Source organism: Paenibacillus sp. FSL H8-0457, assembly GCF_038051935.1.
In the GTDB taxonomy this organism is placed as follows: domain Bacteria; phylum Bacillota; class Bacilli; order Paenibacillales; family Paenibacillaceae; genus Paenibacillus_AQ; species Paenibacillus_AQ lautus_A.
Genome location: NZ_CP150293.1, coordinates 3,657,990 through 3,715,660 on the forward strand (window position 1 = coordinate 3,657,990; position 57,671 = coordinate 3,715,660).

42 protein-coding genes and 4 pseudogenes (2 of these 46 cut by a window edge) are annotated in these 57,671 nt (G+C 49.1%); 7 read left to right on the forward strand and 39 right to left on the reverse strand.

The genetic code is table 11. The features are described from left to right. The 4 genes from MHI43_RS16115 to MHI43_RS16130 all read right to left on the reverse strand — a co-directional run. Window positions 1-154, reverse strand: partial view of a Gfo/Idh/MocA family oxidoreductase gene (locus tag MHI43_RS16115; protein WP_015735391.1) — the 5' end (the start) only. The gene continues 998 nt to the left of window position 1, outside the view; only the first 154 of its 1,152 coding nucleotides appear in the window; it begins with the start codon at window positions 152-154; its stop codon lies off the left edge, out of view. A 256-nt stretch (window positions 155-410) separates the two neighbouring features. After that, window positions 411-1,241 carry a response regulator transcription factor gene (locus MHI43_RS16120; protein WP_235201633.1) on the reverse strand — a complete coding sequence of 277 codons (831 nt, stop codon included), beginning with the start codon at window positions 1,239-1,241 and terminating at the stop codon, window positions 411-413. A 381-nt stretch (window positions 1,242-1,622) separates the two neighbouring features. Continuing rightward, on the reverse strand, window positions 1,623-3,023 hold the full coding sequence (locus tag MHI43_RS16125; RefSeq protein ID WP_015735393.1) for a HAMP domain-containing sensor histidine kinase: 1,401 nt from the start codon (window positions 3,021-3,023) through the stop codon (window positions 1,623-1,625). Continuing rightward, window positions 3,020-3,760 carry a response regulator transcription factor gene (locus tag MHI43_RS16130; protein ID WP_015735394.1) on the reverse strand — a complete coding sequence of 247 codons (741 nt, stop codon included), beginning with the start codon at window positions 3,758-3,760 and terminating at the stop codon, window positions 3,020-3,022. Before MHI43_RS16130 ends, MHI43_RS16125 begins: the two co-directional genes overlap by 4 nt. 312 nt (window positions 3,761-4,072) lie before the next feature. Between MHI43_RS16130 and MHI43_RS16135 the strand changes: the two genes are divergently transcribed. After that, window positions 4,073-5,416 (forward strand): acetylhydrolase, encoded by a 1,344-nt coding sequence (locus tag MHI43_RS16135; RefSeq protein ID WP_341283129.1) that lies wholly within the window; start codon window positions 4,073-4,075, stop codon window positions 5,414-5,416. Window positions 5,417-5,530: 114 nt separating this feature from the next. Here MHI43_RS16135 and MHI43_RS16140 read toward each other — a convergent pair. From MHI43_RS16140 to MHI43_RS16235, 20 genes and pseudogenes are all read right to left on the reverse strand, one after another. Beyond that, window positions 5,531-5,617: pseudogene (locus MHI43_RS16140) on the reverse strand (DNA-binding response regulator); the annotation flags it as partial. 39 nt (window positions 5,618-5,656) lie between these two features. Beyond that, on the reverse strand, window positions 5,657-6,271 hold the full coding sequence (locus MHI43_RS16145; protein WP_015735396.1) for a DUF1349 domain-containing protein: 615 nt from the start codon (window positions 6,269-6,271) through the stop codon (window positions 5,657-5,659). Between the two features lie 268 nt (window positions 6,272-6,539). After that, window positions 6,540-6,899: a DUF3221 domain-containing protein gene (locus MHI43_RS16150; protein ID WP_015735397.1), complete on the reverse strand. Its 360-nt coding sequence runs from the start codon at window positions 6,897-6,899 to the stop codon at window positions 6,540-6,542. A 314-nt stretch (window positions 6,900-7,213) separates the two neighbouring features. Continuing rightward, window positions 7,214-9,415, reverse strand: a complete 2,202-nt coding sequence (gene bglX / locus MHI43_RS16155; protein ID WP_049788707.1) for a beta-glucosidase BglX — start codon at window positions 9,413-9,415, stop codon at window positions 7,214-7,216. Between the two features lie 17 nt (window positions 9,416-9,432). Next, window positions 9,433-11,847, reverse strand: coding sequence for a beta-galactosidase (locus MHI43_RS16160; RefSeq protein WP_036660443.1), 2,415 nt, complete (start codon window positions 11,845-11,847; stop codon window positions 9,433-9,435). Window positions 11,848-12,041: 194 nt separating this feature from the next. Next, window positions 12,042-13,319 carry a hypothetical protein gene (locus MHI43_RS16165; protein WP_015735400.1) on the reverse strand — a complete coding sequence of 426 codons (1,278 nt, stop codon included), beginning with the start codon at window positions 13,317-13,319 and terminating at the stop codon, window positions 12,042-12,044. A gap of 33 nt (window positions 13,320-13,352) precedes the next feature. Beyond that, window positions 13,353-14,615 (reverse strand): glucoamylase family protein, encoded by a 1,263-nt coding sequence (locus MHI43_RS16170; RefSeq protein WP_036660445.1) that lies wholly within the window; start codon window positions 14,613-14,615, stop codon window positions 13,353-13,355. Between the two features lie 26 nt (window positions 14,616-14,641). Then, entirely contained in the window at window positions 14,642-15,580 is a 939-nt protein-coding gene (locus tag MHI43_RS16175) for a carbohydrate ABC transporter permease (protein ID WP_015735402.1), read from the reverse strand. A gap of 13 nt (window positions 15,581-15,593) precedes the next feature. Continuing rightward, on the reverse strand, window positions 15,594-16,451 hold the full coding sequence (locus tag MHI43_RS16180) for a sugar ABC transporter permease (RefSeq protein WP_036660446.1): 858 nt from the start codon (window positions 16,449-16,451) through the stop codon (window positions 15,594-15,596). Next, window positions 16,448-18,652, reverse strand: coding sequence for a DUF5696 domain-containing protein (locus MHI43_RS16185; protein ID WP_036660448.1), 2,205 nt, complete (start codon window positions 18,650-18,652; stop codon window positions 16,448-16,450). The genes MHI43_RS16180 and MHI43_RS16185 overlap by 4 nt, the downstream gene beginning before the upstream one ends. Then, a complete protein-coding gene (locus tag MHI43_RS16190; protein WP_036660450.1) occupies window positions 18,645-20,675 on the reverse strand; it encodes a YIP1 family protein in 2,031 nt (676 codons plus the stop codon). Before MHI43_RS16190 ends, MHI43_RS16185 begins: the two co-directional genes overlap by 8 nt. A gap of 11 nt (window positions 20,676-20,686) precedes the next feature. Further along, on the reverse strand, window positions 20,687-21,559 hold the full coding sequence (locus MHI43_RS16195) for a carbohydrate ABC transporter permease (protein ID WP_036660452.1): 873 nt from the start codon (window positions 21,557-21,559) through the stop codon (window positions 20,687-20,689). 12 nt (window positions 21,560-21,571) lie between these two features. Next, window positions 21,572-22,531 (reverse strand): sugar ABC transporter permease, encoded by a 960-nt coding sequence (locus tag MHI43_RS16200; RefSeq protein WP_015735407.1) that lies wholly within the window; start codon window positions 22,529-22,531, stop codon window positions 21,572-21,574. Next, window positions 22,521-25,478: an extracellular solute-binding protein gene (locus MHI43_RS16205; protein WP_036660453.1), complete on the reverse strand. Its 2,958-nt coding sequence runs from the start codon at window positions 25,476-25,478 to the stop codon at window positions 22,521-22,523. The genes MHI43_RS16200 and MHI43_RS16205 overlap by 11 nt, the downstream gene beginning before the upstream one ends. 32 nt (window positions 25,479-25,510) lie before the next feature. Beyond that, window positions 25,511-26,935: an extracellular solute-binding protein gene (locus MHI43_RS16210; protein WP_015735409.1), complete on the reverse strand. Its 1,425-nt coding sequence runs from the start codon at window positions 26,933-26,935 to the stop codon at window positions 25,511-25,513. Between the two features lie 118 nt (window positions 26,936-27,053). Further along, window positions 27,054-28,046 carry a LacI family DNA-binding transcriptional regulator gene (locus MHI43_RS16215; protein WP_341283130.1) on the reverse strand — a complete coding sequence of 331 codons (993 nt, stop codon included), beginning with the start codon at window positions 28,044-28,046 and terminating at the stop codon, window positions 27,054-27,056. Window positions 28,047-28,714: 668 nt separating this feature from the next. Beyond that, the gene (locus tag MHI43_RS16220) at window positions 28,715-29,146 is read right to left on the reverse strand and encodes a universal stress protein (RefSeq protein ID WP_036660483.1); all 432 of its coding nucleotides are present in this window, start codon (window positions 29,144-29,146) and stop codon (window positions 28,715-28,717) included. A 5-nt stretch (window positions 29,147-29,151) separates the two neighbouring features. After that, on the reverse strand, window positions 29,152-30,378 hold the full coding sequence (locus MHI43_RS16225) for an MFS transporter (RefSeq protein WP_036660486.1): 1,227 nt from the start codon (window positions 30,376-30,378) through the stop codon (window positions 29,152-29,154). Window positions 30,379-30,599: 221 nt separating this feature from the next. Beyond that, a complete protein-coding gene (locus MHI43_RS16230) occupies window positions 30,600-31,160 on the reverse strand; it encodes an XRE family transcriptional regulator (protein ID WP_015735413.1) in 561 nt (186 codons plus the stop codon). A 471-nt stretch (window positions 31,161-31,631) separates the two neighbouring features. Next, window positions 31,632-32,294 (reverse strand): TetR/AcrR family transcriptional regulator, encoded by a 663-nt coding sequence (locus MHI43_RS16235; RefSeq protein ID WP_015735414.1) that lies wholly within the window; start codon window positions 32,292-32,294, stop codon window positions 31,632-31,634. 121 nt (window positions 32,295-32,415) lie between these two features. Here MHI43_RS16235 and MHI43_RS16240 point away from each other — a divergent pair, with 121 nt between their 5' ends. From MHI43_RS16240 to MHI43_RS16255, 4 genes are all read left to right on the forward strand, one after another. After that, window positions 32,416-33,978 carry an FAD-dependent monooxygenase gene (locus MHI43_RS16240; RefSeq protein WP_036660490.1) on the forward strand — a complete coding sequence of 521 codons (1,563 nt, stop codon included), beginning with the start codon at window positions 32,416-32,418 and terminating at the stop codon, window positions 33,976-33,978. Between the two features lie 97 nt (window positions 33,979-34,075). Beyond that, entirely contained in the window at window positions 34,076-34,684 is a 609-nt protein-coding gene (locus tag MHI43_RS16245) for an ABC transporter ATP-binding protein (protein WP_235201634.1), read from the forward strand. Continuing rightward, entirely contained in the window at window positions 34,650-34,769 is a 120-nt protein-coding gene (locus MHI43_RS16250; protein WP_235201635.1) for an ABC transporter permease, read from the forward strand. The genes MHI43_RS16245 and MHI43_RS16250 overlap by 35 nt, the downstream gene beginning before the upstream one ends. Before the next feature lie 6 nt (window positions 34,770-34,775). Continuing rightward, the gene (locus MHI43_RS16255; protein WP_235201636.1) at window positions 34,776-35,171 is read left to right on the forward strand and encodes a hypothetical protein; all 396 of its coding nucleotides are present in this window, start codon (window positions 34,776-34,778) and stop codon (window positions 35,169-35,171) included. Window positions 35,172-35,874: 703 nt separating this feature from the next. On the opposite strand, the gene MHI43_RS16260 is transcribed toward MHI43_RS16255, so the two are convergent. The 7 genes and pseudogenes from MHI43_RS16260 to MHI43_RS16290 form a co-directional block, all read right to left on the reverse strand. Further along, window positions 35,875-37,101, reverse strand: a complete 1,227-nt coding sequence (locus MHI43_RS16260) for a copper amine oxidase N-terminal domain-containing protein (RefSeq protein ID WP_015735418.1) — start codon at window positions 37,099-37,101, stop codon at window positions 35,875-35,877. A gap of 1,090 nt (window positions 37,102-38,191) precedes the next feature. Further along, a pseudogene (locus MHI43_RS16265) lies at window positions 38,192-38,260 on the reverse strand (hypothetical protein); the annotation flags it as partial. After that, window positions 38,257-38,511, reverse strand: a pseudogene (locus tag MHI43_RS16270) (spore coat protein); the annotation flags it as partial. The pseudogenes MHI43_RS16270 and MHI43_RS16265, both read right to left, overlap by 4 nt. 144 nt (window positions 38,512-38,655) lie before the next feature. After that, window positions 38,656-39,042: pseudogene (locus MHI43_RS16275) on the reverse strand (AraC family ligand binding domain-containing protein); the annotation flags it as partial. Window positions 39,043-39,870: 828 nt separating this feature from the next. Beyond that, window positions 39,871-40,143, reverse strand: a complete 273-nt coding sequence (locus MHI43_RS16280) for a DUF2277 domain-containing protein (RefSeq protein ID WP_015735421.1) — start codon at window positions 40,141-40,143, stop codon at window positions 39,871-39,873. 190 nt (window positions 40,144-40,333) lie between these two features. Further along, window positions 40,334-44,512 carry a DUF4855 domain-containing protein gene (locus tag MHI43_RS16285; protein WP_036660493.1) on the reverse strand — a complete coding sequence of 1,393 codons (4,179 nt, stop codon included), beginning with the start codon at window positions 44,510-44,512 and terminating at the stop codon, window positions 40,334-40,336. 29 nt (window positions 44,513-44,541) lie between these two features. Beyond that, window positions 44,542-48,771, reverse strand: a complete 4,230-nt coding sequence (locus MHI43_RS16290) for a discoidin domain-containing protein (RefSeq protein ID WP_341283131.1) — start codon at window positions 48,769-48,771, stop codon at window positions 44,542-44,544. Between the two features lie 928 nt (window positions 48,772-49,699). Between MHI43_RS16290 and MHI43_RS16295 the strand changes: the two genes are divergently transcribed. After that, window positions 49,700-50,095, forward strand: a complete 396-nt coding sequence (locus MHI43_RS16295; RefSeq protein WP_081746258.1) for a YmaF family protein — start codon at window positions 49,700-49,702, stop codon at window positions 50,093-50,095. 407 nt (window positions 50,096-50,502) lie between these two features. Here MHI43_RS16295 and MHI43_RS16300 read toward each other — a convergent pair whose 3' ends face one another. The 5 genes from MHI43_RS16300 to MHI43_RS16320 all read right to left on the reverse strand — a co-directional run bounded on the left by MHI43_RS16300 (window position 50,503) and on the right by MHI43_RS16320 (window position 54,000). Beyond that, a complete protein-coding gene (locus MHI43_RS16300) occupies window positions 50,503-50,964 on the reverse strand; it encodes a serine hydrolase domain-containing protein (RefSeq protein ID WP_200868601.1) in 462 nt (153 codons plus the stop codon). Window positions 50,965-51,283: 319 nt separating this feature from the next. Continuing rightward, complete coding sequence (locus MHI43_RS16305) at window positions 51,284-51,799, reverse strand: hypothetical protein (RefSeq protein ID WP_235201637.1); 516 nt, start codon at window positions 51,797-51,799, stop codon at window positions 51,284-51,286. Window positions 51,800-52,354: 555 nt separating this feature from the next. After that, window positions 52,355-53,182 (reverse strand): stalk domain-containing protein, encoded by an 828-nt coding sequence (locus tag MHI43_RS16310; RefSeq protein ID WP_036660497.1) that lies wholly within the window; start codon window positions 53,180-53,182, stop codon window positions 52,355-52,357. Window positions 53,183-53,318: 136 nt separating this feature from the next. Then, entirely contained in the window at window positions 53,319-53,492 is a 174-nt protein-coding gene (locus MHI43_RS16315; protein ID WP_155989840.1) for a DUF2264 domain-containing protein, read from the reverse strand. 64 nt (window positions 53,493-53,556) lie between these two features. Next, window positions 53,557-54,000: a MerR family transcriptional regulator gene (locus MHI43_RS16320; RefSeq protein WP_036660499.1), complete on the reverse strand. Its 444-nt coding sequence runs from the start codon at window positions 53,998-54,000 to the stop codon at window positions 53,557-53,559. Between the two features lie 172 nt (window positions 54,001-54,172). On the opposite strand from MHI43_RS16320, the gene MHI43_RS16325 reads away from it, so the two are divergent. After that, window positions 54,173-55,024 (forward strand): aldo/keto reductase, encoded by an 852-nt coding sequence (locus tag MHI43_RS16325; RefSeq protein ID WP_036660501.1) that lies wholly within the window; start codon window positions 54,173-54,175, stop codon window positions 55,022-55,024. 387 nt (window positions 55,025-55,411) lie between these two features. Here MHI43_RS16325 and MHI43_RS16330 read toward each other — a convergent pair whose 3' ends face one another. The 3 genes from MHI43_RS16330 to MHI43_RS16340 form a co-directional block, all read right to left on the reverse strand. Then, entirely contained in the window at window positions 55,412-55,948 is a 537-nt protein-coding gene (locus tag MHI43_RS16330; protein WP_051425297.1) for an SMI1/KNR4 family protein, read from the reverse strand. Window positions 55,949-56,145: 197 nt separating this feature from the next. Beyond that, the gene (locus tag MHI43_RS16335; RefSeq protein ID WP_015735432.1) at window positions 56,146-56,811 is read right to left on the reverse strand and encodes a prolyl oligopeptidase family serine peptidase; all 666 of its coding nucleotides are present in this window, start codon (window positions 56,809-56,811) and stop codon (window positions 56,146-56,148) included. 473 nt (window positions 56,812-57,284) lie between these two features. Further along, window positions 57,285-57,671, reverse strand: the 3' portion of a protein-coding gene (locus tag MHI43_RS16340; protein WP_036660503.1) for a phosphotransferase. It continues 630 nt past the right edge of the window; the window shows 387 of its 1,017 coding nt (coding positions 631-1,017); its start codon lies beyond the right edge, outside the window; its stop codon occupies window positions 57,285-57,287.

Below are 57,671 nucleotides of genomic sequence, written 5' to 3' on the forward strand. Positions count from 1 at the left end.
CGACCAGAATCGGGTCGGGCATGATGACGTCGCCGTCCGGTAGCGCGACGCCCCCTTGCTTGCGAATCGCAAGAATTGAACGGACCAAATGCTGATTGGTTCCCATCCGTCCGGTAACGCCGTTCATAATAATGCCGATGTTGCGAACTGCCATCGTTCATCGCTCCCTTCGCTTCGTATAACCGTATTGTAGTCGATGCAAAACCGCTTTTCTTACGATTACGGGAACACGATTCTCAATTTTGGAAGCGAATTATTCGAGCGAAAAACAAAATCCCCGCCGACGTTTAGCCGATGGGGGATGAAGGGGGAAATATGTTTCGATCAATCGGCCGGTCGTCCTTTGATCGTTATCTGGTTCGTTTGATCGCATTGTGCACTCGCTGTCCATTTGACGGAAGGATCCCTGCCTACTCAGCATGCTCGGGCGCGTTCAGCTCCCGGTACGTTTTTGGTGACAGCTTGGAGACAGCTTTGAACGACCGGTAAAACGTAGACACGGAATCGTAGCCGACCTCGAAGCAGATCGATATAATGTCCTTACCCGTTTCCACCAGCAACTTCTGGGCGACGCGGATGCGTACCTCGGTCAAATATTGCATCGGTGTCATGTTGTACCGTTCTTTGAAGATGTTGTTCACGTGCCGCGTGCTGATGTCCAGCTTGGAGGCGATGTCCCCCGCGGTCAGCGGATCAAAATACTTCGAATCGATATAGCTGCGAATTTTCTCGGCGCGCAGCTTGTTGGAGCTGGAGCCCGCTCCGGCGGCCTCCGTTCCGGCCGATCGCACCAGCAGGAGCAGCAACTGAGACAGCTGGACTTTGAGCGAAAGCCGGACGAGCGGCGACAGCTCCCTGGACTGCTCGAACAGCATTTTCCTCAGCAGCTGACGCAGTTCGCTCGCAGCAAACAATCCCGGCTTCATCAGGCAGGAGGCCGGAAAGTAGGCGTGGAGCAGCTGCGCCCTCATATCCGGATCGAGCACTGCCTCGTCAAACGCCAACACTAACAAGGTCAGCCTGAAGTCGGACATGACGGAGTGGACGGAATACGGAACGATCAGCGCCGTATCGTCGACCGTAAGCTTCCGTACTTCACCCCCTAACCGGATAGTGCCTTCCCCTTCCAGCACAAATAGCAGCTGGTGCGTCTGATGATAGTGCTCGGACACGAGATGCCCGCCCCTATGTTTCTGCTCGTATAAGTCTATCGCATTCCTGGACAAGTCAATCCTTTTCATCGTCACGGCGAAGCCCCCGTTTTTTTACCGTTACATTTAAAGCCATTTTAGCGCGATCTGCGGCTTCTATACAACATTTGACAAAATCAGCGTAGCACATCCAAGGATGCGTCTGAGTCTAAACGGGGCGCATCCGTTCAAAATTAGAAATTATCATCCGAAACGTAAACGGCTAGACCCTAACTCCAGTAATAGTAAGTGGCGATAAGTTTACACTTTTTCAGATTAAAGGAATAAATAACGACAATCCCGTCATGTTTAAAAACTTAACGTATGTTTTCGTAAAAATGTTGGCGGTCCCCTATTTGAAAGTTTATCTTGCATGGCGCTTTCTAGTTGGAAACGGTGAATATGCTTTAACATCCAATTTGCTCCATACACTCATGTCTTGGTCAATCGAATATGAACAACGGTGCCCTCCGCCTCCGGATCAAGCCAAATTTGCCCGGCATGCCGCTCAACTGAACTTCGTGCGATGGCTAAGCCGAGCCCGCTGCCGCCGTCACTTCTCCTAGCCTGATCACCGCGCACGAAAGGTTCGAACACCGTCTCTCTCATAGGGTCCGATATTCCCGGACCGTCGTCTCCAACGGTAAGCAGGATATCTTCAACGCATGCCTCCAGCTCCAGCCATACATGAGCACCCTCCTTATTGTATTTCAGGGCATTCGTCAATAAATTCGAAAGAGCTCTATACATGAGACCTTCGTGATAAGACAGCATGACTGGCGATTCCGGAATGCGGATGTCCAGCGTAATTCCCTTCCGTTCAAACGAATCGTACAGATCGGCTGCCGCAGTGCGGCACAGCTCAGCTAAATCGCCTATCTTCCGCTTGTATGACAGTTCCGTGCTCTCCAGTTTGGTTAACTCAAACAGGTCATCAACAAGCGAGGCGATAAATCTCGCCTTGGTATGTATGCGGTTCGCATATTTCTGTCGCTGCTCTTCGCTCTGTTCCATACCGAGCCGCAGCACCTCTGCATAACCCTGTATCGTTGTGATCGGCGTTTTCAGATCATGGGAAATGTCCATCATCAGCCGGCGGCGCTCTTCTTCAAGTCTTCGCTTTGCCGTCTCCGCTTGCTCAAGCCTGTCCGCCATCCGGTTGAAATGAAGCTGAAGATCCATTAACTCCTTGTTGGCTCGAAAAAATAGCCGTTTCCCTCCCCTGCCTTCTGCAATCTGTGCGAGTTCGCGGGAAACTTCCGTGAGCGGATTCGTGATCCTTCTTGCCGTAATCCGGCCGTATAACCATAAACTCAATAAAAATGCGGCGGCAAACCACAGAAATCCATCAATCAGAAATCTCGTGAAAACTTTGGTTATCTCGGCGTTTGTCTTCACCAAATGGCTTTCCTTCATCACAACTCCGCCCGGTATCGTAACAAGTAGGTGGTATTCCCGGCCTTCCGGTGAAACGAAAGGGGCAAGGGAGTGATATCCCGATCCGTTCCCTTCATAGAACAGGGCAAGCAGCTCCTCTTCCGTATAGCAGGCTTTTGCCTTCTCCATTCCGCTGCCCCGCGAAAAGACAACGTTCAGGCTCTTGTCCAGCACCTGGATGTAACCGCCAAAGGATTGGACGGTTTCATAGGGGATGCTCTCCCAATCGTCCCGTATCAGCAGGTTCGCTTCAACCCTGGGAAGTGTCCGACTTATATATTCCTCACGGGCATCATACATGTTGTCATATACCACAAAACCGATAACCCCTAGAATGACGGAAAACAGGACATAATTTATCATCAGGCTGTTATGGACCCTTCTTCGATTCCTCATGGTGCCACGTCTCTCGGTACGAGCTTGTACCCAAGTCCCTTAATGGTGATGAGTAACCTCGGTTCACGAGGATCGTCCTCAAGCTTATCCCTCAGTCTACTGATCTGCACCATGACGGTGTTGCTGTCCTCCAGATACGGCTCGTTCCACACATTTTCATAAATTTGACGCTTTGTAAAAATCCGCCCTGGCGCTTCCATCAACAACCTGAGCAGCTTGTATTCCAGCGGGCCTAACGTTATCGCCTCGCTTCGCTTGTAAAGGACGCAAGCTTCATGATCCAGGGTTAGTGATCCGCACACGGTCTTTAACATCTCCGACCGCTGGGCGGGTTCCGCGCCCATCAGTTCGTAATAACGACGAAGCTGCGCCTTGATTCTCGCTACGACTTCGATCGGACTGAACGGTTTGGAGATAAAATCGTCCGCCCCGAGCCCCAGCCCGGTAACTTTATCTACATCACCGTTTTTAGCCGACAAAATAATGACAGGAAGCCTGTGATTCTCCCGGATCCGGGCGATCAGCTGATAGCCGTCAAGTTCAGGCATCATAATGTCGACTACCGCCAGGTCGACCGGCTCCCGATGCAATATATTCCACGCTTCCCGTCCGCTTATAGCTTCCAGCACGCGATAGCCTTCGCGCTCCAAGAACAGCCTCAGCAGCTCCGTGATGTCCGACTCGTCGTCCGCTATCAAGATCGTCCGTCCTTTTACTAGTCTAGTATCTTGTTCCATATCGTTCCTCCATATGTATACGGCAAAGCCGAGCTCTCTTTATAAAAATATACACTGTAATTATCGGTCAGACGGAGCCATTATTAATTGTAAGGATTATGTAAGGTTGGCTACAGCTAGGCTAAAGCTCCGGTTGATAAGCTTATTTTACGATAAAACAGGAGGATACTTATGCGTATATATGAAACGGCATTATGGATCATGAATCTGGCACTAATCATAAGTTGCGTCTCGTTATTGGGAAAGCACAAACATTCTGTACACCTCTGCTTTTGGGCAGCCGGACTGTCCGGGGGCCTAAGCATTATCCAAATGTTAACCGAAGGCTACCGATGGCAGATGATCCCGACCTATGCGGAATGTCTAATCGTAGGAGGACTGGCTCTTTATCATTTACGGCAATCCACCCACTCGAAGGATCATCCCTCGGTCCAGCCTGCAAAGCGGTTTGCCGTAATGACATCAATCAAGCGCTGGATCACCGCGCTGCTTCTGATCGTGTATATCGGCGTTTCCGCTGCATTGCCGATACTCCTTCCGGTTTTCTCCTTTGCCGAACCTCAAGGACCATATCCTGTCGGGTCGACCACGATGGTACTTGAGGACGAACGCAGAGAAGAGCCGGCCACGGATGATCCTGCGGATAGCAGAAAGCTTAAGATCCAATTCTGGTACCCTGCGTCACTGGGCACAGGGACCGGGAAATCTCCGTATATAAAGCATCTCCCGGTCGTTCTTGAAGGTTTACGGCAGGCCATCTCCATCCCCCCGTTTTTGTTAGGCCAGCTGAAATACGTGCAATCCCATTCCGAGCAAGATGCGGAGTTATCCACGGACCAGGATCGTTATCCCGTACTGTTGTTCTCTCACGGGCTGACCGGCTTCCGTAACCAGAATACGTTTCAGGTTGAAGAACTGGCCAGTCGAGGATACGTTGTCGTTGGCATCGATCATCCCTATGATGCCGCCGCCGTCGTCTTTCCGGACCAGGCAGCCATGTTGAAACTTGAGAACCTGTCGGGATTCGATGCATACGAGAAAAAGAGCCAGCTGTGGGTCGAAGATGCCAAGTTCGTACTGGATCAAATAGAGCTGCTAAACGAATCGGACCATAAAGGGATCTTTTCCGAAAGACTCGATATGGATAAGGTCGGCATGTTCGGCCATTCCTTTGGCGGAGCCACGGCAGCCCAGATGCTGCTGGCGGATAGCAGAGTGAAAGCTGCCCTTAATATGGACGGAACGCTTTACGGCCAGCCGGTGCCTGAGGGCGGATACGGGAAGCCGTATATGCAGATGAATGCGGAGTTTAGCGTAGACCGCCTCGCATTCGAGCGATCCTTGGACCAGGCAATTGAATCTTCCGGCCGTAGTCGGGAAGATTACGAGCAGTTTTGGGCCGAGTCGGCGGATCGCCGAAAACGGGCTGGTGCAGGAGAAGCATACTCGGTTGTATTCGCCAATGCGAACCATATGAGTTTCACGGATTTTTATCTGTTCTCTCCATTACTGCCGCCAACAGGGGCTGCCCCTCGTCAGATGCACCGCTCCATTAACGAGCTCTCATCCGCTTTCTTCGACCGGTATGTCAAAGGAGATACTAATGTCTCGCTGAAAAAGGTCTCTCAAGGCCTGCCTCAGTTGACCATGCCGTAGTTTCTATAAAAAAGGTTGTTGGTACAAGGGGGCTTCATCCTATTCAGGATGAAGCCCCCTTTCCTCGTATACTTAAAAAGCAACACCCATCGATAAAGGATTTTGCAATTTTCCGTTGTACTTTCGACACAGAACGGTATTGACGCGCGTCACTACTTTGAGGGGGCTGAAGGGCTCGGTGATATAATCGTCTGCGCCTAATCTCGTTTTTCAAATTCCATTCTGCGTATATAGTTTAGATTATTGTAATGGTGGATCAATATGAAGATCTTCGTCAGGGGCAGTTACCTCCCAACGGGTAAACGTAGCCTCAAAGCCCTCGCGCTGCGGCGAGCAGGCAAAAGGACCGGCTTGATTATTCGAAGGGTATGGAAATCTTGCGACCCTAATGGTCCTCCAAGCATGCTTACCGCTCCGTGCCCGAATAACCGCAGCATCTTTAATGATCGATGCCCGCAAGGTAACTTCCTCCCCCTCCCATTCCGGTACAGCCGTAAGCGACCAATCTGAATATCCGTCTGTAACTACAACGGCAAGTTGAGGAGTCCCGTCATTCATTTCAATGCCGGCTTTAATCCATTGTTCCTGGCCATGATATAATAACAGACCCGCTTGATCGTATAATTCGACAAAGGAGTTGAGCCGGAAGGAAACCTCAACTCCCGTATTGCGATCCCATTTTGCCAACAATGCCGGTCCATCTTCAAATTCAAAACCGTACAAAGTCTTTTTCCAGAAGTCTCTGCCTTTCTCCGGCACAATCTTCAGCATCCCATCTTCTATGGTAGAAGACTGAGGGGCGTTAAGCCATACACCCTCATTCCAATCCATTAGGGTTCTATTTTGCCTGGACATAAATAACCTCCTAAAAATTATGTTCATTCATAACAACAGTCTATTGGGGCATTCAGCTTACATGGTACCCAATTATTGTTATGTAATTATATTACAATAAAGAGCCATGCAAATTTACATTTTTGTCACTGCCATTTCCGGATGCGACACGCCTGCCTCGTACCATATCCATCTTGATACCGTCATAAATAAACGGCTCAAAGGCCTGGACTGACGATCTATCGACAGATCAGTAATAAAATATTGTTTAGTCGTTACAATAATCTCATCAATCTTTAAGTCTTTCTATCTGACCAGCTTTAATTTGCGGGGGATCGGATTTCATTACAACATATTCACCTTTGTCATTCGTTTTGGGGGTTACATGAACTTTTTCGCCTATCATAAGCTCATTATAGAGTTGGGAATCCTCAACAATATAATTGATTAATTCGATGTTACTCTTTTTGAGTTCAGCGAAGGTCTTACTTTCAGAATCCTTCTTTGAAATATTCTTCGCTACTAAGATTCTTTGGCCTTCTTTCGAAATAATATAATCCCCCTTTTTGGCTTCGGGCGAGGCACTGCAACCACTAAGCATACATATGGCAAATACTAAAGCAGCTCCTAAAACTAACGTTCTCAACATTTCAACTCCTCCTCGTAAAATCCAACCTACTTTTTAGACGAACCCGGAATAAATTTGTTTTGTTAAACTTCCCGTAACTTAATATAAATTGCGTGGAAACATAGTTATATATATATATTTATTAATCGGTAATCGGACTATCTTCTTGTCCTTTTCGGCAATCGGTACAAGTTCTTGTCCACGACTCGGGACAAGAACTTGTACCGATAAAAAACAAACATAGCGACTTTCAATCGGAATATGTTCTTGTCCTCCGGCAACAGAGGCTGCCCCATAGCCATGTGGATGACTTATGGAACAGCCCCGGTTTCAGTTTATACGCTATAGGCAAATGTGCCGCACTCGATCAAATCTCTCGCGTTCTTGCCGACGAACACCTTGAAATCGCCCGCTTCTACCTCGTACTGCTTCTTGGCGGTGAAATAAGAGAGCATTTCCGGCTCGATTACAAACTCCACCGTCGCTTTCTCCCCCGGGGCCAGATGGATTTTCTTAAAGCCCTTCAGCTCAAGCAGCGGTCTCGACGTGCTGCCCCATAGATCGCGAACGTACATTTGTACGATTTCTTCGCCGGCGTAGTTCCCGGTATTCTGCACCGTCACCTTCGCCTTCACGCAGCCGCCCGGCGTTAACGTATCGCCGATCAGCGCGGCGTCCGAATATGTATATTCGGTGTAGCTCAATCCGTAACCGAACGGATAGAACGGCGCATTCGGAATGTCGAGATATTTGGAGAGGAAACGGAAGTCGTTATCCTCATGCCCTTTCGGTCTGCCGGTATTCAAGCAGTTGTAGTACACCGGCACTTGCCCGACGGTATACGGAAAGCTCATCGTCAGCTTCGCCGAAGGATTCGCGTCCCCGAACAGCAGGTCAGCGACCGCGTTTCCTCCCTCCGTTCCCGGGAACCACGCTTCCAGAATCGCGGGAACGTGCTCGTGATACCACTTGAGCTCCAGCGGACGTCCATTGAAGAGGACCAGAACGGTAGGCTTGCCGAGCTTCAGCACTTCCTCGACCAGCTTCGACTGAACGCCCGGTAACGTTAAATACGCGCGGCTGCCCGCTTCGCCGCTCATATGATCCTCTTCGCCCATGGCAAGAATGACGACCTCTGACGAGGCGGCCGCTTCCAATGCGGCTTCGAAGGCGGAAACGTCATTCGAGCTGTAGTCGCACCCGGCTGCAGCCGTAACCTTCACAGCATTTCCTAATTTCTTGATAAGACCTTGCTTGACGGTAACCGCCTCGTCCGGTTTACCGAGCCCGCTCCATGGGCCCAAAATCCGGCCGTTGTCGGCGAATGGTCCGATAACGGCCACCGATTTGATGTCCTTCTTCAGCGGAAGAATGTCATCGTTCTTTAACAGTACCATCGATTTCTGGGCAGCCTCTCTCGCCAGCTGACGATATTCAGGCTTCAGGTGCGCCTTTTTTTCGCGTTCAATGTTGAGGTAACGGTACGGATCGTCGAACAGACCGAGCTTGAATTTCAACGTGAGGATGCGTCTGACCGCCTCATCGATCAGCGCAACGTCTACCTCGCCCCTTTCAACCAATTGCTCAAGGTGGCTGATGTATTCCGTCGATATCATCTCGATGTCAAGACCCGCTTCCAGCCCCTGCTTCGCTGCGTCTTCGCCGTGTTTGGAGCTCATATGGAAGATCGTTTCCCAAAGCGAGGTGTAGTCGGAAATGACCACGCCCTCAAAGCCCCACTCCTCTCTGAGCACTTTTCTCAGCAGGAAGGAGTTGGTTGTAGCCGGCACCCCGTCGTAGACGTTAAAGGACGTCATGATCAATTCGGCGCCTGCGTCGATCCCCGCCTTGTAAGCAGGCAAATAGTAATTGCGGAGCGCAGCTTCCGACATATCGACGGTGTTGTAATCCCGTCCGCCCTCCGCCGCGCCGTATGCCGCAAAATGCTTCACGCATGCCGCAACCGTATCGAGCGCCTTCAGATCGTCCCCTTGAAAGCCTCTTACCATCGCTGCGGCCATTAGACCGTTCAAATACGGATCTTCTCCGGGGCTTTCCATTACCCTCCCCCATCTCGGATCGCGAACGAGGTCGGCCATCGGCGCGAAGGTCACGTTAATGCCGGAAGCGGCGCCTTCCGCTGCGGCAACCCTGGAGGTATCTTCCGCAAGCTTCGGCTCCCAGCTGGAAGCAAGGCCGAGCGGTACCGGAAACACCGTGCGGAAGCCGTGAATAATATCGAACATGAAGAGCAACGGGATTTTCAGCCGATTATGTTCAAGGAACACCTTCTGCACTTCGTACGCCGTTTCGGCATCGGTCGCGCTCAAGATCGAGCCCAAATTCGAAATGAGTTCCTTGCTGAGTGTACGCTCGGATACGGGGCCGGTCATCGGCGTCGAGACTTCGATTTTTGAATGGTAGGAACGCAGCACGGTTCCCGGGTCGGTCTGGTACATTTGCCCGATTTTTTCGGCAAGGGTCATCTGGGATAGAAGCTCTTCCACTTTCGTTTGAATCGTTGAATCGGTGTGCATCAAGTTGTAGTTCCCTCCTATGACACGAAATGTAGTGTTAAGCGGTCGTTTACTTTGGCGTGCTGGCGCGACACGATCCATGTTCTGCTGCCTTCCTTACGGACCGTGAAGCTTTCGTTCGGAATCAATTCGCGATCCGTCTCGAGCACGATGATATCTTCAGGCTGGGTCAGCCGGAATTCGAGGCGGTCCTGCACTACTTTGACAATTTCCGCGGTGGAATACACAATCTTCACTTCGCCGAGGGTCACATTGAGCGGCAGCATAACCCCGTCTTTGCTTTGCAGCAGCAGCTTACGTCCGCCGAACAACGGTTGGCCGTTCTCCTGAATGCCGATCTCTTTATCGAAGCCGTCCAAATTCAGCACATGGACGAACCGTTCCCCTTCGTTCGTTGCCGTTGAAGTCATAAAGATGCCGTGGTATTTGCAATCATGCGTCAGCCCCGCTTTCGCGCCGAGAAGCTCCAAGGCTGTCCGGAACAAATCGATATCGCACCGGTACGAATTGCCGAATACAATCGCGCGTCCCGCTCCGACCTTCGCATCGAACGCGGTCACTTCACCGCTGCCGTACACGCGCATGATCGGCGTCTGATCGCCGACATCGAACGTTTGGGCAACGTATGCGCGCATTTCCGGCCGCGGGGCCGCCCACCCTTCAGACACGATCGACAGGTAGAAATGGCCCGAATCACGGAGCAGGCCAAGCGGCTTCACTCCTAACGCTTCCGTCAAAATCGTGCACGGCTTGCCTTCCATATCGAAGCTCGGCAGCTCGCCGTAAACGAGCAGCTTTCCTCCCGCATGCAGGTAGTCGGCCAGCTTCCGCTGGATATGGCCGTGCATATAGCGGGCAGACGGCAGCGCGAGTACCGGGGTGGCCGAAGGATCGAGCGGCTTATTTTGAATATCGGAGGCGCCGAACCGATAGCCGGCGAGCAGCATAGCACGTCCCATGATCTCCCAAGCGCCGTGCGCACGGTTCCCCTCGATATTTTGCAGGATTTCCTTCACGCGCTCACTGCCCGGATAACGGTATTCCGTCATGTAATAATCCGGAATGAACGCAAAGCTGACGTCGTCGCGTTCCTCGTTCATTCGTGCGAGCTTCTCCCCGACAGCCAATATCGTCTTGTTCGTGCGCGCCATTCGCGGGAACGTATAGTTGTACTCACCTTCCGGACTAATCGGAGCGGCAAAGCCGTGACGTTCGCCGGTAAACGCGATCCGGTCGTTCCCGTCGCTAGGCGGCATATCCATCCGATAGTTATAGCCGCCGGTCAGAAGATAAAAATTGAGAAGCCGATTCCCTTGCGCGATGCACATCCGGGCTTTAAAATCGGCGGCCGAAGGGTCGTTGCGTCCTCCGTACGTCTCGCCGAAGTTGCTGTCGCCGCAGTTGAATTCGACGGAGGTGAGCGGCTGGTCCGGCGTATGCACGGCATCCATAAATCCGTTGATGATATAAAGATCCTGGAACGTCACCATGTCCAAGTCCCCGAAATAAATATCGGAGCCCGATAGATATCCCGGCGCCTGCGTATATGATTCATACAGCTGGCTGATGCCGATCGGGAACGTGAACCCGCGGCCCCCGTCCGTCCCGTGAATGTTAACAACGAACGGAACGTCCTTGACGCCGAACTCTTCGGCATAAGAGCGAAGAATAGCAACATAACGGGCCGCTCGGTTCCGCATATAGTAGCCTAAGTCGTGCGTCAGCTCCGGCGCGTACTCTTCCTTCGGAGAACGAATGCCGGTCTTGCGTGCTTGTGGATCATCCAAGGAGAACGGATAACGGGCCGACAGCTGCTCCGCGGAATACCGCTGCTTGAGCCAAGCGGCGAAATCGCTCAGCACGTTGTCCGTAAGGTCCGGACAATTGCTGACCCAAGAGAGCATGCCGATCTCATTGTCCAGTTGCACCGCAATAATATTGCCTCCGTTCGTGTAGAGACGGGGCGCCACGACCGCCATCACCGCCCGATACCAGTTTTTGCTGGCCTCAAGAAATCCGGGCGCGAGGTAGTCGACCGTCTTCGTCGTCGCCGGGTTTCCGTCCCAGCCGACCGGAATGATTTCCGGATACTTGGCATACACCCAGTAAGGCAAACCTTCGTTTTTCATTTCCGCCATAATGAACGGGCCCGGTCTAACGAAAAAGTACAGATCGTTCTCCTTGCACAGATCGATAAAGCGGATGAGGTTCAGCTCCGGGTGCGTATGACCGTCAAAATCGTACTCCCCTTCCGCCGGCTCGTGACAGAGCCACGGTACATAGCTGGCAACAGCATTGCAGCCCGCTTCCTTCAGCTTGTCGATGCGGTCCTGCCAATCCTCCGGCTTAAGCCGGTAATAGTGAATTTCCCCGCACATGATGATTTGCGGCTTGCCGTCGATGAGGATTTGCTTGTTTTTGATTTCAATCATCGTTTCAAACCCTGCCTTTTTCATTCGAATTGGTCTAGCGGATGATAACGGCGAAACGTTTCGACAAACGGTGACAACAATTACTTATAGTGCGTGTTCAAAAAGTCGGATTTTCACGAGGTTCGATGCCGAGTCGCTTCTAGACTCCCTTCGTGGTCAAAAGATGACTTTATGAGCAGCCTCTAATAGATGTGTTATCTCAACCGGTCCGTGAAGAAAGACATCCCCCGTTTAAAGGCCGTCATGCCGTACAGCATGGAGCTCCAGTCGATCACTGTCACTTTCTCGGGGTACCAGCGGTCCCTTCCTTCCAGATGCCACCAGGAGTAACGATGCAATCCGTATTTGTAAGCCGCTCTATATTTCACTTCATCATCCCGATCCCTCGGATTGGAATAGGTGTCGTACGGAATGTGCAGCCGATATAACGCATAGAGGTCGTGGATGCCCGCAGGGTAAACCGGCAGGAAGCCGGCAACAATGTAGGCGGAAGCGACGTTGCCAGGTGAATCCTCGATTTTATCCGCATGATAAGTGTTGTACAGACCGTCATTGGCGCCGGCTCCATACCCCCATACGTAGGAAGGCACATCGGTAAGCTCTTTCCACTTCAGCCGGTCAGCCGTGCATGCATTCTCATAGTACTGAGTGTAGATCTCGCTCTTCGCATAATCCGGAACCAAGAAATAAGGGAACTGGTGCACAAAAGAAGACAAGAACTTCAAATCGCTCGGATCCTTCGTGTTCGTATCGGTAATAACCGGAATGTCCCGGTAATATTTCATAGGGAATTCATTAATCTTGTGTTCCGCAAATGTGCTATCCCACAACTCTTGGATGTCCGGGTCTTCCGGCTGGGCGATTTTCGCCAAGTGGGCAACCAACACATATTCGTTGTAAGCCGGGAGCGGGGCGATTCCTTGGCCGTCCTTCACGATCATGTTGATGATGCCTCTATGCTTATCTGAAATAACAACACGCCAGTCGATTTGCTCTAACAATTCATGAGCCATCTCGTCGATTTCGGGCATTTTATCCTTAAAATGCTTCCCCGCGAACAAGGCTCCCGCTACCAGCAACGATGTATCGATCGTCGAAATTTCGGAGCCCTGATTCGCGCCTGTCTCTATGTCGATGAAGTGCGCGAAGAAGCCCGTCGCGGCGTCTCTAGCCGGCTTGCAGCCTTCCACCTTGCCGAGAACGGCATTAAGCGTAAGCTTGACCTTCTCCGCCGCCTGGTCGTCCCAGCCCTCGTAATCGGCAACAACCAGGCTGATCAAGCCGACCCCGGTTGCAGAGACCGAGCAGCGGGCCTCCGGATTTCTCGCGAAACTGTAATATGCGTCGCCGTAAAGGCCTGTGCGCGGATTGCGGCAAGCATCGATCAACCGGTAGGAGTCCTTATGCTGGCGATCGACAAACGCCTTCACCTTCTCCGAAAGCTGATCATAAACATTGGTCGTTTGTTTCATCGTACTCTCTCTCCATTCGCCGCCTGAAATAGCCTATTTATTTTTGAATTGCAGAGCTTCAAGCCCTTTCTTCACGTAAGGAACCTTCATGAACATGTTCCATACCGTCTCGTCCCGGTAATTGGCGGCCATCAGCAGCGTGATCCCTTTATCGATGCCGATATAATCGGGACCGACCCAGTCGGCATTCAGATTGAACGCATCCTTCAGCCCATATTCGCCGCTTAGATCCGGAACCGTTAGGTAATACTTCAATGCCTCTATGGATTCTTCCGGTGTAAACACAACCGAGCCCAGCGCCCCGGCCGGCGGAACGGTGCCGTCCGCTTGATGGGCCGCATTGTCATAGCCGGAAGGCGGCGAACCGAGCAATCCGTTATAGCCGGCGGGCGAATCGGATGCGGTAAAGCCCCACGACTGCTCGCCCACGCCTTTAAACTTCTCGCTTAGATCGATGGCGAACTGCCGGCTCGCCTGGGAGGCGACGACCGAGTTGTTGAACCAATCAACCCCGTCACGGTCTACCAAGCCGCGAAAGTCGACCCAGGCATGCGAGAACTGATGGGTGAACAGGGAACCGAACCAGGAATGGATGAACGGCTCGGAATTCTTATACGAAGCTTTGTGGCGTGTAAAGCCGTCGTAGACGTCAATCGGATGCGTCGGCGAACCGGCGGCCAGCACGTAAAGGGACAGCTGCTCGGCATAGAAGTCCCAATGGCCTTGAAACCCTTTCTCCGGGAAATATGCCATATAGAACTGATTTTTGCCTTTGTCTACGAACCAGGGCCACTCGACGCGCTCATATAACTGCTCGCTCTTCTTCTGAACATCGCCGCCGAAATATTGCCCCGCCGTCAAGACGCCGTTCATTAGGAGCCCGGTGTCGATGCTCGAAATTTCGCTGTTCCACTCCCGCTTGCCGGTATCGATGTTCACGAAGTGGTAAAAAAATCCGTGCTCATGCTCCATCCGCAGAAGCGTATCGAGCGTGCGGTCCGCTCTGTCATAGCCTTCCTCGCGGCTGATCCAGCCGTTCTCCACGCCGATCGGAATCGCCGTGAGCGCGAATCCGGTGGCTGCCGTGCTGGCGATCTTCGGATTGCCCGGGTATCGGTCCCTCGTCAAGCCGTAGCCTTCGGAGCCTTCCTCGCGGTTCGTCTGCTCCCATAGATAGTCGAACGACGCCTTGGCCTCAAGGTCCAATTCGTCCGGCTGCTTCTGCGAGCATCCTACCGCTGCTGTCAGCAGCATCATCGCACCGGCTAAACATGCGATCCATCTTCTGCGCCGCAAATCCGTGCCTCCCTTCTCAAGCGATCTTATTCGCCTGTGATGCCTGATCGTTCAATGCTCTCTACGAACCAGCGCTGCGTAAAGAAGTAAACGATCAGCAGCGGGATGATATTCAAAAACGTTCCGGCCATATTGATCGCTTCGTTCAAGCTGCGTCCGGTCTGCGCATTCGGATCGGCCGGGAATACCTTCTGGTACGTTACGGCGAAGTTTTGCAGCTCCAGCGGCAGCGTCGTCAGCTTATCGCCCAAGTACAGCGCCGCGAGCAGCGTTTCGTTCCAATACCAAACCATCGAGAACAAGAAGGAAATGATGAAGGCCGGCACGGCCATCGGCACGCAAATAACGGCAAATATTTTGTAAGCGCCGGCTCCGTCGATTTGTGCGGCCTCCTCGAGCGATTTCGGAATCGACCGAAAAAACTGATAGAAAATCAGAATGAACAGACCGCTTTTAATTCCCTGTCCGAACGCCGCCGGAATGATATAAGAAAATATGCTTCCGATTAATCCGAGATCTTTAAACATCAGGAACTGCGGAATCATCGTAATTTGCGGCGGTATGATGAACGTTGCCAGCACGAGCGCAAACAAGACGGATTTCCCCGGAATTCGGAAACGGGCAAAGCCGTATCCGATAACGGCTGCCGAAACGGTCTGGACGATGGCAGGAACGAAGGAAGCAAGAACGTTCTGCCACAAGGTATTAAGAAAGTCCATGACCTCGGCTGCCTTGACGAAATTGTCCATATAAAATCCCGACGGAATATAGGTGATCAACGGATTGATCAGGTCTTCCGTATTCATGAAGCTGTAGGTGATCATATAAAACAACGGGTACAAATAGACGAAGCCGATCAGAGACAGCAAGAAGTATACGGCTATTTTGTAGACAATGCCTTCTCCCGTAAACCCCCACAGGATCCGCTTCGTCTTGTCGATCGTTCTGCGGTCAATCCCTTTCATACCATCCCACCTCCTAACGGTTCGTTTCCCGCTGCCTTGTAACGAGCACCAGCACGCCTAGCAGTACCAGCATGGCAAGGAAATAGATCCACGCCATTGCAGCGGAATATCCCATTCCGTATTTCGCATCATACATCGCGCTCTGGATCTGAGTAATGACCGGATTCAGCGAAAAGACGGACTGCATGATGACGGTATACACCATATTGACGATAATCATCGGGTTCAGCGCCGGCAGCGTCAGCTTCCAGAACGATTCCCACCTGGAGGCGCCGTCGATGCTCGCCGCTTCGTACATCGAGGAATCCAGCTTCTGCAGGCCTGCCAGGAAGATCAGCATCTGCACGCCGGAGAACCAAAGAATCGTAATAAACGACGTCAGTAGAAACACGATCAGATCGGCGAGCAGCTCCGGCATGCTTTCATGAAGCTTGCTCATTTCGATAATCGTCTGAATGCCCGGGAGCGTAGTGGCTCCTTGATCCATCAGCTGCTTGATGACAGGTCCGCTTGTAATAATGACCGGAAGAAAGTAAATCGTCCGGAAGATGCCTTTGCCGCGGATTTTCACGTTCAGCAGAAGGGAGACGATTAACGCGAACACGACGATGATCGGCACGATCACAAGCGTCTCAACAAAATAGGTAGCCAAGGTATCGCCGAACTCGACGTTCAGGAACAGCGCGTTCCGGTAATTTTCCCAGCCGATGAACGTTGTCTTGACTCCGTCTGCAGTAATCTTTACTTGGCTGAAGCTGAACAGCAAGGTGCGGATCAACGGATAGCAGGTGAAGACCAAAAAACCTACGATCCAAATCCAGATAAACGATAGGCCGATAAGCGCCTCTCTGAGCCGGTAACGAATTTTCATGAACGGCCTCCTTCCCGGACCAAGAACCCTTGCGCCGGAATCTTGTTCCCGTCCGCCGTAAATTCATTCATAGTGTAATTGACATAGATGACGGTACCGTTCGAGTAAGTGTTTTTAAATACGCCTTCCCGCACTTTTTCACGTTTGTCAAAGGTCGCATCCGCAACAGGCTTCAGGGCTTCCGCAACCGTCCGATATTCTTGAACGGCCTGATCCTTCCAAACCGAATACTGGGATGTGAAAAGCCACCATGACGCCTCCGTATTGGCCAGCTTGATCGGATCCTCGTCGGTCAGGATGAAGGACGGGTAGCTGCCGTAATCGATCATTTTCAGTTGCTCCTTCTGCGGGTTCGCGTTGAAATTGGAGGCCTGGGCGTAATAATCGACATGTCCTTTCAGCACAAGCTGCAGGAACGGCACCTCTTCGCTCTCCAGCAGGAAGCTTGAAGTGCTCATCGGCAGATCCATGATCCGGTCGGCAAACCTCCACAGGTAATAATTCGGCTTGTAAAATGCGTAGCTGTTGATGGAATCACGTGGCAGCATCGACGTATACGTCTCGATCGACCCGCTGCGCGTAGACGTGGACTTCCCATAAGCGGAAAAAAGATTGCTGCCTATCGAGTCCATCGCGATATGGTCGATGCCGTGCTTCCGGAATGATGAAATTTCATTCCCAAACAGCTTCGCGGACGCTGCCGGCTGCAGGTAGTACGACGTGTCATAGAACGAAAGCAGCTGCTTGGAAACGGACTGGGCGATGTCCCCCTTGCCGTATCCGTCCGCCGTCGCACCGGCCATCACGTAGTCGGTATAAAAGTACACGGGAATGCCTAACGCTTTATACTTTTCCACGAATGCGTTCCAATCGTCCCCGCTGCCTACCTTTTCTTCAAACGGAAAATGAGTAGGAGATGCTCCGGTAGCGCCGCCCTCCGTGTAGCCGCGGACAACAACCATCATGCGGTCCACTTCATTTGCCCGCAGATCGGTCAGTATATCGTCCATTTGGTCCACGGTGGTCATGGGGATTACTTCGCTCCCAATCAATTGCTTTTGGTTGTCCGCGGCGAAAAATTCGATGCGGAGCGGGAGCGGATCCGCGCCGTCCTTCTTGGCGGGCAGCTCCCCCCGCTGCACAAGCTCGCTCTGCACCCGGTTTGCCATTCCGGAATAATCGGCCTGCTTGCCGGAAAGAAGCATGACTTTCATGGAAGCGTCGAATTTGTTCTTCTCTTCCTGGTTTAAGGTGATGCCTTTGCCCTCTTTGTCCAAGGACTGGAAGTAGTTTTCTCTGTATATCCATTTGGCCGTGGTCCAATTGTAAGCCGTGGTCACATTGCCAGGATAAGAGCGAATTTCCGCGTAAGGGGCGCCGCCCGTGATCATGGAAACGAAAGCGTTGCCGCCTTCCTTATGGGCGATGCCGAACACCGGCAGATACACTTGCTCTATGGGAGTTGCCATTCCTTCTGATAGCTGCGTGCTGCCCTTCATCCCGAGATCGTCGCCGAACACTCTCCCGATATAGGGCTGCGTCGCCAGCGTCTGCTCGTTCAAGCTGATGAGCGCTCCCGAGCCGTCAGGAATGAGCATATATCCTTTATCCTGCTGAACTCCCTTGGTTGCCCCAAAGAACGGATACACGTAGAGCGACTGCAGCCGGTTGTCCTTATTCGTCTCCTGAATCGAATTCTCCGGAACCTTGAATTCGATCGCGTCTTCCGTCAACCTAACTTCCAGCTTCAGCGAGATTCCCAGCCTCTCGTAATTCACGTTCGCCGAGAAGCCGTCCTCCATGGGCTCAACCGCAATCTTTGCTTGCTCTCCGGTTACCGGCGCGGTGCTGATTTTGCGTTTGGCATCCATGTATTCCACGCTCAAGCCTGACTCGAAGAGCGATTGCCACGATTTGTTCAGCTTGTCATCCTTCTCATCCAGCGTGCCGTCCCACACATAACCGTTCTGTTTGTCTTGGACTTTGATGCCGAGCGTGTTCTTATTTACATAAAGCGCCAAGCGGGCGTTTTCCGCAGCTTTCTCGTATGATGCGAGTCGATCGCCCGATGCGTCCGCACCGGCGACTGGAGCTTCCGGTTGGTTCACTCCCTGCTGCGCGAGCGCCGCGATCGAGATCAAACCGGCCAACAGCAGGAACGTTAACGATAGAGCAGCTATTCGTTTCACTTTGTTAAGCACGGTTTCTCATCTCCTGAATGATCGTTTGAATGAATTCCACTTCTTGATTAAATAAGAGCACTAACAAGAAAATAACCAGGGCAGCCAATACGATGCCGAACACCGTTAGGAACAAATTCCGCACCGTCTGCCTGAACGTATAGTCATGCAGCTCCTTCACCATGATGCAAACGAGAAGCAGCGACCAGCCTTGGATCAACATCATCGAATAGTCGTAGACGAATTTTTCGTTATACGTCAGCACGTTGCTGATCAATGCGATCGGGAGCGCGAATATCAAATAAGGCGACAGCGCGTAAACCGTGCCGATATAAACCTCCGACAGCTTTCCCTCTCCGTCGCTGATCGTGCTGACCATGTAGTTCATAACGACCCAGAATAATAGCGGAACGGCCGACGTTAGCATGATCGGCAATAAGTCCATTTGGTCGGGATCTCCGCTTGCGAACAAATATCCTTTGGCATAGACCAGAATGACTTGAAGCAGCAGCATCCAGACATACAGAACCGTCGCCGAGCGGACGGTCGCCCTTTTGTGTTCCTTCAGCTCCTGTACCGCATCGATCGGATGCTTGAGGAAGTAGAACATGAACCCGATTTCTTTCACCAGCTTGATGTCCGCCACGCGGTTTCTCAATCGTACGAGCGGCTGCAGCACGCGATACCGCCGATGCAGAATTCGGATGACGTAACCCGCAACGATGATGGCAAATACGGTATATACGACGACATTAATGTTTTGTTGAAGCCAATCATTGCGGATTTTCCAGAATGCGTCGGAATAGCCCTCTTTGTCTTCCGCCATCCGGAAGCTCTCCAGAGCCTTGCCGTTCTGGTTTTGCTTGAAATACGATTCAGCCAACGATTTATATGACAAAATAAAATAGCTGTTCATCTTGAGGATCTCTTTCCAGATGTCCTCGCTCTGCACGTATAACCCTTGCTTGTACTGGTCGACGCCTTCATACACCTTCGTTCCGAACGGGGTGATCGAATAGCGGTTAATGACGTTCCGCTCTTTGTCGGCCACGTACAGCGTACGCCCGGAGTCGGTGACGTCAATGGCCGAGGCGCTTTTAAACAGCCCCTGGCGCTCATACTTGTCGTCCCCTCCGCCAAACATGAACAGCAAATTGCCGAAGCTGTCGTAAACGCAGATGAGCCCATTGACGTCTACCGTATAGATGTTTCCGCCCGCATCCACGTCGATATCGACCATCGAATCGCTGGTCCAAGAGCTCGAGGACAATATGTTATCACCTACAATATTCAGCTTCTTGATGCCGTCACCGCTAATTCCATTGGTTACCGTGTACAGCAGCCCTTGATAATCAAGCACAATGCTGGTCGGGGATGGCGGCGTCGATTTGAACAGCTGCGCCTTCTGTCCTTCGGTAAAAATGAAGCGTTGAATGAGCATTTTCATCGACAGGCTCGTTCGGTTCGCGCCGACGTAACCCAGGAAATGCCCCTCGTTGTTCAACTGAACGACACCGTTGATGGAGCCTTCGCTGATGACGTAGATGTTGCCGCGTTTATCCACCGCAACCTTCTTCGGCGCAAAATCATTCTTTTTGCCGTAAATCGGTTCCTCCGGACGGCCGAACTGTTTCACGAGCTTTCCCTGCTCGTCGAACACGACAATTTGCTTCAACCCGTAATCCGCGACGTAAACGAGTCGATCGGCGGCCACATATACGCCGGAAGGATTCGATAAGACGTCTTCTCCGATCGTTTGCGGTGCGTTGTTCTCTTCATAAACGACAATTCTTGCATTCCCGGGATCCGCGATATACAACTTTCCGGTCGGCTCATCATAGAACAGATCCGCCGGCTGGTTTATGTCGAGCCGAATCATTCCGTCCGGTTCATATGCGGTTTGCGTCCCGACGATCATGCCTCCCGGGCCTTCGGTCCCTGTTTGGTACGGCGCAGCGGCCATAGCCGGAGCCGGGATTTGAACGAGCAGAAAGCATGCAATTACGACGAGCAACACCCATCTGCCTACCGTCTTCTTTTTCATCTGCTTCACACCTATTTCAGACCGGAATGAGCCATCGTATTCATAACCCGGCTTTGCATAAAGATAAAGATCAGCAAATTCGGGATAAACATGATGAGCGCGGCGGCCGCGGATATCCCTTGACCGGCCACTTCATTGTTGGTCGCCGTAAAGGTCGACATATAATAAGCAAAGTTCTTCATTTCCTCGTCATTGACGTACAGCGTCGCCGGCTCTATGCTGTTCCAGCTGAGCTGGAACGCCAGGATCGCAATCGTGGCGATCGCCGGCATCGTCATCGGAATGATGATTTTCCGGAAGATCGTAAAGTCGTTTGCTCCGTCAATCTGGGCAGCCTCTATCAGCTCATTCGGGATTTGGTCAATGAACTGTTTCAATAGAAACAAGCCGACAGGCATCGCCAAGAGCGGAAGAATATTAACCGAGAAGTCGTTTATCAATCCGAGCTTGACGACGAGGAAGTACCTCGGAATGGAGACGGCGACCGGAACAAACATAAGCGCGAGCGTATTGATCGAAAAGAGCGTGTTCTTCAGCTTGAAGTTTTTCTTCGAAAAGGCGTACCCGGCTGCTGCGCTGATATAAATGGTCGCGAACACCGTCACGACCGTAATCACGACGCTGTTGAATATATAGCGGCTGACCGGAATGCCGGAAACCGTAAACGTCGACAATAGGAACCGAAAGTTATCCATCGTCGGATTTTGAACGAAAAACTTTGGGGGAAAAGCAAACAGTTCGTCCATCGGTTTAAGCGAATGAGAAAATATAAAAATGATCGGCATAACCATGAAAACCGAGAGGGGAGCCAGAATCAGGTAGAACTTCAACTGACTGATATGAAATCGGCTCGGATTCATCTTTGTTCCTTGAAAAGAAGCCATACTTGTTCCCTCCTACTCTTTCTCGGCGAACATTTTCCATACGATCTTCGAGCAAAGCCAAATCACCAGGAGAAGAACGGTGGAAATGGCCGAAGCATAACCCATCTCGTAGCGGATAAAGCCATAATCCTCAATGTGATTGACGATCAACTGTCCGGCATACGACGGCGTCGGGTTCGTACCCGACAGCTGAACCCCGATGAGCCCTGCTTGAAATGTGTTAACGACCGCCATGACGGCACCGAACAGCATTTGCGGCTTCATGGACGGAATCGTAATATGAACGATTTCTTGAAAGCGGTTCGATATCCCGTCGATATATCCCGCCTCATACATCTCCGAATTGATGTTCAAGACGCCTGCGAGCATCGCCAAAAACCCGATGCCCATACTGCTCCAAATCGTGACGACCATCATGATCGGCAGTAAATATTCGGGCGATTGAAGCCATTGGATCGGCTGCGTGATAAAGCCGTTGCGGAGCAGCAAGCTGTTAATATAGCCCGTCGGGTCTCCGCTGAATATCGTCTTCCATACGACCGCCATCGCGACGCCCATCGTAAGGGACGGCGAATAGATGAGCAAGGCGAGCACCGTTCTCGGACCGCGCTGAATTTGCGCCAGCATCCAAGCGAGGAGGAACGATAAAATATACGAGATCGGGCCCACGATGAGCGAAAACTTCAATGTGTTCGGCAGTACGTACTGCATAAACACGCTATCTCTCATAAATAGATCGATATAATTTTTGAGACCCATAAATTTCGGCATTTGAATGGCGTTAAAGCTCGTGAAGGAGAGCCCGACCGCAAATATAACGGGAAGCACGATAAAGACAAAGAAAAGCAATAAATAGGGAGCGAGGAAAAGGTAGGCAGAGCCTTCCTTTTCTCTCCATTTCTTAAATTTGCTGCGGGTTTGTGGCATCCCGTCGATTCGGGGCAGCGCTGCTGTATCGGACTTAGTTTCCATCTCTTCCTCTCACCCAACTTTCTACATCCTCGATGGTTGCGATACGGTAAGGAGCGACAACCTTGCCCTGTTTCATATAACCGAACTCTTCCATCTTTCTTGCAGTTTCCTTGTCGATCTCGTTCACTGCGTCTTCCACGGCTGAACGGATATTTTCCCCGTCGAAAACAACCTTGGTCCAAATGTTGCTCAATTCGCGTTCGATTAAATAGGCGCTCGGCGACTTAGGCACTTCCTTGAGCCATTTCCATTGCTCAAGAACGACCTGTTTGTCTTCTTCCGGCCAATACAGTTGTGAGAAGGCTTCATTATTTGCGGTATTCCACAGATACTCTTTGCCGTACAACGTTTGCAGCTGGTTTGCAAAGTGCACCTGCGTCTCCGTTGAAATCCACCATTTTAAAAATTGCCAGGCTTCGTCAGGATACTTGGTGCTCTTGAAGATCATCGACACTTGCGCCGAACCCGGCTCCCATCGTTCCGTCACCCCGTTGCGCTTAATCCCTGGCGCGGGAGCGATTTTCCACGAGCCTTTCAGTTCAGGGGCCGCCACTTGCATTTGAATATACGTAGCGAAATTACTGACGCCCAGAGGCATTTTTCCGGAACGGAAGTGCTCATAAAATACGGGAACCTGCATCTGCAAACCATACAGCTTGAACAAATTCGTCATCAGCTCTATGCCTTTCAGCGACTCCTTGCTGTCGATTCCCGTCTCAAAGGCGTCCTTCCCGAATATATCCCCGCCCGCTTGATAAATGAAAGGCGCGGTAGCCATGAACGGTTTCATTCCCGTCGCGCCGGCGATCGGCGAATAGAAATTCATGCCATACCGCTGCAGCTCCGGCATGATTTCGATGACGTCGTCCCATGTATCCGGCACAGGAATGTTGAGCGAATCCAATATATCCTTCCGATAGAACAGTACGTAAAAATCTTGCGTTTCAGGAACACCGTATAATTCGTCATTGACGATGAGCGGCAGCAGCGCCCCGGGCGAGAACGGCTCGATCACTTGGCCGAAGTCGTCAAATTGCTTTAGATCGAGCGCTGCGCCCCGGAAGCCCAAATCGAATGGAATATTGTTACTGATTCCGAGAGCCAAGTCGGGGGCAATTCCGGATGAGGCGGCAAGCGTAAGCCGCTGCTCGTTAGGCAATGTCGAGAAATTCACCTTGATGCCCGTCTTCGGCGTAAACTGTTCATCCACCATTCGCTGCAGGAGCTCCATATAGTTTCTAGGCCGGTTCATCCAGACGTTCAACGTTACTCCATCGTCGTTGTCCTGCCGTTTCGGCGACCGGAACGTATGGAAGAACTGTTTTGTGCTTTCATATACGGAGCTAGCCCAAGAGGCTTTATGCTCCGGGTAAGAAGCGTCTTTGTTCGAAATGTACAATTGGTCTACCGTTAGGGGCTGCATTTCGAAATCGGTGATCGCATTCGACAAGTTCTGCGTCACGGAACCGGCCCCGCCGTTCAGCTCATTCAGCTTACGCGGAATTTGGTTCGGCTCGGCCGCCAGCTTCTCCAGGCTGCCCACCGCCATCTTCATTGCAGTCAGGCCCTTGGAGCTGTCTACGCCGCCGTTCAGCATGACCACCTTCTCATACTCTTGACTAAGAGCTTTCGCTATATCTAGTATATCTCCCTGAATAGTCGGGAAGTGCTCCGTAATCTCCCACTCCCGATTCTGATCCACGTCGTTGCCCACTAATTTGCGGATATCCAATGTCAGATCATTGGTCTGTTTAATGGAATGCTGCAGCAATTGCATCACATCGAAATAGGGGCTCGCATCCGCCATAATCCCGATTCGATGCTTTCCTTTGTTTAAGTAAAACAGATAAGGGCCTTCAGCTCCTTGCAGCACTTCGGTCTTCCATGAAGTCGAATACTCGAAAGGATACTGCTTCGCTTCCGCGAAGGGAATTTGCCCGTCGATCGTAAAGGTTCGGAACACTCGGGAATTCGGTTTGTCCTCTTGCTTATATTTAACACCGATTTGGTACAGGCCGTCGTGTTCCACATGGATGTCGTAATAAACCGTTTGGCCCGATATATCCCACGTTTTTCCGCCAAGCGTGTTGAGCAGCAGCAGGTTCGTCGCATAAGGGCTTACTCCCAAGTTTCTGCTTGGCAGCGGGTTGATCGTCGTATCGTTTTTGAAATCGGGTTTTTCCGCTTCCTTCACAATCATCGCCGACTTCGCTTCTGTCTTATCGATGTGCTGTGCGGCATATTGCGAATACGACGGCAATGCAGCCGGAACTGCAACGGTAATGCTGCCGTTTAACAATTCTCCGTTCATTAATGTAAATTTAATGATGTTTTTCCCTTTGTTCAGCTTGATCTTGATCGGCTCCGGATTCATCCGGTTCGGATCTGCGAATTCAATCGTCTGCCACTCGTCCGCCCGCACCTGCGTCGGCATCACTTCGTTGCCATAGCGGTCCTTCGGAAACGTGTCCGTGTTGCTTTTCCACAGCGGCGGGAGAACAAATCGATTGGCTTCCAGAGCAGGGGATTTTCCGTTTACTTGAATGCTGTATTCCGTAGATTGCAATCCTTCGGCAAGAATAAAATAATCGAATGACAGGGTATACTCGCCTTCCTTCGGAACTTCAATTTCGGCTGCGAAGGAGTCGCCCTTCTTCAGGTGAATCGCGCCGTCATCGTAACCGTAGGCAGCCTCTCTGGCAAGAATCGGTAAGTTGGAATCGGCTATAAAACGGGATGGGGCGATCCTGAAGGATCCCCCGTCGGCCGGAATCATTCCTTCTTTCTCCCTTTGATCCAGAGAGGCAGAACTGCGGTTATTGACCATATTGGAATTGGAATCGGCATCACCATTCCCTCTGCTAATGAAGCCGCTGATGCCTGAGATCATGATGATTCCAATCAAGATCAAGCTGAAGGTGATCTTGGCTCCTCTACGCCTTAACATGGATTCTACCTCCTCTGGCCACCGGTCGTAGGTTACTGCGTCAAAGCGGAGATTGCGTCGGCTGCTGCCTTGTATTCATCGTTCGCAAGCTTATTGATTTGCTCCGCGTAATCTTCGATCTTCGTACCTCCCTTAATGCTGTCAAGAATCAAATCGCCGAGGTTGGCGTTTTCCTTGTCGCCGACTTTGACGCCGGTTGGCGCTTCCCATCTAGATCTTACAACGCCCGGAATGAACTTGACGCCCTCCAAAATCGCGTTGTCGATGTTATCGTAAGCCTCCTTCAATCCCTCATAGCCGCCGTTAGCGAAATATTGATCAAGGATGCTTTGGTCCGTCGTCATCGGCAGAGATGTATAGGATCCGTCCGTGTTCAGCTCCATGCGCTTCAAAATGCCGTCTTTGCCGAACGTCATATATTTAGCGAATTCGTATGCTTCTTGTTGGTGCTCGGTGCTCTTCGAAATACCGATGAAATCGCCGATCAAAATAAATTTGCCGCCAGGGATGCCGATAAACTTGGATTTGAAATTCAGGTTGCTGAAATCCTTCGTTGCCCATGTGCCTTCCCACCGGACTGCGACCTTTCCTTGATTCCACACATCGCCGTGCCAGGTGGCATTGTACTTCGCTTTTTCGTCTTCGGTCAGGCTGTCGAACGTGTATTTGCCTTGCATAATTTCCTTCGCCTTGTTCACGCCTTCGATAAACACCGGGTCGTTCAAGTGATACTGCTGTCCGTCCCATGTGAACCAGCCGAGCTGCGAATTCACGGAGGCCGGGTACCAGTCCGGAATTTGAACCGCTTCGGACAATCCGAGAACGTCTTCCGAAGGATTGTTCAGCGTTTTTACCGCGTTCAGGAATTCATCCCAAGTCGGAGAATAGTTCAGCTCCGGCAGGTTTGCTTGCTCAAACAAGTCTTGATTGATGAAGTAACCCTGGAAGAACATTCCCGCAGGAACTGCGTAGATTCCGCTGCCGTAATGCGTGGCGTTCTCGAGCGCCTTCGGAATGTTTGCCCACTCCGGATCGGATGCAGCGATTGTCTCAAGGTTGAGCAGCCATTCGTTCGACAAGCCAAACGGAATGTTTGGAAGCATCATGACGTCGGGCAATTTGCCCGCAGCTGCTGCAGCCGCCAGGGAATCGCCGTATTTCGAATAGTCGAACGATTCGTCCAGCTGGATATCGATGTTCGGATGAGCTTCTTCGAACGCCGCGATCATTTTTCTTTCAATGTTGTTTTCGGCTTCGGTGCCGAGGTTCCAGTTCACATAATTGATCACAATCTTCTCGCCCGAGCCGACATTTGCATCATCGCCAGGCTTATTCGTTTGTTCCTGGTTCTGCCCTTGGTTCGGCTCCGTTGCGTTGTCGGTCTTGCTCGACGAACAACCGCTTAACAGTGCGACCAGCAGCGTAAGAATAAGAGCGAATACAACGGTTTTCTTCATACTGATCCCTCTCTTTTGATTATTGTTGTTTATTTTCCATCGCCTTCCGTGAAAAGCGTACGGCGCTCAAACCGGGTCTTGGATAATGGCAACGCTTTCACTTTAACTTTGCGAAGGCCTAGTAGCGAAGCTTGCAGGATCTTCGCACGACCAGCTCCGTCGACAGTACATACTCATGCTCAAGCTCGAGGCCGTCCAATAGCTGCACAATCAGGTGGGCAGCTAGCGAGCCGATCTCGTACTTGGGCTGACGGATTGTCGTGAGCGGCGGGTTCATGTGCTCGGCGAGGAAAATATCGTCGAAGCCGACGATCGAAATATCGTCGGGAACCCGGATACCGGCCTCTTGGAAAGCTTTAATGCCGCCTGCCGCCATCTCGTCGTTCGCATAAAAAATCGCATCCGGGAGCTGGCGCTGGCCGATCAGCAATTTCGTTGCCATATAGCCGCCATCGATCGTAAATCTTCCGTTGATATTCAAGTTGGATGTGCATGCGAGATTGTAATCGCTTAAAGCTTGCAAATACCCTTTGTAACGCAGCTTGTGATCATAGGAATTGCTTGAACTGCTGATGTACGCGATTTGCTTGCAGCCGTTCTTGATCAGCAGCTCCGTCGCCATATAGCCGCCTTTCTCGTTATCGACAAGAACATTGTAGATATAATCGCCCTTGAGGTACCGGTCAAGCACGACGATCGGGAAGCCTTTGCGTGCGGATTGCAAAATCGCTTCGTCATGGAGATTGTGTTCCGAGATGATGACGCCGTCTACTCGCTTCTCTCTCAGAAATTTAATCGCGGTCGATTCGTTGCCGCCGAACGAACTGCAGGCAATAAGGTCGTAACCGTTCTCGAGCGCGACTTCTTGCACCCCTCGGATCAACTCCGAATAATACGGACCGGACATGTCGCTTAAAATCAGCGCAATCGTCTTCGTGCTGCTCCGCTTCAGGTCAGTCGCCAAACCGTTCTTTTGATAATTCAACTGTTTGGCCGCTTCTATGACCTTCGCTCTTGTCGCTTCGCTGATCTTGCTGCTGCCGTTGATCGCGTATGATGCGGTCGACAAGGATACCCCCGCCGCTTTGGCTACATCCTTCATAGTTGCCATTCACGTGACTCCTTCTTCTCTCATACTTATATAAATCAATTGAAACGTTTCACTTAACGCTATCATAATGGAGAAAAATGACATCGTCAAGATTTTTTTGTAACCGCTTTAATATATTTTTGAACATGCTCGTATTCTTGCATAAACGCTTGTATACCAAGGGTTATTCGAATTCAGCCAGACAATTCCTCGAATTTTTATTTTGGTGAACAAGAGGTGAAATTTAAGTGAAACGAATCGTATGTTAACCTATATCTCCGACAACCTGCCTCGGAGTTTTGGCGCAGTCATCGACCCCCAATACAAAAAAAGAGGAAACTGCCGTGACGACAGTTTCCCAAAGGTTAAGTTTTATGATTCGTTACACTTCAACTTTACGATCAAGCGTTGCGCATGCCAAGAACAAGGATGACGCAATGTTCCATACCGAGAGAACGGGAAGCAGTCAACTGTGGTATGCTTTAATGTTGCTAGCGAAGTTCTTGCAGGTCACCACGAGGAGCAGCACGCTTGCGGAGTCATAGGCGAGCAAACTCAGGATCATCCCAAAGGGGTGATTTAGTGTCATTAACTCCGACCAAAATGGTAAACTTTGTGTCATATTTATCCATATTATTAATAGCATTTCGCATTTCTTCGAGTGCGCATCTCAGCAGTTCCCAAAGGAGTTAATGTACAATGAGGACTGGGCAACTTGATAGCTGTGAAACCTTGTGGCTGACACTTCCAAGCATCATTTCTTTTACGCCCCTTAGCCCACGGCTTCCGATAATAATAAGTTGCTGCTCGGTATCCCTTGCATAATTCAATATTTCATGCCCAGGATCTCCCTTTAGATGAATTGTTTCCGGGTTAATCCCCGCAGACTTTAATTTAGATTTGGCTTGGTGCAACAGTTCCCAACTCGCTTTTTCCATTTCGTTCAGTATGTCTTCCAAAAAATTCTCTGGTACATATGTCATGCCATTTGCCACATAATCCTGGCTGACATGAACCAAGGTAACTTGAGTTTGTTTATTTTGGGCTATTTCAACGGTTGCATCAAGGAGTTTGTCCGTTATTTCAGATTTATCAATGGCCACCATAATTTTGTCAAACATAGTTATCATCCTTTCCGTGGCAGTTCGTAACCATCTCGACTACCTACAACACGATTACTCGCTGCTCCTATACCAACTAAAAAGAGTAAGACCGAAGCCCCAAGAAGAATGAAAAGTGGCAGGTTCCAACTATTTGTTGCATCGTGCAGATATCCTATAAGGGCTGGACCGATTGCGGCAAGAAGATATCCGACCGATTGGGCCATGCCAGACAGTTCCGCTGCTTGATGCGCATTTTCAGTGCGTAACCCGAAAAACATCATGGCCAAACTAAAAGCGAAGCCTCCACCAATTCCGAGTATGATGATCCACAACAGAATGACATTGGAGCTTCCGTAAAGAAGTCCGAGCGTCCCCGTCAAAAGCAAAACGGTTGTGATGACCACTAACAATCGTTGGCTAGACATACGCCCGGCAATAACAGGGACAATAAAGGTAAATGGAAGCATCGCTAACTGCATGATCGAGAGGAACCATCCAGATTGGTTGGAGTCAATTCCTTGCTGCTTTAAAATTTCAGGCAACCATGCGATCAATACATAGAAAACCATAGACTGTATACCCATAAACAAGGTTACTTGCCAAGCAAGCGGGGATCGCCAAACATTCACATCGTTGCTGACCATCTTTTGACTTGTCTTGGCTGTTTGATTCGCTTGATTTCTTAATTGGGGTAACCAACAGAGGATCGATACAAAGCTTAGAATCCCCCATATTCCCAATGCTCCCTGCCATTTTAGCCCTGCGTTCACGGCTAGCGGTACACTGATTCCCGATGCGATTGCTCCACATAAATTCATTGAAATGGAGTAAACTCCTGTCATGGAGCCAATTTTATTTGGGAAATCCCGTTTGATTATACTTGGCAATAATACATTACATATGGCAATGGCGAATCCAAGAACTGCTGTTCCAATAAACAGATTAACTGCGCCAGATAAAGATCGTATTACAATACCAACAGTCAGAAAGATTAGGGCAATCAAAATGATACGCTCAACCCCATATCTTCGTCCTAACTTAGGTACTAGAGGCGATAATAAAGCAAAGGCAAGCAAGGGTACCGTTGTGATCAGGCCTGCTAATGTATTTGAAATATGAACGTCATCCCTTATAAAACTCACTAAAGGACCGACTGAGGTTAAGGGAGTACGTAAATTAGCTGCGATAACAATAATGCCGAGAATAATCAGCCCTATAGAGGACGGTACGTTTTTTGGTTTGTTCGGCATTCTTCACTTCTCCTTCCTGAATTCTTACGTATTATTTGCTACCTGCTGATTGAAAAAATTTTGCTATAACATTCGCGCGAACAACAAAAGTATATTATAATATATTAAATTTAACAATAAATATTTTGAAATATACCAAATCTCATCTGACAATAAAAAAACAACTCTGAATTCCCGCCATGAATTCGGAGTTGTATTTAATAAGTAGAATTTATAGACTTTTAGAAACCATATTTTAAGGATATATGGAGCACTGTTTCGCTATTCGTATGATTGGTATAAGAATGAGGACAATCTGCACGAAAACTGATCGTATCATATTGATTCAATGTATAAATCTCTTCATTGACTTGAATTTCAATGGAGCCAGTCATTACTGTCGCGATTTCAGTTGTATTCACATGATGACCTTCAGGGTAATACGAGCTATTTGGCTGTAGGTATGCCCGACACATTTCCATATCGTTGCTTTTAAAGACTGGTTCAATGATCCAATTTTTTTCATCATTAGAAAACCGTAGTCCTTCGCCTGCTCGATACAAACTAACAGGGTTCTCTGATTTGAACAAAGCAAATAGCGGTAAAGATATGCCTTTTGAAATTTTCCAAATAATCGCTAAAGTTGGATTTGTTTCGCCACGTTCGATATTCCCCAGAGTAAGTTTGCTTACGCCCGTTATTTCCGCTAAATCGTCTAAGCTCATATTTTTTTCTTTTCTGTACTTTTTCAAGGCACCGCCCATTTGTAATACAATTTGTTTTGATTCATTGACTTCATCCATTTAATATTCACCTCAACAATAAACTGTTATAGCTAGTATATTGTTAATCTAGATTCTTTTCCATACGATACCACTTGTAAGTCCAGTGGATTTCCATACTTCCCTTACGTACTTAAATTGTTCACAAGTTCAATATAAAATAAAATCTCGATAAAAGTTGAAGGTTGACCCCGGTTCGAGCTTGAGCTTTACCAAAACTAACTTTAACTCCATACAAATTACAGCTGCAGGGGCCACAGCCGACACCGGCGACAGGCGAGATCTGTATCACCTCACGCTTTCGGACATAAAAAACAGAGCGATCCCTCCAAATGGGACTTCGCTCTGTTTTTATATTGGATCCGCCAACATTCTCTGAACATTAGCGGTCATTTACTTGGAAATCAGTTTTGAAATGCCCACACGTCCTTAATGTATATTTACGTTAAATTGGTGGCCCTACCAATCTTTTATCGTTTAGCAAAATTCCAATCAGTATGATGGTTGATTTTCGTTTTGAACGGTGCGTTTTCCATAAGCGCAAAGAAAGACGCGTACGCCTTCAGTGATGATACGTTTGGTTAGTTGTTCCTCCTCTAATGTCCCGGTTTTTCTCGGTTGATCAAATACCAATAAAAACGTTAAGGCAGCGAAGTGCTTTGTAGCCATTACAGGATCTGGCACATCGAGCAGTCCGGTTTGTCCAAACTCGGTAAACCTCCTGATAATCCCCTCTTCTGTTGCGCTATCCAGCTTTTCTAAAAACGAGGCTGGCAGGTTGGCGGCTTCCATTGTAACCAGACGGATCAAAGCACTGTAATCGGACGAACCGTTCGCCGAAGCTACGAATTGTTCGCAGAATAAGATGAGCGCCTCCTCCAGATCCTCGAATTCCCAGAGGTAGTCTGATATCCCTTGCTTGATCATGTCCAGAACCGCCCGACTGGTTTCTTCCACAACAGCAAGCAGCAAGTTCTGTTTGTCGCCATAATAATCATAAACGGTCCTCTTGGAAACCCCCGCTTTAGCTGCGACCGCATCGACGCTGGAGCGATCAAACCCATCTGAAAGAAACAGATCCCGTGCCGCTGCAATAATTTTAGCTCGTTTGTCTGAAGAGCCTTTGCGGATTTTTTTGTTTTCCGTATTATCCATGCTTACGTTTCCCCCCTACAGGTATACTATCAAAAATGAGTTCCACTTTACAAACTACACTGCACGGTGTAGTATAATCAATGCAACATATCACAATCAATGATCAAGGAGGATTTTATCCATGACAACCGTGCAGTCTTTTGTTGATGTTCTCATTGTCGGGGCCGGACCAACAGGGCTTACACTTGCCTGCGACCTTGCCCGTCGAAACGTCGACCATCGTATTATAGAACGAAGCGCCTTATATAACGCAGCGTCTCGCGCCAAAGCAATCCAGCCCCGCTCGCTTGAGGTCGTCGATGATTTGGAGGCCGTTCATTACATTATGGACACAGGTGTTGTGGATTTGCCTGTTCGTTACTATACCGCAGATGGCAGGAGTGTCGACAAGCCTGCTATTACCGTTGCAGCCAGCGCCGAACTGGAGACACCCTATCGTGATCCGGTCTGGATTGCTCAGTATGATGTGGAAAAAGCATTGCGCGGCCGCTATGCGGCGCTTGGCGGTCAAGTCGAGTTGGGCGTGGAAGCTGTAGGGCTTGAACAGGATTTGGATGGTGTGACGGTAACCATGAATACACCTCAAGGAGAAGAGCAAATTCGCGCTTGTTATGTCGTCGGCGCTGACGGGGGCAAAAGCAATATCCGCAAGTTTATTCACTTACCGCTGGTTGGGAAAACACACGATCAGGAGCGATGGTATCTTGGCGATGTACGATTGGAAGGGTTGGATCGCGATCATATTCATATCTGGACATCTTCGGAGGGGATGGTCGGGGTGACACCACTGCCGAAATCCGATATTTGGCAGCTGCAGGCTACAATTCCGGCAGATATCGAAGAACCTGAGCAGCCATCACTAGAGGCGTATCAAGCCATGTTTGACCGCCGGGCCGGGGCAGGACTTGTTCGGATCACGGATGCTTCCTGGCTTTCCATCTACCGGGTGAACGTCCGTATGGTTGAATGCTACCGCAACGGCCGGGTCTTCCTTGCCGGCGATGCTGCTCATGTTCATTCGCCGGCCGGCGGTCAAGGCATGAATACGGGGATGCAGGACGCGTACAACCTCGGCTGGAAGCTGGAGACTGTCATACACGGAGCGGACACCGCCTTGCTCGACACATACGATGAGGAGCGCCGCCCAGTGGCTCAAGCCGTGCTTGAGGACAGCACGAAGAAGATGCACGATGTAATAGGAAAGGCGACTGAACGCGGAGCGTTATCCCAATCCTTGAGCACCATATCCGACGATCTGACGAGCGGGCTTCTCATTTCCTATCGGTCAAGTTCGCTTACCCAACCGTCTGCTCGAACGAATGCTATCCGTTCATTGCCCGGGGATCGTGCTCCTAATGCCGAGGGTCTGCAAGGTACAGGGTTTGCAGGAAGTGTATTTGACCTGTTGCGCGGCCCACACTGGACGCTTTTGGCTTTTGTAAACCGCACAGATCATCTTTCTTTGGAGAACTTCACCTACGACGAACTCCATGTGCATTCCATCCTGCCATCGCATGTGGAGGGAGCGGAAGGCATAATCGACACAGCAGGGAATGCCTATCGAATTTACGATGTGGCAAGCGAAGAACTCGTATTGATTCGTCCCGACGGTTACATCGCACTGCGTACCTCCATTGATGATACCGCATCGATCTTGAATTACTTGAATTTCATTTATCGCTAAAACTGATTTGGACAAGGCCGGCGGAATTCTTTTACAACATCTCATATCGCTGCCAGTCTTATATTCGTTTAATTTAGGTTATGGAAGGACTGTTACTATGGAAGAAATTATTCGAACCGTTAACCTGACAAAGCAATACGGAAATAAAGTCATTGTAGATCGCGTTTCGATTTCTGTTAAAAAAGGAGAAATTTATGGATTCCTGGGGTTGAATGGCGCAGGAAAAACGACAACCATCCGAGCTCTTCTCGGAATGAGTAAGCCTTCTTCCGGAGAAGTGTATTTGTTTGGTCAGCGCTGGGCGAATGGGAATCCCGATTTGTCGAAACGAGTAGGTTACATGGTAGAAGTTCCTTATGCCTACCCTAACTTTACGGTTAGGGAAAACTTGAGTTTGATGGCCAGGTTGCGAGGATTACCGGTTCCGAGGGCAGTTGACGAAATTATGGAGCAATTGAATTTGACCCAATATGCGGATAGTAAGGCAAGAGATTTGTCACTCGGTAACGGGCAGAAACTTGGATTGGCCAAAGCGTTAATTCATAAGCCGGATGTTCTGATTCTTGATGAGCCAACTAATGCACTTGACCCAGCCGGAATTGTCGAGATAAGGGAGATGCTGAAAGCTCTAGCTTCTCAACAGGGGTTACCGGTTGCTGGGGTTTGGATTGGTGACAAGCTGGACATTTGGCCGCGAGTATTCTGATCGGACGCTTAAGGATTTGCTCGTTTTGCCTATATCGCGCGGTAAAATAGCGATTGCCAAATATGTCGCAATTATATTTTGGTGATTTGTAATGATGTTGATCAGCTTTGCTTATGCCTTAGTACTTGGTTTTGCTATTGGCCTTCCTGGCTTTTCGTTTGCAATTGTACAACATTATTTGTTCCTGATACTTATCATTGGTGCTCTCCACTTATTATTAAGTGCCCCTCTTGCCCTACTGGCCTGTATATCGCGCGGTTATCTGGTGCCGATCGGCTTTGCTTTTACAACTTTAATGCTGGCATTGGTATTCGGGCCCACTGCCATTGGCAAGTATCCCCCCTGGTCTGTACCTGCTTTGCATTTGCAGGAAAACGGCATCGCATCATTTCCCTTGGCAGAAACCAGTTATTTTCTAGTATTTTTAATAGGACTGGCAGGCTTCATTGGGACGTTTAAATGGTTGCAAAACAGGGAGCAACGATGATTAACTAGAAAATACTTCTGAATAGAAATACATTTGGAAGGAGACTATTGTAGGAAAATCGGAAGCCGAGACAAGGTAGCTTGCAAGCAGGGCACGTCACCGGGTTCGAGGGGTGAAAGCAAAGGAAGTCTTAAATTTACGAGTAGTCACGTGAGGATTGCCGAAGTCGACCTGATCTCCGATCCTGCTTGAACTGGCGGTGTTGAGTAATTGAGCCTTAAACTCAGCGTCTTCGACGGTGTTAAAGACATAATCCCCCGGATAAAATATAACAGTTATTAAAACCATAACACGCTCAAGCGGCACCCAAAGGGTGCCATTTTCTTTTTAATGTCCTTTTGTATCGCCTATTACATAATTACGTACGTATTTCTCGTAAAGACCTTACCTTGGAAATGGACTGCATCTCTTATCCTTTGTACAGTGAAATATGACAGGAGATGGTAGTTCGTCTATGGGGAAAAATCTAATTTCATCAACTTCTCCTTCTTCATTTAAAATTGTAAAACTTATACAGATAATACAAAAAAGCCGCTATTATAGCGACTTTCTATGGGATCCTGTTCTTGTCCCTCGACACCGTTAGCTTAATTATTTGGGAGTGCTCTGAGCTATGGCATATGCGGTAAAGTTCTCCCCGATCTGCAAGCCGTATTGATGCCCTTCAACTTAAACGTCTGACAATTAGATAAACACCAGCTGCTTATTTCATGTCCTGCCAGCTTTTAAAATCGTGAACGGCAAAGCCGGCATAGCTTGCGTAGCGAGCCAATTGATTATGGGCAGTTTGAAGCTCCTTTTCCATCACTTCATTGCTCATGGAATAGAATGAGACCCGCGGACCCTCTGTGCTTTTGACCGTTTCTACAGCAACAACAACTTTCTTCTTCAGAGTGGATGCTTCTCTCAGCATGGCCTGCGCATTTCCCACAATTCCATTGCTGCCTAATGCATGATTCCGATAATTCATTATGACGAGGCAATCGAACTTCTCGAGCATCCATGCGCTCATACTGTAATCCTTCCCCGGAACATTAATCGTATTCAGCCAATACGGAACATCGATAGCAATTTTCAAGCCGCTCCCTCTGGTTTCTTTCTCGATCAGTCTCAAATTGTCCATCCAGCTTTCAATAATCGCCTTGTTGTCCTTTGTCCATTCGCTTAGCGCATAAGGTTCAATATCGAAATGCAGTCCTGTAAAACTTGCTTCCGGGCCAACAAAGGAATTATAGGTTTTAACCCACGTGATGAATTTTCGAATATCCTCCTGCTTAGACTTATAGACCCATTCGGGACGCCCCTCAAGTGCTTCCACTTGAATTCCTTCGCTTTTGGCTTTTCGTATAAAACCTTCATATATCGCTGGATCGATATCTCTATTCACCTGAAGGTAAATAGATGTCACACCCTTCATTTTTGCGAAGCTTATAATTTTCTCTTGATCCTGTTTGATGATGTGACTGTCCCATATCCATGTTCCTTTCGGAACATTGGCCACGGAGGTCATAATGCTCACCAGATTGCGCGTGGGCTGCCACTCCACATTAGCATGCAGGGCTTCACTTATAAAACGCAACGGAACCATCGTGCGGCCGTTTTTGAGCACTGCCGACCCTTCAAAGTCTACTCTTTTACCGTTCACCAGTGCATGATGATCGCCAATCACCAAAATAACAGTGTCACGGTTAAGCGAGATCGTGATTTGTTTTAATTTTGAGTCCCATTTCGTAGCAGCTCCAAGCTTGTCGGATAAAAAAGCAAGTGGAACCATCGTAAGGTTGGATCTCTGATCGACATATGGGTGCTCATCCGGGAATTGTACATCACGCCCATCCACGGATACTTGGACTTCAGAAGCGTAAATAGCGGGGGTAAACGCAGCTAAACTTAGCATGATAGCTAACGTGCATACTAGCAATTTTCTCATGGGTGATTTCCTATCTTTTTGAATTTGTTCTTTTTCTTACTGTGCACGCATTGTCACATAATGAGATTATAAGGTATGTAATAATTGGTAACAAGATCAACAGGCTCGATCGATTTGCAGAATTTGAAATAAAGGATGGCTTATACATAAATCTCGCTTATCGTAATTGATAAATTTTCCCAGGCCCAAAGGCGTAAGCCCGCCCCATTACCAACGAAATACTAAGGGCTACAACTGGGAAAGAGAATAACTTTTATTATTCACTACTATTACCTCAAAGAGTAGTGTGAATGCCAATATAAATGATACTTTAAAATCACCGTGATCCCAAAGCTTCATGCTCGGAAAGGTACCTGAGGGCCGCACTCCCGGATGGTCCGTCTTACGAACGTTCGCAGCTTCAAGCAGACTCCTACCTTCGGCAAGCGCTCCATAAACACGCTGTCCCCATTCCCCACGGTAAATGTGATTGGCGACACGGTTACTGGGTAGACGGATCAGCTTGGGACACATCGGCACATGTTCTTGTCCTTTTCTTTTTTATCCATGAAAAAATCCCCTTCATTCGTTAGGCAAGATTAAGTCCATCTTAACAGATGTCTTTTTTCTCTTGTCTACTGAAAGGGGATTTTTCCCAAAAAAGTGATCAATGTCTGGCAAATTGTATAAATTGAGCTCCACTGCTTAATCATATCCGGTTTCGATAAAGTTTTTTGAAAATGTCTGAGACAGCTCAAAAAACAAAAAGCTTCGTCAAAAGCCGAAGCCTTTTGACGGAAACTCACCGTGTCTAAGGCAAATACGTTCCTCTGAGCATCTACGCAGGTCATTTGCCCATGCGGAAAGTATCGGCGTAAGTTCGGAAAATCTCATCGGGATATACTGGATATAGACAGACGACCATACCTCGACATTAGTAAGCCTGACTCTACTGTATCCGAAAAAGAAGACTCTATGCCAAGCCTATCTGTGCCAAAACCGTTTTATCGTTGGTCAGGCAGACGTAATGCATTTGCTGAAGTTTGCGCTTGATCTAAAAATTCCTCTGCTTGGGTCAATTGCTGCCGGGCCCTCTCCAAAGCTTGTGAATTTCAATCTTCGGATCCGGCACCTCTTTGACCACGACATTTTTAATCCCTTGATAGGTTACCGCCTTCATGCTTTATGTCCTCCAATATGTTCATCTGGGGTCCGATCAAACATCCCTTTACGCGACGTATCATCCGGGAACAAATTCATCTGTCCGATCATCACTGTATTTTTCGCTGAAAGCTGGTCGAGTTGGTACTGTTCGTTCAGTTCGTAAGGATGGAACCATTTTTTGCGAATCATGAGCTCCGTGATTTCTTGGTGCATTGCAATCCCCTGCTTAAGATGATTGTGCAGCAGGGCTCTTACATCCGGTGAAGCCGCCTTATAGATTCGTGCTATGGAGACAAGCAATTGGATAAACAATCCTTGTACCATCGGTTTACTTAAAAAGATTTTCATGCGCAGTTCTTCAAAAATGTTATCGAATATGCTTTTTATGAGACCATTATCGTCCTTCTCCACCCGATTAAAACCGATTTTGTAATATTCCACTTCCAAGCTTCTCATCTGCTCGAGATTAAAGCCAAGGTAATACAACCTAAACGGCAAGTCTCCAGCGGCAGCTCCCTGATGACTTTCGCCTGGTTTCGTTATAAAAAGATCTCCCTGACTAACCGTGTAGTAAGATCCGTCTATCGTAAACCACCCTTGCCCACTTTCCACATAACACAGTTCAAAATGTTCATGATGGTGACCGGGCACATGCCATGTTTCGTATAAAACGACTCCGATATAAGATAAATTTTCAAATTCGGTCTCGTAAGGAAGCTCGAAACGAATTTCTTTGTCTGATTCAAGCAAACGTGAATCCTTTGGTGTGTTATATTTGGTGGAACGTTTCTTCTCCATCTGGCCACCTCCCTTCTTCAAGAATATACTTAAGATTCAAGTACAACAAGGGTTTTCAAGACTCCAAAGCGAATGGTCGTCACACCTTGAGCCCGGTCTTTACTACCCCATCGATAAGAGTCATAGGCGAGTAACGCAGGCCAATTCCATCCATCAGACTTCTTATTTGTCCGGTCTTCTCTCCACACCCTTGGCATATTAATCATACTCACCAGTTTCTGCGCGGCAGCCACTTTTCAGGACCATTCCAACTGGTCGTCCGTAGGCTTCCGGGCGATGGGATCACTGAGAGAATCGCCGCTGATCCTAAACATTTCATGCACTTCCTCCAACTTATCTGGGGTGGCTTAAACTGATTGTTCCCAGCAGCTCTGTGATAATGTGCGACAACGATATCAAAAAACACGTATAATACAAAATCATGTTTAGAATAACAAGCTGATTAGATAGTCATCATATCGGTAATCGGACCAATTTCATGTCCATTACGGTAATAGGTACAAGTTCTTGTCCTCGACTCGGGACAAGAACTTGTACCTATAAAACAAAGGAAGTCGCTAAATAAGCGACTTCCTTTGGGACCTTGATCTTGTCTCTCGACAGAACTTGATAACATTCTCCCACCCATACAATACTTGAGAGAGATCTCGAATGGTAACAATTAACCCCCGTCTGGCATTTCATGTTAAACGTCCTCTTTTGTCGGTGGAAACAATGAAGATTTAGGCGGAGTTTCAATACTTCCGACAGCGTTTTACGTTCAGGAGTCAAAACGATCGAGTTTCCAAAAAAGCTAGGTACCTTTAATGCATTTCCGTCTATACCCGATTATGATTCCCCGAATCGCTTAGCGGCTCGTTCCCGGGCCCGAGCGATCTCGACCTCTCGATTGCGGGGTTCGGCTTGAGTCACCAGAGAATCCAGCAGTTGCCGTGCAACGACGGTAAACTCTTGCACCGCTTGGTTAAACGCCGCTTCGTTCGCTTTGGAAGGACGGTTAAACCCCGAGAGCTTCCTTGCGAATTGCAGCGCTGCAGCCTGAATTTCTTCATCCGTCGCAGGCGGGTCGAAATTGAATAAGGTCTTGATATTTCGGCACATGGCATTTTAAACCCCTTTCTTGAAATGAACGCACTTAGTTGTATCCAGCATAACATAGTTTGTTCATTCAAGTAGTTCTTCAACCTCTCATCCCTCCGTTTACGAAGTTTTATTCTGTATCGTCGAAAAAGCACACCCCGGGCGCGTTGCTGCGCTAATCGGAATGTGCTTAAATCAATTGTTCCCGCTTCTACTGTTGCTGCCCCTCGATTAATTGAAGAACGCGATACAAGAACGTCGCCGCTTCAGCCCTGCTGGTCGTACTCCTTGGCTTCATGTAGCCGTTAGAGCCCGTAACCAGCCCATACTCGAACATCGTTGCCACGCTGTCCGCAGCATATGACGCAATCTGGCTCGCATCACGGAAGCCCTCAAGCGTTGAACCGGATGCGGACGGCTTTATTGCCCCCGTCGTTTGCAGCGCTCGGGTCAGCATAACCATAGCATCCTGGCGGCTGATTGAATCACGAGGAGCGAAGTTAACTTCGTTCACTCCCGAAGCGATTCCCAATTGCTTGGCGATGGACACCGCATCGTAGTAATAATCATTCGGCTTAACATCGGCGAACGTCGAGGCGATTTCGGCACGCAGGTCAAGCATGTTCACCAGCATCAAGATAAAATCAGCTCGCGTTACCTGATTTGCGGGGCTGAACGTGCCTTTTTCGATCGAGGTGCCTTTGACGATGCCTCTTTCCGCCAGCTTCTCGATCGCCTCGCGCGCCCATTCATGCTTGCCAAGGTCGGTAAATGCAGCCGGTTTCTTGCCGCCGATAGCATAGACGCCGACATGGTCGATGGAGAATCGCAGCATATCCTTGTCTTTGTCATAAGACGCGCCATTAATTGCCGCCGCGCTGTTGCCCATCAACTCGAAAGCTTGCAGATCAGCAGCTTGCTCTCCCGCTTGAAGCGAATACGGAATGGCAATCGAAATCGGTGCCTTCGCATTTTTCCAAGACAGAGCTTCACCGTCCAGTTGCAATGCAACTTCTAGGATTGGCCTGTTGCCGATCCGCCCGGCCGCTTCGTTACTGCGATACTCGCCCGCATAATCGTTTACGATTACGAGCAGCTTTCCAGCATTCTCCTTGACTCCTGCCAGCATGTCACCAGTCAAAACAAGCTGAGCGTACGGCGTGGAGATATGCAGAATCAGATTAGACTGGTTTGTCAGATTAGCCGCCGGAAGCTCCAAAGCATAGCTCCCAGCCGCGTTCGACGACTTCAATTCAACATGAACATGTTTATTACCTTTGCTGTCGGCCACTGCCCTCTGAATGGCGGCATTCAGATCCGACGCCCCGACCGCAGCGGCAGCCTGCTGGCCGTTCATCGTCGGGACAAGCACGGCTTTAACTGAACCGTCCGCTTGTAAGGTATACGGATCTTGCGCCTGACCGCCTCCGCCGCTGCCTCCACTGCTGCCACCACCGCTGCCACCACCACTGCCTCCACCGCCGCCTCCATTGCCTCCACCACTCGTAGGCGCCTTGCGGTATTCGAAGGTTACCAGCTCGGGAATCGTCATGTCATCCGATTCAAGCTCGACCGTATACTTCCCTTGCTCTTCTCCGGTCAACGTAAAGGCGATGCGGAAGCTTCCGTCATCCTCAGTGCCCGTCTGACCGGTATATTGAATGTTGCCTTTTGGGTCAAGCACTTTCACATACAAATGTTCTTTCTTGCCGTTCATGACCAGACCGTCAATCGTGACTTTCTTCGTGGAAGCGTCAACAGCGGCTTGTATGCCGTCCAACGTCTTTAGTTCTTGCTGCGGAGCAAGATCGTACACGCCGAATTCATAGAAGGAATAACCGTAAAACGTTGCCCGATTCAATCCCTCGAACTTGATGTATCTTGCCGTCGTTACCGGGAATACCAGGGTGTTCTTGCCGTCGGCAGCTTTAACCACGCCATTGTTGCCGACTTTCAAGGGCTCCCACGTTTGCTTATCATTAGAGACGCTCAGGCGGTATTGGTCCGCGCGCGCATATTCCCAATCGATGCGGATCGTATCGAATGTTTGCTGGCTGTCCAGATCAACCTGGAACCAAGCCGTATCGCGCACTTCGCTTGCCCAACGCGTGGCCGGGGCGCCGTCCAACGCCTTCGCAGGCTCCAGACCTGCGGTTTCCGTCGAGGATGCCTCTGCTTCTTTATCTTGTGCGATGCTGCCAGCCTCGTAATACACGCCTTCCTTCAGCGCCGTATAAGCGCCTTCCGTTACAAACTCAAGGCCTTTAGCTTCTTCCAGCTTCGCATTGAATGCCAGCAAATAGTCCCTGGCTTGTTCAGGGTCGCTCTCTTGCGTACGCTCCATCATGATCAAGGCGTTGCGCATAGCGCGTACCGTATCGGCATTGCTAAGCTGCTTGTTGTCCGCGTACTTATCAACAAGCGCCAATAGGCCTTCAGCGCCTAAACGAGCTTCTATTACGAATTTAACCGTCTTGGAATTGGCAGCCGCCACGGTCAGCTCCAGCACATGTTTGCCCGGCTTACCCGTCAGATCTACAACAGTTCCTTCCGTATAAGGCTTGCCGTCATACTTGGCCGTAACTTTAACGATCCCGCTCCCGTCATCTCCCGGAATGGTCCAGGTGAATGCGGCCTGTGTCGTATCAGGCACGATCGTATGCTCCGAGATCGGCTGCCCGTTCATGAGCGCTACAACATCAGGCGGAGCAGCGTCTTGCTTCTGATAAGTGCCTTTAGCGAATTGGTATAGCCAATCGTAAAGCACGCGGGTAGCAGGGTCTGTGCTTTTCGCCGCGTTGTATACAGCGTTGTTGCCTTGATAGTAAGCTTTATATCCATGCTGCATCAGACCGGTATCCACGCCGCTGTTCAAGTACTCGATGAACCGCTCGCGGAAGACGGCGTCGTTGATCATCCGGTCGTCGAATTCCAGCTCCAGCGACATGCCGTACCGCTTCGCCATATCCGCTGTATCCTCCAGACGCGAAGGGTCCAGTTTCTCGAAGAAATAGTTCGGCTGCAGAGATACGGCATCAATGCCGACATCCTTCCACATGAATGCCTTATAGGCCATAAAATGAGGAATCCAGAACAGCTTCAGGCCTGCGTTATGAACGATGTCGCTCGCTCTCTTGACCATCTCCGGCCCGGTCGCATGCGTGCTGATTTGTTCCTCCAGCCAATACATGCCGACGAACTCCAGGTTCGAGTAGCCCGCAGCCGTCCATCTGGCTTGCACTTCATCGACCCACCACTGAATCGCTTTGGCCCTGTTATCCAGCGATGCGGCATCGCCGACCGCACCTACATCGAAGTTCAGATCCTCGCCGTCAATGCTGCCGAAGTCGGACTGATACTCGCCCGGTTCTGGAATCATCAGAACAACTTTCGTCTTATGGTTGGGCTCGCCAAGCTTCACGCCTGCCTCGACCGTCGCCTCGTTCAACGCGCTCATATCGCCGCCAGCGTTAAACGTTTTATCCAAATACCATTCCCATTCCTGTTTTCTGGCTTTGCCGGCCGCTTCTGCCGCTCCGAAGCCTCTGCCGTTATCCGATGTCAAGCCCAGATACAGCACGCCGTCGAACAGCCAATCGACAGGCTCTCCCTGCTCGTTCACATAACTGATATTAGGGATAGCCCGTTCCTTCGTCCAATTTCCTGTGCCGTCCGCGTAGTGTCCGTTATACAGCAAGCCCAGGTTTTGAATCCCGCCAGTAGCATCTCCAGGCTGCAGGAGGGCGTAAGGCTCAGGCTGTACCGGCTGCGCTCCGGAAATCAAGCCATCCGCACCGGTAATCGTCACCTCGTCGATCATGCTCCATGCCCTCGGATGCATGGAGAACACTACTTTCACATACCGAGCGTATACGAGTCCTTCGGTATAATCGCCACGCTTGACCACTCCAGTTTCAGGGCTGCCGTCCCATGCAAATGTCTCGATGTTGGTCTGGTCTCCCCATAACAACTGAGTTGCATTATGAGACAATACGCTCCAGCTCACCCCATCGTCCGACGCGTAGAACGAAACGGTGAGCGGCACAAGCGTTTCGTTGTTCGGCCAATCGTGCAGGAAACGCGCGCTCACCTCCTGAACCGTCTTTTGCTCGCCTAGATCAAACACAACCGAACGGGATTTCTTGTCGCGGTGGCCCACCCAGTTGCCGCTGTCACGCGAGGGGTCGACGGCATTGCCGTCCGTCAGCTTCGTCCCGTCATCCGGGAAAGCGCCTTCCGGCTGTTCCGACCATGTGTACGTTTTCCCTTGGGCCAGATTATAAAAGCCGGCGCTTTCTCCGCCCGCCTCCTCCGCATACACGGAGGAGATTAACGATAACAGCATGACCGGGACAAGCAGCATAGCAGTCAAACTTCGTCTAGTTTTCACCTAATCTCACGCTCTCTTTCTATGCATAATTAGTTCTGCTCCTGTTCCTTCAACTCCCCAAGTGCATCAAGCATATTCAGAATAACGGTCACGGCTTCAGCTCTCGTCGCCGAGGCGGCCGGTGCGAAACGGTTGTCTCCGCGACCGTTCATCACTCTCGCCTCCTGGGCTGCTGCCACGTACGGCTTCGCCCAAGCCGGGATTTGATCCGCGTCCGCGTAAGAGAGCTCATGCCCTTCCGCAGTCTTCAGACCCAAGCCGCGAACAATCATTGCTGCCAGTTCTGCTCGACTAATCGAAACCTTCGGTCGGAATGTCCCGTCCGCATAACCGCTGATCAGGCCGGATTCCAAGGCCTGCGCAATATAAGGCTTCGCCCAGGTTTGAATCGAACCTGCGTCCGCGAAGTCCAGCGAACTGTTCGCACCCTGCAGCTTCAACGCTTTGACCAGCATGACGACGAATTCGTCTCTGCTGACCGTCTTATTCGGCTTGAACGTCTTGTCGGTGTAGCCCGTTACGAATCCAAGCTCAACCGCCCGTTTGATGGACGCTTCTGCCCAATGGCTCGCAATATCGTTCAGCCGAACCGTTGTCGATCCGCCGGACTCCCCGCCGTTGCCGTTGCCGTTCTCGTTCCCGCTGCCGTTCTCATTGCCATTGCCTGGATCTTCACCTCCCGGATTCGAACCGCCGTTTTGGCCTTCTTCCGGATCAGGAGTTACTGGAGTCGGAACCCATCCTCCGCCGCCGGAGCCAGGCAGCGCTTTGATTTTGATCTTGAACGTTTTCTCCGCGGATGCTGCTCCCTTGCTGATCGTCGCGATCAGCACGACCTCCATGTCGCCTGACCTGCTTGACGGACGTTTCAACAACTGTCCATTCGCATTCAGGTAGTCGGGTTTTGAGCTGCTCCAGACGATGCGCGTACCGAACTGCCCTTTCTGCGGGAGGTAAAGGTTGGATGTGATACTTCCGTTTACATTAAGCACGATCAGACCCATTACGTCTTCGATCGTTAGACGATTACGCGCAACGCTCAGCGCTGCATACGCCTGTTCGGCCTCAGAACGGGACAGCTGGGCGGTTTGAATAGCCGCAGTCGCTTGCCTAATCGCTTGCTGAAGCTGTGCCCAGCCCTCAGGAGAGTAATGGTCCTCCACAAGCTTGTCGGCTTCGATAGCCGTCAACAGGTCGATAATCGGCCGTAGATTGCCGAGTTTATATTCCTCGCCGTACACTTCAAATTCCTCAAAGGAATAGCCGAACATCGTAGCTCTGGACACGCCTTCGAACTTCACGTATCTGGCTGGCGTGCTCTGGAAGGTAGTCACGACTCGTCCCGGCTTTCCGTTAATCTCCCCATTGCTGTCTTTCACAACGTTCGTCCAGTTCTCCTTGTCCTCGGACACGAGAATGCGGTACTTCGAACCATAAGCCGTTTGCCACAAAATAGATACAGCATCAATGTTCTTCACTTCACCTAGATCCACCATGAACCAGGTATCGTCCACCCAATCGCTGGACCATCTGGTATCCCCTCTGCCGTCCACCGCTTTATCAGCCGTGTAGGACGAGGATTCCGGCTGCGAGGATTCGGCTTGCTTATGCAAAGCCAGATTTCCATGCAGGTCCAAGTAGGTCTTCCTTACGATGAGTTCGTCAATCAAGCCTTTAAAAGCATTCGTTTCGCTGCCGATTTTGGCTACCGGCAGAACGAATGTTTCCAGCTTGGAGCCGTCTTTGAGAGTAGCCGTATATTCACTGCCGTTAATGAAGATGGAGGTCCCCGTGTCGTCGCCGATCATAATGACATGGGTCCAGCGATCGGTCGGCAGCTTATAATTGAATTCGCTGACGTAATTTTCTTTTGTGATGGCGATTTTGCCGCTGCCCCCAATGTTGTATTTCAGCTGTCCGTCCGGAGATTCCAGCAGCACAACTCCTTGCGGGTTGTCAGCGTCCGGTTTGATCCACATGGACATCGTCCAGCCGAAACCAAGCGTGCGAAGCGGCGTTTCCACGTAGCTGGCCCCGCCGTTTAGCCTCATGGCTTGACCGAAGATTCCCTTCTCTGTGCCTGCATTCACCGCGTTGCCGTCAAAGCCGTTCCCCGAACGGTCCGCGAAGCCTTCGTCGAAGGTATAATCCAGCACGAGTTGCCGCTCATTGTCGATTTGAAGCTTGTGTGACTGATGAACACCCGGCGGGTCCACGTACCTTGCGGCATCCGCCTGGAAGCTTGCGAAGTTCCGATCGATGCGGTTGCCTCTCCACAGCTTTTCCGCCAGCACTTGCATGGAAGGCAAGATCCGCTGATGAGAGTCCGCCATGGATACGCCCTTCTCTACGGACACATCGTTCCAGAGCGCGAACATGCCGCCTTTGACCTGCGGATGCGCATAAGGAAGCTTCGTCTCCAGCCAATCGTTGGGCTCCCACTCGTTGTAAATAAAATCGTAATTCAAATAGCTGCGGTACAGCTGCGGAACGATGTAGAGCAAATTCGTATTGGTATTGATAATATCGTAGCCGAGCTCCACGGCCTGCTGAGCGCTTCCGTACGGCTCATACCAGATGTCCATCGTCGCATTGTTGCTGACCGGCGTCGTGCCGTCGTATGCTGACAGACTGCCCCATAGACGGGCGCGTTTGCCTTTGCTGTTAATGTGGTTAAGGAGCATATCCGCGTACCTGCGGAACGCCTCCTTGTCGTCGCCGAAATATTCATCCGTGCCGACGTGCACATCCGGGCCGACAAAGGTCGGATTGCTGCCATCGAGATACTCGTCAAAGAGTGCTTTAATGAAGTCGAGCGTCTCTGGACGCTTGATATCCAGCTGATTGTTGCTGCCCAATCGAGGATCGTAGGCAATGAACGCGCCGGAGTGGCCCGGCGTATCAATTTCCGGCACAACGTTTACGCCGTATTCCATCCCAAGCAGCTGCAGGTCTCTGAATTGCTGCTTCGTATAATAGCCGTCCTTGCTCGTCACTCCCGGAAATTTCTCGCTCTCCAGACGGAAGTAACCGACATCGCCGACATCATCGTTCAGGTGAATCTGGAACCGGTTCATTTTATAGTAGGACATCAGCTTGACATAGTCCTGCAAAAACTCGATCGTATAAAACTTGCGGCCCACATCGAGCATAAAGCCCCGATCCGGGTATTTCGGATAATCGCGCGATTGCCCCTTAGGCATCGCCGTATGATCGGCAGCGTGGCCGAGCAACTGCAAGATCGTTCTCGTGCCGAACATGACTCCCGTCTGCTCGGATGCAGCAACAGAGGCATACTCGCCGATATTCAGCTCATATCCCTCTTTCCCCAATCCCGCTTGCGCGGCATCCAGCATCAAATAGATATCTCCCTCTTGAGGAGAACCAACCTCAACGGTCAGTGACAACTTCGTTAAATCCAATAAGTCCTGCTGCAAAATGTCAGCCGTCCCCCGCAGAGCCGCTTCATCATCTGCGCGGATGACGATTTTGGATTTGTCCGACAAGCGGAACTCGCCGGTTGCGCCCAGCCACTCACGCAAAGAAGGAATGACGCGCGGCTCCGGGTTCCGATCGCTCGTCTGCTCGTAGAGACCGGGTACGGTGACTAGCGCATTATCCGTTAAGAGATATGTCGGATCGCTGTCGCTCTGGATTTGCAGCAGCAGCTGAACCTGAGTATCGACAAGCGGCGCATGAATATTGCCCTGTACGTCGATCACCGGCAAGCTGTCCGTGTTCACCAGCGTCAGCGTATAACCTTCCGGTACAGCGGGCAGATTCAGCAGGGTATCCCCTTCGGAGACGACAATGCTGTTTTTCACCGCGTCCATGATTGGCTGCAGTTGCGGTCTGCCTTTGTATACCTCGAATTCCCAGAAGGAGTATCCGTAATAAACGCCCTCAATAGGACGTCGCGTCTCCCCTTGAAACTTGACGTATTGCGCCACTGTCGGCTCGAAATCGATCGTATCTTCACCCGGCCCGGACGCGACGAGCACGCGGTTGTCCGCGAATACGTTCCGCCAGGATACCGCATCGTCGGATACGAGAATTTGATATTGCTCCGCCGGAGTCTGCCAGTTGATGATTACTCTTCCGATTTCTACAGGCTCACCCAGGTCAACGTAAAACCACTGATCGTCCGTTCTTTCCGAAGACCAGCGGCTTGCATGTTCGGTGCCCCCATCGACCGCTTTCTCAGGTCCGAAAAAATCCACTTCGTTCGACGACGAATAAGCCGTCTTCCCTAGAGCCATATTCCCTGTTGCGGCATTGGACCTCTCCGAAAGGGTGGTCACCATTATGAAAGCGGTAACAAATATGACTAAAAAAATAACCCTCTGCCGTAAACCCACGAATATCCCTCCCTTTGTCATTTGCACGAATTACCACAAGCAACCCGCATGACCTTCCATGCTATTTGCTGCGGCAACTTCATTATAAGTAGAGGGCAATGAAGCATCGATATACATGTGTTTACCTTCCATATACAAATATGGACATTTGGCCTTCTACGATGAATCATGGCTATGGATGCCAGCATTTCGATCATATCTGGTGCCACTATCAAGGCGCTTTCCACTAATTTCGGACACAGTATTATTCGAATCTCGTTAAATAGAAGTGAATTTTCTTCATGTTATCGAATATCGAATCCTTCTATAGTGTTCCTCTTCAACTTTTACGATCCTCCAATAATGTCTTGCTGCGACCAAAATGGTTTCATCCGAAACATTTTCTTTATGCATCGCTACGCCTGCGAAATAGCGCGGTCTGCTTAACGCAACATAAGCCAGTTTTAATGTATCTTTCACAAGCGATTCTTCAATCAATTCAGACTGGTGAGTAATCCTGCCCGTTACCTTAATGAAATTGCACGGAAACATAGTTAGATGCTTATCTAATCGGTAATCGGCTCATGTTCTTGTCCTTTTCGGCAATCGGTACAAGTTCTTGTCCTCGACTCGGGACAAGAACTTGTACCGTAAAACAAAAAAAGCCGCTATAATAGCGACTCTCAATGGGACTATGTTCTTGTCCCCCGACAGTCTTATCAGACCATAGCAACCACCTTAGTTAAACGGATATTCAGCGCTTAATGTCACCCATCTTGGTAATCGCCGTTCCCCCACATATGACTTCTTCATAAATTATGATTAATTTTATTTCTGAGGAGATGTGAAGATGAAAAAAGGAAAGCAATCACTCAAGAAAGCACACCTTTCACAAACCACCGATCGTTTTCAGCATCGGATGTCTGGCAACACTTCCATTAATGAGGGACATCGACATCGCTTTCGCAATTTAACAGATCGCTTTATTCCTGGTATTGGCACACATCGACATTCGTTTAATGGGATTACTCAAATAGCTGACGGACATCGACATCGCTATTCGGGTATAACTGGAGCAGCAATCAATGGTCAAGGACCTCGTCACTTCCATCGGTTCCGTCAAATGACTCAATTCGCGGATGGTCATAGACATCTTATTTCTGGCAGAACGACTGTGCCGATTCGAGTAAGCGGTTCTACACTTCATCGTCACGGGATTATTATTGAAAACATTAAGCGCGTGTAATACGAATAAAGGTTCTATCTATGGATTATTTCCATGGGTTGAACCTTTATCTTTCTATTCTTGTTACGCTTCTAACGTCTCGATTCACAACCGCACCAACACAGCCACACATTTTTATACTCTTCGTTATCGCTATTCTCACTCTATACTTATTCGGGCTACAATGATAGTTCTTCACATAAGGGATGCATGGGTGATCTACGAAAAGGCCACCCTTTTCCATCCCCTTTTCTTTAATTAAATACTCCATAATTTCATAGACTGAAGAATTCTTAAGGCTTCGTACTCTACGCTCTTTTCGGCACCGAAAGTCATGATGTAGCTCTTTATTCTTAAAATACTCCTCAATGACTTGTCCGTATTACACTTTGAACTCTTTATAAGGGTGCCGCCAGCAAAACGCAAATTTACAACAAAATCAGCCTCTGCATCTCCTCGGCGAGCGAGCTGCCGGTGACCTTCTCGATCAGCAGCCTGGCCAGTACGTAGTTGGTGTTGGAATAGCTCCAGTCCGTTCCCGGCTCGAATCGCACCGGCTTTGACAATGCCAGCCGTACCAGCTCCTCCGGCCGGTAGGTTTTGAACCGATTGTCTACCCACTCCTGACCCTGCCAGGGGATCCCCGGCATGACCGTCCCGTCTTCGTAGTACTTGCCGGTGAAGTTAAACACCCCGCTGGTGTGTTGCAGCAGCATCCGCACCGTGATCCGCCGGTCCAGCCCGAACTCGGGCAGGTAGTCTACCGCCGGTTCGTCCAGCCCGATCCTGCCCTCGGCAACCAATTGCAGCATCACGGTCGACGTGAAGGTCTTGATGTTGCTGCCGATCCGGAAGTGCCCGTTTGTAGGCGGCTTCGCCTCCTCGCCCAACCTGCTCACCCCGGCGCTGCCGACCCACTCGCTGAACTAATATTTTTTAGCAAAAGGTTCCATCTGAAACGGTAGGACCTTTATCTAAAGTGCCTAAGTGCCAGACATACCACGTTCACGCGTTGAACCACCTGCAATTAATTAGTTTGTTCACCATGAACATTCAATATCATGATATACACTCAAAGATATTTCAATCTAAATTACGAGACAAAACAAAATTCAAACCATAAAAAATCCGCGTAAAACGCGGACTTAAATGGATATGTATGTTCTTTCCTCTAACATGAATACTATGCAAGTGGCAATATAAACTTTTCTATCTATTATTGAGCCCGCTATCGTCCTTAGTCGTGCGATTGTAGACGACGGTTTCTTTGGTGCCGTCCGCGTATTCCAGGTCAACTTCGTCGATACGGATTGAATCCAAAGCACCTTGATACGTGAAGAGCTCAAACACACCGAGTTCTAACCCCGGTATGACCGGACCGACATATTGAAGATTGAAAGAGTTCTTTCCGGAGTGCTCGTCATACGAAGGGTCTCCTACGGGATTAAATGTGCTGACCTTCACGGTATAGTAGTTGATCGTTTTGCCGGTCAAATTATCGACGAGCCACGTCAGCGTGATACCGTTCGCTGAATTGACACTGTATCTGAACTCTCTTGGGTCGCTGAAACGATTCTCCGATGTCACTCGGGTAGCTTCGGGTTCGTCGTTGGCCGTTTCGTTACCTCCTTGAGTCTGAGCCGTGGAAATCGTTGCGCCTTTTTCGCCATCTCCGTTGGAAGGTTCGTTTTCGGCATCCACTGTTTGCTCATCATCATCTGCCATTGTTTGCCCAGCTTTAACTATAGTTGGTTCACTCCGACTATAACCCAAGTCTTCCGAGAAATACACACCGCAGCTGAATGCGATGATAATAGATATTAGAAAAGATAAAAAGATATTCAATTTTTTAGCCATGCTGATGTCCTCGCCTTTTCCGTTATTTGTTTTATAATAACAGATCTAGGTCCAATAGGACAGACAGAAAGTAGTAATATCGAACTATGTTTATATAGTAAGACCTAACTCGCAACTTGATAACATAAATAGAAAAAGCTGCATATTCAGCGGCTGCTAATGTTACTATGTTTTTGTCGCCCGACATTAGCCAAGATCTTCCTCCAGGAACATCGCAACAGCCTAGCGCTTGATTTCGATGTCATATGTTTTTCGTATTTCGCCCATGAAAAAAGTCCCCTCCAAGAAGACTTTAATGCGCTTTTACACACTGTCTACTTAAAGGGGATCATATCAAAAATGCGGCTTCTTTAGTTTACATGGATAATGACTATGCCAGATCCTCTCTATCCATTGAGCTGGGCATGATTTGGTTAGATATCACTACTGAAGATCGGGTTCCAGGCTCATATTAGGGATCTGTCTCAAATGATCGCTTACCTTGTCCACCTTCCATGCACCATTAGTATAAATAATGTGCGCTTTCCGATCAAAAACATAATGCAGCTCGCCCGTTAATATATTTCCTGGAATATAGGATTGAATAAGCATCGCGCTAGTATTGCTTGCATAGTTTACCGTTGCCGTATTCATATCAAAATTCATTTCTTTAAAGTGAAGTCCTTCCTGCTCTATGATTTGCTGAATTAGACGATCCGTAAAATAAGGTTTGAAGTAAGTGCGAACCTGTTTCACTTTCGATAGATCAGATGCCTCGTTCAATTTCTCCGATAATTGCGCAATACGAGTGTCACTTAGTCTTTGTTTGGTAGGTACTTGATACTTCGGCTTCATCAACTTAACGACGACTTGCTTGCCATCCAGGATAACGGTGGCTTCTTTGGTTTTCTGATCCCACTTCACATCTGCTCCCATGGTTTGGCTAACGAACCTTAAAGGTACATAAGTTGTGTTTTGGATGAGCTCAACCGGAGCATCAAAATCAACGCGGTCCTGGTTTACTAAGGCCCTTTTGAATTGAACCGCAAGTGTGATTACAGTTTCGCCTTTGGTCAATTGAGCTGTTTTTTGAAATTGGTTCCATTTCACATCGATACCCATGTTCTGAGATACTGCCCGTATAGGGATCAACACTCGATTGTTCTTTAGAATACCATGCTCGATTACTTCATTGCCTGATGCTTGTGTTGGAATGACGTTCGCAAGAAAAAAGATCATGAACGTCGATATGCTAATCAATATCTTTTTCAAATGCGCTCCCCCTCAAATCAGCCCTAATTTGTTCCAGTCCTATTCATTTAGACGTCCTATTCCATGAAAAAGTTGCCCAAAATGACGGAATACCTATTTTCGCCTCTCCGCTGTTGAATGCAGCCACATGGCCCGTCTACTTGTTCCGGCAAACCACTAAATGTGGCTCGGGCTGTACCCAGATGGCGGGGCCTGCTGGAAGGTCCTCCTCCACCGCGGTCCAGAACGGGGAATCTTGAGCAAGTGCCAGCACAAGAAAGGTTTTAAGCGCCCAATACGGCGAACCCGGCGCATTATAATTTTCCGCCATCACCAGATTCGGATAGGCATAACCGAGGTAAGCACGCCGGTCCTGTCAAAAAGGTATCTCACGCCTAACGAGCAGAGCGCGAGTAAAACACGTCCCCGTGCATATGCTGAATTCTGCCCCAGTGGGCGGGATTCATCGTGTCTGGTGAGCGGTTCTCCAGAATGGCCTGGTACAGTGCCGTCTTCTCTTCCAAATGGGCAACGTGCTGTTTGGCTTCTTCGAGCTTAGCGAGCGCAGCTTCTTTATGCTCCATCATGAGTCTGTAGCGTTGTGAAATGGTAGAATCCCCCTCGAGACATAAATCGATATACATTTTTATGACATCGATCGGCATCCCGGATTGCTTGAGGCATTTGATGCCATGCAGCCAGTTGATCGATTCTTCGTCGAATAATCGAATATTATTCTCATTGCGCTGTACGCTTGGCACTAGAGCTTTATCCGTGTAAAAGCGCACGGCGTGCTCAGTGAGCCCCGTGATTTGAGCGGCTTCTTTGACCGTATACATGTGGAATCCCCCTTGGATAAAAAAGAATAAGAGCCTCTTGCCTTCGTGTAACACGAAGGTACTATGCTTATTGTAACGCAACTGTGTCGTAATCGGAATTCCCGCTGCAGTCCCCGTTGTTGGGGATACGCGCCGGTTGCTGTTATACATTTGAACAATAGGAGGAATCGCAATGCAAACTGTAACTTTGAACAACGGTGTGAAAATGCCGATCCTAGGCTTCGGTGTCTACCAGATTCCCGATACTGATGAGTGCGAGAACGCGGTGTACGAAGCGCTGTCGGTCGGTTACCGCTTGATCGACACCGCCGCCGGTTACCTTAACGAGGAAGCGGTCGGACGCGCGATCAAGCGCAGCGGTGTTCCGCGTGAGGAGCTGTTCATTACGACAAAGATTTGGGTTCAGGATGCCGGCTACGAGAGTGCCAAGCTTGCATTTGCAAAATCCCTGAAGAAGCTGCAGCTTGATTATCTCGATCTGTACCTGATTCACCAGCCATTCGGTGATTACTACGGCACTTGGCGTGCGATGGAAGAACTGTACCGTGACGGCAAAATCAAGGCCATCGGGGTCAGCAACTTCATGCCCGATCGTCTGATGGACCTCATTGTGCATAACGAAATTGTGCCCGCCGTCAACCAGATTGAAACGCACCCGTTCTACCAGCAGATAGAGAGCGCTGCTTTCGTAAAAGATCAGGGCGTGCAACACCAGTCGTGGGCGCCGTTCGCTGAAGGACGAAACAATATGTTCGGCAACGAAGTGCTGACCTCGATCGCGGGAAAACACAACAAATCCGTCGCCCAGATCGTATTGCGATGGCTTGTTCAACGAGAAGTTGTTGTCATTCCAAAGTCAGTACGAAAAGAGCGAATCGTCGAAAATTTCAACATTTTTGATTTTGAGTTGGGCGCGGACGATATGGAACACATTTCCACCCTTGATACTCGGGAGAGTCTATTCTTATCGTACCGCGATCCGGGAGTCGCCAAGATGATGGGCAACTGGAGAGTCGAACTGTAAACCTTGGTCCGGTTTCTCCATTTAGAAAGGACAGGGCCGGAACTCCTGTCCTTTCGTGTTGTAAACTCGCTTGTCCTTTAAACTCATTCACTTATTGTCCTCGACTCGGGACAAGAACTTGTACCGATAAAACAAAAAAGCTGCTAAATTAGCAACTTTCAATGGGACCATGTTCTCCCCCGACAGGTAATAATTGAGTCGCATATGCGGCTCTTTTATTCTGTCTATAAGCCATGCACTGCTATGGGTTCGCTCTTGATCTATCGGTTTCCGATTAACGATATATCTACGAACTTCGTTCACACCTTTTCTTAGAGACGCACTCAATTTCCAACGTTTCCTGATAGAACGTTATGGTGTTATGAAAAATCTCGCTGTAACTAGTATTTATCCCAACCCTAGTTCCATAGAAATCACATTATCGTCATATAAGGTTCTAATTACTTCCTCTCTATTGTTTATCAAAACCTTTAACCACTCATTGAAATTATCCAAGATTCCATACAATTTTGGGTTGTGACTATCGAAATAAGCAACTTTGTATTCTTCATTCTTCATCTGGTTCGCAATGAAACACCATGCATTCCCATTATGATCTAGAGAAAACGGGATTAAATGGCCTATTTCCACTGATCCACCCTCTCTAATATTAATCATTTTATGAGTCTCAACGCTCGTCATTCTTTGTAAAGAAAGTCTCTGAATCGATAAGATTTGTTTGTTTCCATCTCCTACTGCACCTACTTCTTGAATCATGTACAGAAATGCACCATTGCTAAACTGTGATACAAAATCACAATAGGATTTTGGTAGTTTGTAATTCAAATCATTTTCTGTTTTTTCTATATCTTCTTTCGATGCTACTTCATATGTTTCATGGATCTCTTTTTCTTTAACAAGGGATTTTAATGAGGTATTGTCCATACATTCTAGAACTCTCCTTATTGCATTTTTGACTTCGCACTATCATTCTATCTACCTTCGTAAATCATTCCATATGTAGAGTATTCACGAAATTATTGAACTACCCTGCCCGTTAGCTTAAAAAAAGGAACAGCTGCCTACAGGCGAACTGCTCCATGCTATTTTAAATTAACGTGTCCCGTTAGTGTAAAACAACTTCATTTCCTTACCATTAAAGAATGACCTAGAAACCAGCTGTATAATTCCGGATTATCGTATGTTTCTGTCCAAGAGTTGTGATTCGACTCAGGATAAATTGTGAAAGAGACATTTCCACCGTTTTCGCGAAGTGCGTCTACCATTTTTTTTGATTCAGCAATGGGCACTATATCATCCTTCGCACCATGGAATGCCCAGGTGGGTGTTCCTATTAGTTCATGTACCCGGTTGGGGTTACCTCCACCACATATTGGAGCGATAGCTGCGAACCTTCCTGGATATTCTGCTGCTAAGTGCCACGTCCCATAACCACCCATGCTTAGCCCCGTCAAGTATATCCGATCTGGATCTACGTTATAGTTTGCAATGATCTCATCTACTAATGCCATCAATCCGTCTTGTTCAGCATTCCAAAAAGAATCCTCCGGGCATTGAGGGGAGATCGTAATGAATGGAAAAGAAGGATCGCGTTCTGCTATCATAGGAATTCCATGTGCTTTAACCAACTCCAGATCATCTCCACGTTCACCTGCCCCGTGAAGAAATAAGATTAAAGGCCACTTAATTGAGGATTCTTTTTCATGTTGATCTGGCAAATGTAAGAGGTATTTCATCCGCACTCTTTTAGTTATTTCTTTTTCAAATTTATTTGCGGTTTGACTCATCGTATCTCCCTCACTTTACTGATATCTCCCATAGGGGGTAAAAATAGAATTCCCCATATTTCCCGGAATCCCTTCAGTTGCATTAAACTGCATGTTAGTTGAACAAAAGCAGCCGATCTCGTTAACGGCTGCCTTCTTGTCTTCTATTGAACTAACGATTTCCGTTAGTTCAATGGAGTGTCACCTAAATATAATTCTGAATTGTATAGATTGTTTACTAACGAAAAAAAGGAGCAGCTGCAACCGACAACTGTTCGATGTTTAAATGAATAGACGAGAAACGAGTGAGTCAGCCTCGTGGTTATACCCTAATAAACGAAGATCATAACAAAAATATTTAAAGCCGCATAATCAGAATCAGCGGCCTCTAATGTTACTATGTTTTTGTCACCCGACAACACGGCCGGCCCCTATGAGCCGGATGTGTTGAGTCAGCCCTTCCCCCTACTTTAGTAAAATACGATGCTCTCAGATTAATGAATACTATGATAAATGCTTTTAAAGTCATGAACAAAGTCAATCGGCAGCATAGGCTCATCAGAAGCGGCTATTTGTTGAATCTCTTTTAACCTGTTCATTGATTCTTCATCCAAATTTGACACATCGTTTGCTTGATGAAAATAAATATACTGCAATACATAACGAAGTTTAATAGACTCTTGTAAATATTCTATTTCTTCTTCTTGGATTGTATTTTCCTTTAGATATCCTTTTATAAAATGGCGGAAAAACAATCTATAATATTCCGTTTTATTTTCAAATTCCTTATACGGAAAAAAAAGTGCATAACACAATGTAATCCCAATATCGTTTACGAAATACGTATAACTGCAATCATCGAAATCGAACAAATAAATGTC

Excerpts from the sequence above, each read along its gene's own strand:
- MHI43_RS16130 (WP_015735394.1), bottom strand. The coding sequence starts at position 3,760 with ATGGAACAAGATACTAGACTAGTAAAAGGACGGACGATCTTGATAGCG.
- MHI43_RS16165 (WP_015735400.1), bottom strand. The coding sequence starts at position 13,319 with ATGAAACAAACGACCAATGTTTATGATCAGCTTTCGGAGAAGGTGAAG.
- MHI43_RS16220 (WP_036660483.1), bottom strand. The coding sequence starts at position 29,146 with ATGTTTGACAAAATTATGGTGGCCATTGATAAATCTGAAATAACGGAC.
- MHI43_RS16245 (WP_235201634.1), top strand. The coding sequence starts at position 34,076 with ATGGAAGAAATTATTCGAACCGTTAACCTGACAAAGCAATACGGAAAT.
- MHI43_RS16290 (WP_341283131.1), bottom strand. The coding sequence starts at position 48,771 with ATGGCTCTAGGGAAGACGGCTTATTCGTCGTCGAACGAAGTGGATTTT.
- MHI43_RS16320 (WP_036660499.1), bottom strand. The coding sequence starts at position 54,000 with ATGTATACGGTCAAAGAAGCCGCTCAAATCACGGGGCTCACTGAGCAC.
- MHI43_RS16280 (WP_015735421.1), bottom strand. The coding sequence starts at position 40,143 with ATGTGCCGAAATATCAAGACCTTATTCAATTTCGACCCGCCTGCGACG.
- MHI43_RS16200 (WP_015735407.1), bottom strand. The coding sequence starts at position 22,531 with ATGGAAACTAAGTCCGATACAGCAGCGCTGCCCCGAATCGACGGGATG.
- MHI43_RS16295 (WP_081746258.1), top strand. The coding sequence starts at position 49,700 with ATGAAAAAAGGAAAGCAATCACTCAAGAAAGCACACCTTTCACAAACC.
- bglX (WP_049788707.1), bottom strand. The coding sequence starts at position 9,415 with ATGCACACCGATTCAACGATTCAAACGAAAGTGGAAGAGCTTCTATCC.
- MHI43_RS16180 (WP_036660446.1), bottom strand. The coding sequence starts at position 16,451 with ATGAAAATTCGTTACCGGCTCAGAGAGGCGCTTATCGGCCTATCGTTT.
- MHI43_RS16160 (WP_036660443.1), bottom strand. The coding sequence starts at position 11,847 with ATGATTGAAATCAAAAACAAGCAAATCCTCATCGACGGCAAGCCGCAA.
- MHI43_RS16335 (WP_015735432.1), bottom strand. The coding sequence starts at position 56,811 with ATGAGTCAAACCGCAAATAAATTTGAAAAAGAAATAACTAAAAGAGTG.
- MHI43_RS16135 (WP_341283129.1), top strand. The coding sequence starts at position 4,073 with ATGTTAACCGAAGGCTACCGATGGCAGATGATCCCGACCTATGCGGAA.
- MHI43_RS16225 (WP_036660486.1), bottom strand. The coding sequence starts at position 30,378 with ATGCCGAACAAACCAAAAAACGTACCGTCCTCTATAGGGCTGATTATT.
- MHI43_RS16150 (WP_015735397.1), bottom strand. The coding sequence starts at position 6,899 with ATGTTGAGAACGTTAGTTTTAGGAGCTGCTTTAGTATTTGCCATATGT.
- MHI43_RS16210 (WP_015735409.1), bottom strand. The coding sequence starts at position 26,935 with ATGAAGAAAACCGTTGTATTCGCTCTTATTCTTACGCTGCTGGTCGCA.
- MHI43_RS16205 (WP_036660453.1), bottom strand. The coding sequence starts at position 25,478 with ATGTTAAGGCGTAGAGGAGCCAAGATCACCTTCAGCTTGATCTTGATT.
- MHI43_RS16195 (WP_036660452.1), bottom strand. The coding sequence starts at position 21,559 with ATGGCTTCTTTTCAAGGAACAAAGATGAATCCGAGCCGATTTCATATC.
- MHI43_RS16315 (WP_155989840.1), bottom strand. The coding sequence starts at position 53,492 with ATGGCGGAAAATTATAATGCGCCGGGTTCGCCGTATTGGGCGCTTAAA.
- MHI43_RS16215 (WP_341283130.1), bottom strand. The coding sequence starts at position 28,046 with ATGGCAACTATGAAGGATGTAGCCAAAGCGGCGGGGGTATCCTTGTCG.
- MHI43_RS16305 (WP_235201637.1), bottom strand. The coding sequence starts at position 51,799 with ATGGCAGATGATGATGAGCAAACAGTGGATGCCGAAAACGAACCTTCC.
- MHI43_RS16260 (WP_015735418.1), bottom strand. The coding sequence starts at position 37,101 with ATGAGAAAATTGCTAGTATGCACGTTAGCTATCATGCTAAGTTTAGCT.
- MHI43_RS16230 (WP_015735413.1), bottom strand. The coding sequence starts at position 31,160 with ATGGATGAAGTCAATGAATCAAAACAAATTGTATTACAAATGGGCGGT.
- MHI43_RS16325 (WP_036660501.1), top strand. The coding sequence starts at position 54,173 with ATGCAAACTGTAACTTTGAACAACGGTGTGAAAATGCCGATCCTAGGC.
- MHI43_RS16120 (WP_235201633.1), bottom strand. The coding sequence starts at position 1,241 with ATGAAAAGGATTGACTTGTCCAGGAATGCGATAGACTTATACGAGCAG.
- MHI43_RS16125 (WP_015735393.1), bottom strand. The coding sequence starts at position 3,023 with ATGAGGAATCGAAGAAGGGTCCATAACAGCCTGATGATAAATTATGTC.
- MHI43_RS16145 (WP_015735396.1), bottom strand. The coding sequence starts at position 6,271 with ATGTCCAGGCAAAATAGAACCCTAATGGATTGGAATGAGGGTGTATGG.
- MHI43_RS16190 (WP_036660450.1), bottom strand. The coding sequence starts at position 20,675 with ATGAAAAAGAAGACGGTAGGCAGATGGGTGTTGCTCGTCGTAATTGCA.
- MHI43_RS16235 (WP_015735414.1), bottom strand. The coding sequence starts at position 32,294 with ATGGATAATACGGAAAACAAAAAAATCCGCAAAGGCTCTTCAGACAAA.
- MHI43_RS16175 (WP_015735402.1), bottom strand. The coding sequence starts at position 15,580 with ATGAAAGGGATTGACCGCAGAACGATCGACAAGACGAAGCGGATCCTG.
- MHI43_RS16240 (WP_036660490.1), top strand. The coding sequence starts at position 32,416 with ATGACAACCGTGCAGTCTTTTGTTGATGTTCTCATTGTCGGGGCCGGA.
- MHI43_RS16255 (WP_235201636.1), top strand. The coding sequence starts at position 34,776 with ATGATGTTGATCAGCTTTGCTTATGCCTTAGTACTTGGTTTTGCTATT.
- MHI43_RS16330 (WP_051425297.1), bottom strand. The coding sequence starts at position 55,948 with ATGGACAATACCTCATTAAAATCCCTTGTTAAAGAAAAAGAGATCCAT.